The 54242-nt window shown below is 70.3% G+C and carries 64 protein-coding genes (1 of these 64 running past the window's edge); 41 read left to right on the top strand and 23 right to left on the bottom strand.

The genetic code is table 11. The features are described 5' to 3' along the window. A protein-coding gene (gene tap / locus ACH4LD_RS40255; RefSeq protein WP_398059240.1) for a telomere-associated protein Tap crosses the window boundary here: on the bottom strand, nucleotides 1-1151 show its 5' portion. It extends 1084 nt beyond the left edge of the window; 1151 of the gene's 2235 nt are visible here — the first part of the coding sequence; it begins with the start codon at nucleotides 1149-1151; its stop codon lies off the left edge, out of view. A gap of 191 nt (nucleotides 1152-1342) precedes the next feature. On the opposite strand from tap, the gene ACH4LD_RS40250 reads away from it, so the two are divergent. Together ACH4LD_RS40250 and ACH4LD_RS40245 are read left to right on the top strand one after the other, a co-directional pair. Next, a complete protein-coding gene (locus tag ACH4LD_RS40250; RefSeq protein WP_398059239.1) occupies nucleotides 1343-2311 on the top strand; it encodes a hypothetical protein in 969 nt (322 codons plus the stop codon). A gap of 432 nt (nucleotides 2312-2743) precedes the next feature. After that, the gene (locus ACH4LD_RS40245; RefSeq protein WP_398059238.1) at nucleotides 2744-3178 is read left to right on the top strand and encodes a hypothetical protein; all 435 of its coding nucleotides are present in this window, start codon (nucleotides 2744-2746) and stop codon (nucleotides 3176-3178) included. Here the strand turns inward: ACH4LD_RS40245 and ACH4LD_RS40240 are convergent, their stop codons facing one another. From ACH4LD_RS40240 to ACH4LD_RS40205, 8 genes are all read right to left on the bottom strand, one after another. Next, nucleotides 3179-4339: a protein kinase gene (locus ACH4LD_RS40240; RefSeq protein ID WP_398059237.1), complete on the bottom strand. Its 1161-nt coding sequence runs from the start codon at nucleotides 4337-4339 to the stop codon at nucleotides 3179-3181. A gap of 108 nt (nucleotides 4340-4447) precedes the next feature. Continuing rightward, a complete protein-coding gene (locus ACH4LD_RS40235; RefSeq protein WP_398059236.1) occupies nucleotides 4448-5320 on the bottom strand; it encodes a DciA family protein in 873 nt (290 codons plus the stop codon). 9 nt (nucleotides 5321-5329) lie between these two features. Then, the gene (locus ACH4LD_RS40230; protein WP_398059235.1) at nucleotides 5330-6841 is read right to left on the bottom strand and encodes a transcriptional regulator; all 1512 of its coding nucleotides are present in this window, start codon (nucleotides 6839-6841) and stop codon (nucleotides 5330-5332) included. A gap of 784 nt (nucleotides 6842-7625) precedes the next feature. Beyond that, on the bottom strand, nucleotides 7626-7922 hold the full coding sequence (locus ACH4LD_RS40225) for a helix-turn-helix domain-containing protein (RefSeq protein ID WP_132791098.1): 297 nt from the start codon (nucleotides 7920-7922) through the stop codon (nucleotides 7626-7628). Between the two features lie 101 nt (nucleotides 7923-8023). Further along, nucleotides 8024-8932: an FAD-dependent oxidoreductase gene (locus ACH4LD_RS40220; protein ID WP_398059233.1), complete on the bottom strand. Its 909-nt coding sequence runs from the start codon at nucleotides 8930-8932 to the stop codon at nucleotides 8024-8026. Then, complete coding sequence (locus tag ACH4LD_RS40215; protein WP_398059232.1) at nucleotides 8929-9519, bottom strand: isochorismatase family cysteine hydrolase; 591 nt, start codon at nucleotides 9517-9519, stop codon at nucleotides 8929-8931. The genes ACH4LD_RS40220 and ACH4LD_RS40215 overlap by 4 nt, the downstream gene beginning before the upstream one ends. Beyond that, the gene (locus ACH4LD_RS40210) at nucleotides 9516-10223 is read right to left on the bottom strand and encodes a hypothetical protein (RefSeq protein ID WP_398059231.1); all 708 of its coding nucleotides are present in this window, start codon (nucleotides 10221-10223) and stop codon (nucleotides 9516-9518) included. Before ACH4LD_RS40210 ends, ACH4LD_RS40215 begins: the two co-directional genes overlap by 4 nt. 669 nt (nucleotides 10224-10892) lie before the next feature. Beyond that, on the bottom strand, nucleotides 10893-11648 hold the full coding sequence (locus ACH4LD_RS40205) for a GntR family transcriptional regulator (protein ID WP_132791093.1): 756 nt from the start codon (nucleotides 11646-11648) through the stop codon (nucleotides 10893-10895). 358 nt (nucleotides 11649-12006) lie between these two features. Between ACH4LD_RS40205 and ACH4LD_RS40200 the strand changes: the two genes are divergently transcribed. From ACH4LD_RS40200 to ACH4LD_RS40065, 28 genes are all read left to right on the top strand, one after another. Continuing rightward, on the top strand, nucleotides 12007-12765 hold the full coding sequence (locus ACH4LD_RS40200) for a hypothetical protein (protein ID WP_398059230.1): 759 nt from the start codon (nucleotides 12007-12009) through the stop codon (nucleotides 12763-12765). Nucleotides 12766-13092: 327 nt separating this feature from the next. Then, nucleotides 13093-13284 (top strand): hypothetical protein, encoded by a 192-nt coding sequence (locus ACH4LD_RS40195; protein WP_398059229.1) that lies wholly within the window; start codon nucleotides 13093-13095, stop codon nucleotides 13282-13284. A gap of 161 nt (nucleotides 13285-13445) precedes the next feature. Further along, nucleotides 13446-13751 (top strand): WhiB family transcriptional regulator, encoded by a 306-nt coding sequence (locus ACH4LD_RS40190; protein ID WP_398059227.1) that lies wholly within the window; start codon nucleotides 13446-13448, stop codon nucleotides 13749-13751. Nucleotides 13752-13924: 173 nt separating this feature from the next. Then, nucleotides 13925-14116, top strand: coding sequence for a DUF5999 family protein (locus ACH4LD_RS40185; protein WP_398059255.1), 192 nt, complete (start codon nucleotides 13925-13927; stop codon nucleotides 14114-14116). A gap of 103 nt (nucleotides 14117-14219) precedes the next feature. After that, nucleotides 14220-14396: a hypothetical protein gene (locus ACH4LD_RS40180; protein ID WP_398059225.1), complete on the top strand. Its 177-nt coding sequence runs from the start codon at nucleotides 14220-14222 to the stop codon at nucleotides 14394-14396. A 375-nt stretch (nucleotides 14397-14771) separates the two neighbouring features. Beyond that, nucleotides 14772-16673, top strand: a complete 1902-nt coding sequence (locus tag ACH4LD_RS40175) for a DUF2637 domain-containing protein (protein ID WP_398059224.1) — start codon at nucleotides 14772-14774, stop codon at nucleotides 16671-16673. A gap of 123 nt (nucleotides 16674-16796) precedes the next feature. Continuing rightward, a complete protein-coding gene (locus ACH4LD_RS40170; protein ID WP_398059223.1) occupies nucleotides 16797-17288 on the top strand; it encodes a hypothetical protein in 492 nt (163 codons plus the stop codon). After that, nucleotides 17285-17521 carry a hypothetical protein gene (locus ACH4LD_RS40165; protein ID WP_398059222.1) on the top strand — a complete coding sequence of 79 codons (237 nt, stop codon included), beginning with the start codon at nucleotides 17285-17287 and terminating at the stop codon, nucleotides 17519-17521. Before ACH4LD_RS40170 ends, ACH4LD_RS40165 begins: the two co-directional genes overlap by 4 nt. 152 nt (nucleotides 17522-17673) lie before the next feature. Continuing rightward, nucleotides 17674-19914 (top strand): ATP/GTP-binding protein, encoded by a 2241-nt coding sequence (locus ACH4LD_RS40160; protein ID WP_398106219.1) that lies wholly within the window; start codon nucleotides 17674-17676, stop codon nucleotides 19912-19914. Between the two features lie 14 nt (nucleotides 19915-19928). Next, the gene (locus ACH4LD_RS40155; RefSeq protein ID WP_398059220.1) at nucleotides 19929-20345 is read left to right on the top strand and encodes a conjugal transfer protein TraB; all 417 of its coding nucleotides are present in this window, start codon (nucleotides 19929-19931) and stop codon (nucleotides 20343-20345) included. A gap of 84 nt (nucleotides 20346-20429) precedes the next feature. Next, nucleotides 20430-22541, top strand: coding sequence for a chromosome segregation protein ParM (locus ACH4LD_RS40150; protein WP_398059219.1), 2112 nt, complete (start codon nucleotides 20430-20432; stop codon nucleotides 22539-22541). A 70-nt stretch (nucleotides 22542-22611) separates the two neighbouring features. Next, a complete protein-coding gene (locus tag ACH4LD_RS40145; RefSeq protein WP_398059218.1) occupies nucleotides 22612-22800 on the top strand; it encodes a hypothetical protein in 189 nt (62 codons plus the stop codon). Between the two features lie 69 nt (nucleotides 22801-22869). Beyond that, nucleotides 22870-23412: a hypothetical protein gene (locus ACH4LD_RS40140; protein WP_398059217.1), complete on the top strand. Its 543-nt coding sequence runs from the start codon at nucleotides 22870-22872 to the stop codon at nucleotides 23410-23412. A gap of 118 nt (nucleotides 23413-23530) precedes the next feature. Beyond that, on the top strand, nucleotides 23531-24343 hold the full coding sequence (locus tag ACH4LD_RS40135) for a hypothetical protein (protein ID WP_398059216.1): 813 nt from the start codon (nucleotides 23531-23533) through the stop codon (nucleotides 24341-24343). 52 nt (nucleotides 24344-24395) lie between these two features. Further along, nucleotides 24396-24656, top strand: coding sequence for a hypothetical protein (locus ACH4LD_RS40130; RefSeq protein WP_398059215.1), 261 nt, complete (start codon nucleotides 24396-24398; stop codon nucleotides 24654-24656). Nucleotides 24657-24924: 268 nt separating this feature from the next. After that, a complete protein-coding gene (locus ACH4LD_RS40125) occupies nucleotides 24925-25386 on the top strand; it encodes an RRQRL motif-containing zinc-binding protein (protein WP_398059214.1) in 462 nt (153 codons plus the stop codon). Between the two features lie 116 nt (nucleotides 25387-25502). Then, complete coding sequence (locus tag ACH4LD_RS40120; protein WP_398059213.1) at nucleotides 25503-25892, top strand: Pycsar system effector family protein; 390 nt, start codon at nucleotides 25503-25505, stop codon at nucleotides 25890-25892. 104 nt (nucleotides 25893-25996) lie between these two features. Continuing rightward, entirely contained in the window at nucleotides 25997-26299 is a 303-nt protein-coding gene (locus ACH4LD_RS40115) for a hypothetical protein (protein WP_398059212.1), read from the top strand. Between the two features lie 90 nt (nucleotides 26300-26389). Beyond that, on the top strand, nucleotides 26390-27067 hold the full coding sequence (locus tag ACH4LD_RS40110; RefSeq protein WP_398059211.1) for a GGDEF domain-containing protein: 678 nt from the start codon (nucleotides 26390-26392) through the stop codon (nucleotides 27065-27067). After that, nucleotides 27064-27507, top strand: coding sequence for a hypothetical protein (locus tag ACH4LD_RS40105; protein ID WP_398059210.1), 444 nt, complete (start codon nucleotides 27064-27066; stop codon nucleotides 27505-27507). The genes ACH4LD_RS40110 and ACH4LD_RS40105 overlap by 4 nt, the downstream gene beginning before the upstream one ends. Next, entirely contained in the window at nucleotides 27504-27791 is a 288-nt protein-coding gene (locus tag ACH4LD_RS40100) for a hypothetical protein (RefSeq protein WP_398059209.1), read from the top strand. Before ACH4LD_RS40105 ends, ACH4LD_RS40100 begins: the two co-directional genes overlap by 4 nt. A 20-nt stretch (nucleotides 27792-27811) precedes the next feature. Beyond that, on the top strand, nucleotides 27812-27985 hold the full coding sequence (locus ACH4LD_RS40095; RefSeq protein WP_398059208.1) for a hypothetical protein: 174 nt from the start codon (nucleotides 27812-27814) through the stop codon (nucleotides 27983-27985). Nucleotides 27986-27996: 11 nt separating this feature from the next. After that, entirely contained in the window at nucleotides 27997-28866 is an 870-nt protein-coding gene (locus ACH4LD_RS40090) for a histone-like nucleoid-structuring protein Lsr2 (protein WP_398059207.1), read from the top strand. After that, nucleotides 28866-29615, top strand: a complete 750-nt coding sequence (locus ACH4LD_RS40085) for a hypothetical protein (protein WP_398059206.1) — start codon at nucleotides 28866-28868, stop codon at nucleotides 29613-29615. The genes ACH4LD_RS40090 and ACH4LD_RS40085 overlap by 1 nt, the downstream gene beginning before the upstream one ends. Nucleotides 29616-29644: 29 nt before the next feature. Beyond that, nucleotides 29645-29827 (top strand): hypothetical protein, encoded by a 183-nt coding sequence (locus ACH4LD_RS40080; RefSeq protein ID WP_398059205.1) that lies wholly within the window; start codon nucleotides 29645-29647, stop codon nucleotides 29825-29827. Between the two features lie 89 nt (nucleotides 29828-29916). Next, complete coding sequence (locus ACH4LD_RS40075; RefSeq protein ID WP_398059204.1) at nucleotides 29917-30363, top strand: hypothetical protein; 447 nt, start codon at nucleotides 29917-29919, stop codon at nucleotides 30361-30363. Next, the gene (locus ACH4LD_RS40070; RefSeq protein WP_398059203.1) at nucleotides 30360-31040 is read left to right on the top strand and encodes a hypothetical protein; all 681 of its coding nucleotides are present in this window, start codon (nucleotides 30360-30362) and stop codon (nucleotides 31038-31040) included. Before ACH4LD_RS40075 ends, ACH4LD_RS40070 begins: the two co-directional genes overlap by 4 nt. Next, nucleotides 31037-31555, top strand: coding sequence for a hypothetical protein (locus tag ACH4LD_RS40065; RefSeq protein ID WP_398059202.1), 519 nt, complete (start codon nucleotides 31037-31039; stop codon nucleotides 31553-31555). Before ACH4LD_RS40070 ends, ACH4LD_RS40065 begins: the two co-directional genes overlap by 4 nt. 103 nt (nucleotides 31556-31658) lie before the next feature. Here ACH4LD_RS40065 and ACH4LD_RS40060 read toward each other — a convergent pair whose 3' ends face one another. The 3 genes from ACH4LD_RS40060 to ACH4LD_RS40050 all read right to left on the bottom strand — a co-directional run bounded on the left by ACH4LD_RS40060 (nucleotide 31659) and on the right by ACH4LD_RS40050 (nucleotide 35287). Further along, on the bottom strand, nucleotides 31659-32696 hold the full coding sequence (locus ACH4LD_RS40060; RefSeq protein WP_398059201.1) for a ParB/RepB/Spo0J family partition protein: 1038 nt from the start codon (nucleotides 32694-32696) through the stop codon (nucleotides 31659-31661). Next, nucleotides 32693-33976, bottom strand: a complete 1284-nt coding sequence (locus ACH4LD_RS40055; protein ID WP_398059200.1) for a ParA family protein — start codon at nucleotides 33974-33976, stop codon at nucleotides 32693-32695. Before ACH4LD_RS40055 ends, ACH4LD_RS40060 begins: the two co-directional genes overlap by 4 nt. Before the next feature lie 1113 nt (nucleotides 33977-35089). Continuing rightward, nucleotides 35090-35287, bottom strand: coding sequence for a hypothetical protein (locus ACH4LD_RS40050; RefSeq protein WP_398059199.1), 198 nt, complete (start codon nucleotides 35285-35287; stop codon nucleotides 35090-35092). 159 nt (nucleotides 35288-35446) lie between these two features. Here ACH4LD_RS40050 and mobF point away from each other — a divergent pair, with 159 nt between their 5' ends. The 4 genes from mobF (at nucleotide 35447) to ACH4LD_RS40030 (ending at nucleotide 39113) form a co-directional block, all read left to right on the top strand. Continuing rightward, nucleotides 35447-37258, top strand: coding sequence for a MobF family relaxase (gene mobF / locus ACH4LD_RS40045; RefSeq protein ID WP_398059197.1), 1812 nt, complete (start codon nucleotides 35447-35449; stop codon nucleotides 37256-37258). Next, nucleotides 37255-37602: a hypothetical protein gene (locus ACH4LD_RS40040; protein WP_398059196.1), complete on the top strand. Its 348-nt coding sequence runs from the start codon at nucleotides 37255-37257 to the stop codon at nucleotides 37600-37602. The genes mobF and ACH4LD_RS40040 overlap by 4 nt, the downstream gene beginning before the upstream one ends. Before the next feature lie 159 nt (nucleotides 37603-37761). Then, complete coding sequence (locus tag ACH4LD_RS40035) at nucleotides 37762-38034, top strand: hypothetical protein (RefSeq protein WP_398059195.1); 273 nt, start codon at nucleotides 37762-37764, stop codon at nucleotides 38032-38034. A gap of 521 nt (nucleotides 38035-38555) precedes the next feature. Next, nucleotides 38556-39113 (top strand): lamin tail domain-containing protein, encoded by a 558-nt coding sequence (locus ACH4LD_RS40030; RefSeq protein ID WP_398059194.1) that lies wholly within the window; start codon nucleotides 38556-38558, stop codon nucleotides 39111-39113. Between the two features lie 473 nt (nucleotides 39114-39586). Here the strand turns inward: ACH4LD_RS40030 and ACH4LD_RS40025 are convergent, their stop codons facing one another. After that, complete coding sequence (locus ACH4LD_RS40025; protein WP_398059193.1) at nucleotides 39587-40036, bottom strand: peptidase inhibitor family I36 protein; 450 nt, start codon at nucleotides 40034-40036, stop codon at nucleotides 39587-39589. A gap of 367 nt (nucleotides 40037-40403) precedes the next feature. On the opposite strand from ACH4LD_RS40025, the gene ACH4LD_RS40020 reads away from it, so the two are divergent. Continuing rightward, the gene (locus tag ACH4LD_RS40020; RefSeq protein WP_398059191.1) at nucleotides 40404-41324 is read left to right on the top strand and encodes a Ku protein; all 921 of its coding nucleotides are present in this window, start codon (nucleotides 40404-40406) and stop codon (nucleotides 41322-41324) included. Between the two features lie 40 nt (nucleotides 41325-41364). On the opposite strand, the gene ACH4LD_RS40015 is transcribed toward ACH4LD_RS40020, so the two are convergent. Continuing rightward, entirely contained in the window at nucleotides 41365-41574 is a 210-nt protein-coding gene (locus ACH4LD_RS40015; protein ID WP_398059190.1) for a DUF6207 family protein, read from the bottom strand. A gap of 449 nt (nucleotides 41575-42023) precedes the next feature. After that, nucleotides 42024-42371, bottom strand: a complete 348-nt coding sequence (locus ACH4LD_RS40010) for a DUF6233 domain-containing protein (protein WP_398059189.1) — start codon at nucleotides 42369-42371, stop codon at nucleotides 42024-42026. A 65-nt stretch (nucleotides 42372-42436) separates the two neighbouring features. Between ACH4LD_RS40010 and ACH4LD_RS40005 the strand changes: the two genes are divergently transcribed. Beyond that, nucleotides 42437-42655 (top strand): hypothetical protein, encoded by a 219-nt coding sequence (locus tag ACH4LD_RS40005; RefSeq protein WP_356345874.1) that lies wholly within the window; start codon nucleotides 42437-42439, stop codon nucleotides 42653-42655. Next, complete coding sequence (locus ACH4LD_RS40000; RefSeq protein ID WP_398059188.1) at nucleotides 42652-42852, top strand: hypothetical protein; 201 nt, start codon at nucleotides 42652-42654, stop codon at nucleotides 42850-42852. The genes ACH4LD_RS40005 and ACH4LD_RS40000 overlap by 4 nt, the downstream gene beginning before the upstream one ends. 5 nt (nucleotides 42853-42857) lie before the next feature. Here the strand turns inward: ACH4LD_RS40000 and ACH4LD_RS39995 are convergent, their stop codons facing one another. Beyond that, complete coding sequence (locus tag ACH4LD_RS39995; protein WP_398059187.1) at nucleotides 42858-43100, bottom strand: hypothetical protein; 243 nt, start codon at nucleotides 43098-43100, stop codon at nucleotides 42858-42860. Between the two features lie 151 nt (nucleotides 43101-43251). Between ACH4LD_RS39995 and ACH4LD_RS39990 the strand changes: the two genes are divergently transcribed. From ACH4LD_RS39990 to ACH4LD_RS39975, 4 genes are all read left to right on the top strand, one after another. Beyond that, nucleotides 43252-43926, top strand: a complete 675-nt coding sequence (locus ACH4LD_RS39990) for an HNH endonuclease family protein (protein WP_398059186.1) — start codon at nucleotides 43252-43254, stop codon at nucleotides 43924-43926. A gap of 660 nt (nucleotides 43927-44586) precedes the next feature. Further along, nucleotides 44587-44811 carry a hypothetical protein gene (locus tag ACH4LD_RS39985; protein WP_398059185.1) on the top strand — a complete coding sequence of 75 codons (225 nt, stop codon included), beginning with the start codon at nucleotides 44587-44589 and terminating at the stop codon, nucleotides 44809-44811. 101 nt (nucleotides 44812-44912) lie between these two features. Continuing rightward, on the top strand, nucleotides 44913-45704 hold the full coding sequence (locus tag ACH4LD_RS39980; RefSeq protein ID WP_398059184.1) for a sigma-70 family RNA polymerase sigma factor: 792 nt from the start codon (nucleotides 44913-44915) through the stop codon (nucleotides 45702-45704). Then, complete coding sequence (locus tag ACH4LD_RS39975) at nucleotides 45701-46543, top strand: hypothetical protein (RefSeq protein WP_398059183.1); 843 nt, start codon at nucleotides 45701-45703, stop codon at nucleotides 46541-46543. The genes ACH4LD_RS39980 and ACH4LD_RS39975 overlap by 4 nt, the downstream gene beginning before the upstream one ends. Before the next feature lie 739 nt (nucleotides 46544-47282). On the opposite strand, the gene ACH4LD_RS39970 is transcribed toward ACH4LD_RS39975, so the two are convergent. From ACH4LD_RS39970 to ACH4LD_RS39940, 7 genes are all read right to left on the bottom strand, one after another. After that, nucleotides 47283-47783 (bottom strand): CBS domain-containing protein, encoded by a 501-nt coding sequence (locus ACH4LD_RS39970; protein ID WP_398059182.1) that lies wholly within the window; start codon nucleotides 47781-47783, stop codon nucleotides 47283-47285. A 217-nt stretch (nucleotides 47784-48000) separates the two neighbouring features. Then, on the bottom strand, nucleotides 48001-48228 hold the full coding sequence (locus ACH4LD_RS39965; RefSeq protein ID WP_398059181.1) for a hypothetical protein: 228 nt from the start codon (nucleotides 48226-48228) through the stop codon (nucleotides 48001-48003). 83 nt (nucleotides 48229-48311) lie between these two features. Beyond that, complete coding sequence (locus ACH4LD_RS39960; RefSeq protein WP_398059180.1) at nucleotides 48312-49745, bottom strand: flotillin family protein; 1434 nt, start codon at nucleotides 49743-49745, stop codon at nucleotides 48312-48314. Nucleotides 49746-49826: 81 nt separating this feature from the next. Beyond that, nucleotides 49827-50342, bottom strand: coding sequence for a hypothetical protein (locus ACH4LD_RS39955; RefSeq protein ID WP_398059179.1), 516 nt, complete (start codon nucleotides 50340-50342; stop codon nucleotides 49827-49829). Nucleotides 50343-50613: 271 nt separating this feature from the next. Next, the gene (locus ACH4LD_RS39950) at nucleotides 50614-51912 is read right to left on the bottom strand and encodes an ArsB/NhaD family transporter (RefSeq protein WP_398059177.1); all 1299 of its coding nucleotides are present in this window, start codon (nucleotides 51910-51912) and stop codon (nucleotides 50614-50616) included. Then, nucleotides 51909-52367, bottom strand: a complete 459-nt coding sequence (locus tag ACH4LD_RS39945; RefSeq protein ID WP_398059175.1) for a CBS domain-containing protein — start codon at nucleotides 52365-52367, stop codon at nucleotides 51909-51911. Before ACH4LD_RS39945 ends, ACH4LD_RS39950 begins: the two co-directional genes overlap by 4 nt. Beyond that, nucleotides 52354-53589 (bottom strand): cation:proton antiporter, encoded by a 1236-nt coding sequence (locus ACH4LD_RS39940; RefSeq protein WP_398059174.1) that lies wholly within the window; start codon nucleotides 53587-53589, stop codon nucleotides 52354-52356. The genes ACH4LD_RS39945 and ACH4LD_RS39940 overlap by 14 nt, the downstream gene beginning before the upstream one ends. Nucleotides 53590-54242: the final 653 nt, after the last annotated feature.

Raw genomic sequence — 54242 nt, 5'->3', positions numbered from 1 at the left:
ATCGGGTCGACCGGGTCCTTGCCCAGGCTGCCGGGGTTGTGCTCGGGGTGCCGGCGGCCTTCGGCGTCGGGTTCGGAGGCGCGGGTTGGCGGCTGCAGGGCGGTCATCAGTTCCAGGCCGGTGACGGCGGTGGAGCCGCGCGGTGTCATCACCCGGGACGCGTAGGTGCCCAGGAGCCGGGCGAGGTCCGCCGGCGGAAGCTGCGCGGCGTGGCCCCAGTGGCGGGAGTCGAGCGCGTGCCAGGACGGGATGCACAGCTGCACGCAAGCGCGCTCGGAGCCCTTGGCCGGACGGTAGATCCGCGCCCACGGGCCGAGCCCGCGCTTCGTCAGCTTCCACTCGGCACGTGCGAGCTGCTTGACGACCTTGTGGCCCTCCGGGAGCCGCCCGGCGAGCCGCTCCTCATCGGTGAGGGCGACGGGGAGCCCGTAGCGCTCCAGCGCAGACTCGGTAAGCACGAGCAGCGGGTCGGCGTCCTTGCCGGGCCCGGCGAGCTTCGGCTGCCCGAGCTTGGCCTCCTTGAGCGTCCAGTCCACCAGGGACGGCAGGGACTTGGCGGGCACGTCCAGGACCAGGCCGCCGGTGCAGTACGCCAGCACCTGCCCGTCGGCGTCGACGTCGACGACCGCCAGCGGCCCGTTCTCGAACCGCGGGTCGGGGCCGCCCGCCGGAGTGCCGGCCGGGGCCGCCTTCTTCGCACCCGGACGGCGCGACGTCGACGACGTCCTGGTGGTGCGCGCCGGGCGGGTTGCGGCGGCAGGAGCAGCGGCGACAGGGGCAGGGGGCTGGGTGTTCTCGGTTGCAGTCATGGCCGCAGCCGAGGCCGGGTCTGTGGACGGAGTCCGCGCTTTTGTCGGGGCGGGCTGGCCGGTGAACGTGGAGGGCACCGGGTCCGGGGTGGCGGGCGCGGGGTAGAGCTCCGCGAGTTGGTTCAGCAGCCGCGCGTACGCCTCACGCTCCGGGCCGCGGGGCTCGGTCGGCTTCTTCAGCGACTCCCAGCCGGACACCGTCGCCCGGCGCACCTTCAGCGCGGCGGCCACTTCGTCCAGCGTCAGCCCGTGGGCCTGGCGCAGCCGCTTGCGCTCCTCCGCCGGCGGCAGCGGTGCGCGGGACGCGACCAGCGCGTCGACCGCGTCGAACAACTCGGACATGGAACACCTCCTGACCGATACTCTACCCCATGGACCGTACGAACAGCGTAAGTTTTGCGTACATATACCGTACGAAGGTCGTTCAAGTGCGACCGAGAGGGGCCCAGGGAAGGGCTGGAAACCATCGCGTCACGCGAACTCTTTCTGGGGAGATTCGAGCGGTCGCATGCTCTGAGTAGCCAGGGGGTCACGTGGGGTGGAAAGACGCGTTCCGCGACGCCATGAAGGAACTGGAGGCGATACGACAGCAACTCGCCCATCTCGATCGTCTCGATGACCCGACGGTCGGGCTGACCGCGCTGCACGGTGACGTCACGCAGAGCCGTCTGAAGATCCTCGAAAAGATCGAGGGGGGCATCACCGGATTGCGCGAGGAAAACCGGGAGGTCCGTCGCCGTCAGGACCGGATGATCAGCGACCTGAACGAGACACGGGGCGAGCTCCGGCAGCTCCTGGACCTTGTCGACGTTCTGCGTACCTTCGTGCCGCCCGAGGGGACAGGTGACACCACCGGCGAGGGCACGCAGACCCCTCCCGAGAGGACTGCACAGCCCGAACCCGAAACCGGCTACGACTCGTCCGCCGGCGCCGAAGGCCATCCATCCGTCTCAACCGACACCGACATCTCGGGGGGAACCATGGAGAACACCGGGCACCGGCCGCAGCCCGCAACCGGCGAGGACCAGGACCTCGCGCTGAAGAGTGCCATCGAGGCCGCCTACCAGGGCACCGGCACCTCCGCTGGCCAGCCCTGGGCTGCCACGCCGCAGGCCTCCGCCGGCGCGGAGGACCCGCGGGTCGCCCACGGCGTCCTGCTGTTGAAGGCCGCCGGTGTGGCCTCCGCCGAACTGATCGCGCACCGCGACACTTGGGAGTGGCTCGCCGCCCTGGCCGTCGACCACAGCCACTTCCGCACCCCGCCCGCGGTCGAGGACTTTAAGGAAGGCCGCGTCCGGACTGTCCTGTCCGGACGGTCCCTCATCGCCCTGCTGATCGAGCTGTGGAAGACCCGCTCCACCGTCACCCCGCTGGAGGGCGACTGGGCCATGGCCGTGACCTCCTACAACCGCATCGCAGCCGAACTCACTGACGTCACCGGACAAGGGGAGACCATCCGCATCGTCCTGGACGACGGTCTCCCCCACGGGGCCGGTGACTGACCGGCATCTCACCGAGAAGCAGACGACGGCCGCCCGGAACGATCCGGGCGGCCGTCCTCGCCCACCACGAAGGGATCTGACACCTGTCCCTCGAGGCACGCCGGGACGATATCCAGACCGTACTCGGCTTCATAGCGCCGGCCGCCGCGACGTGGGTCGCCGACGCCTCCCGCATCGACGACGTCCTCGCCCGCCGCCCCTGACGCACTGGGCTTTGTTCTCTTCACGCGGTCCTGCCCAGCGGCCCCGTCGGCCGGGCGAGCTCGCTGCGGTGGCCACCATGGCGGATCGCTCGCGCGCCGCGAGCAGCCAGCCACTCCCGCCCGGCTGCTGCGGATCGGCGGATCCGGCCGGGCGCGGCCAGTACGGTGCCCACGAAGACGTCGACAGCAGCAGGGGGAGAGCGTTGCGAAGGTTCGAGACCGTGGCGAGGTGCTGGGCTTCGGGGTGCCGGCCGCGCTCTTCCTGCCCGGGGTGGCCTACCTCGGGATCACCAACGGCCACCAGTTCATCGCCAACGACTTCTTCGCCTTCATGTACTGCCTGGCCTGCGTCGGCTTCGCCGCGGTCCCGCTGATGGCGTGGCGCCGGGGCGGAGGCCGCTACGCCGACCCGGGCTTCCTCCGCTCCGCCTGGTTCCCGGGGCTGTTCACCACCGGGCAGGGCGTCGCCTACAGCTCCGCGCGCGGCGACGCGAACGTCTTCGTGCTGATCGTGGGCTGGGGCGCCTTCATCTACGCCGGGATGATCGCCCTGTACTTCCTCGCCCGCGCGCTCTGGGCCGTCGATGACCAGGCCGCCCCGTCCAGCAAGGCAGCGTCCGGGGCCGGAGCGCCGGAGCTTCGCGCGCTGGAGTCCGACGGCTGATCAGTCGATGACGTGCACGGTGACGTACATGTCTCCTGGCGCACCGCCGTGCTTGCCGGGACCGCCGAGTTCGCGGATCCGGACCTTCTGGCCGTCCCTGATGCCCGCGGGGATGCGGACCTTGTAGGTGTGTTGCTCCCGGATGAGCCGGCCCTCCCCCTTGCAGGTCGTGCAGGCCCGCGCCGCCTTCTCGTCCGTCCTGGTGGCGCAGGCGGGACAAGGCTTGTGGGCGGTGATCCGCAGGGGGATGATCGCGCCGTCGGCGGCTTCCTCTTGGGTGACGTCGATGTCGTGGGCGATGTCCTTGCCGCGGCTGGGCGGGGTGGATCCGAAGTACCGGTCGTTGATCTCCTTGAGAGCAGCCCACACGTCTGCGCTGGCCGGCCGCTGGGCAGGGTCCTTGGCCATGAGCCGGCTGACGAGCCGCTCCAGCTCCGCAGGAGCGTCCGGACGCAGGGTGCGCAGCGGCGCCGGCTGCTCGTTGAGGTGCTGGTTGACCAGACGCCAGGAGGTGCCGGCGAAAGGCCGCTGCCCGGTGACCATCTCGTAGAGCACGCAGCCCAAGGAGTACATGTCGGAGCGGCAGTCGAACGTGCCGGACAGCGCCTCGGGGGCCATGTAGGCGGGGGTCCCGATCAGGACGCCGGTCGTGGTGATGTCGTGCCGGGCGTCGCTGCTCCTGGTGATGCCGAAGTCGACGACCGAAGCCTCGCCGCTGGAGCGGACGATGATGTTGGACGGCTTGATGTCCCGGTGGGTCAGGCCCGCCTCGTGCGCGGCCTCCAGGGCGTCGGCGACGCAGGCCGCCGCATACATGGCCTTCGACAGCGGGAGCCGCCCGGCCTCGAGGACGGTGCTGAGCGACTTGCCGGGCAGCAGCTGCATCACCAGGTAGGCGTGCAGACGCCCGTCGTACATCGCGGATCCGAAGTCGTGAACGGTGACGATGTTCGGGTGGGACAGGCCGCCCGCGACCGCAGCCTCGCGGGCAAACCGGGCCACCTGCCGGTCGTGGTCCGCACCGCCGTCGCCAGCGAGGACCTTGACCGCCACCAGCCGGTCGACCTTGGGATCGTGCGCTTTCCATACCTGGCCGAACCCGCCCGCGCCGATGGGCTCGATCAGCCGGTAGCGCCCGTCCAGCACGGCCCCTGCTTGCACGACTCCCCCTCTTCCAGCGGTCACCGCGACGGCAGCGCACGGTGTACCAGGCGTGTACCCGTCACGCTACGCCGTGACAATCACCAGTAACAGGGGGTGTTGGTCTGCTCAGGCCGTGTCGCGCAGTGCAGTCGGCTCCCGGACGTCGGCTGCCGTCCCGGCCTCCCTGGCCGCGCGCTCCGCACGGGCCCGGCGCAGGGCCGCGGCGTGGGAGACGTCGGCCTGGCGGCGGCGTTCGATGCGGGCCTGCTCAATCGGGGACGGCTGGTCGTCGGCCGCCTCCGGCTCGGGGAACGCCTGGAGACTGAGTGCCCGCATCGCCCGCGTCTGCCGTTCCACCGCCTCCGCAATCGACGGGTCGACGCAGCTCGGAGGCATGACGGCCTGGTGCGCGGCGAGCGCCTGGTGGAAGCCGGCCGATCCCATCTCGCGGGCCTTCACCGGCGCCTGCGGAGCGTCCGGTGCGGCGGCCGGGCCCTCCGGCGCGGTCCGGGGCGCAGGCGCGGCCCCCGGGGGCAGGACCCGCACGGCGCGGACCGCGTCGGTGCCGACCGTGCTGTTGGTCGTGGCGACGATCCGCGCGGTGATCAGACGGAGCTGCGTGGCGTAGGCCGAAGAGTCTGGGCGGAGGTCAAGCTGGCCGGTCTCCGGGTGGAATGCGACGGCCGCGACGTGGTGGGGCAGTTGCGGGGCGACGGCCGCGGCGATGTCGGGCCAGCGGTCCAGGATGCTGCCGCCGGCGGCCGGGAGCTCCCAGGCCCGGTCGGCCATCAGGCCCTGGAGCACGGCGGCGAACCCGGCCGGCTCCCGCCCGTCCCGCTTCACGGTCGTCACCCGGCGCCGGCGCGAGGCGCGGGCCTCGCCGCCGTTATTCCGCGCGGCGAGGCGGGCCTGCTGCAGAGCGACCCGGGCGAGGTCGACGCCGGACAGCTCCGGGGCGTCGCCGCTGCCGGTCTGGTCAGTGGTGGTCTGCTCGGTCACGTCGGCCTCCTACCGGCGTCCGTAGGTCATCAGCGAGCTGCGGGAGCCGCTCGCGATCTGGCGGGCGCGATGCACCAGCTCCGCGCCGTAGATGCGTTCGGCGGCGGCCGGCCCCATGGCGTTCACGGCCGTCATGACGAGGTCCGTCTCGCCTGCCATGAACTGGCCCCAGGCATCCGCGCGCAGCTGCGCCAGCTCCTGCTCGCTCAGCTCCGCATCGAGGGCCTGGTCGTCGGCGACGTCGTCCTGGTCCTGGTGGCGGCCGCCGTTCGCCGCCTCCCTGACCTTGGCGAACGCGGCCTCCACCTCACGCTGAACCGCGCGGCTGGTCGGGGCGTCCCAGTCGCCCTCGTACCGCTCGGTGCGGGCGCGGACCTGCTGGATGCGATGGCGGCGGGCAGCTTCCTGGGCGCCGCGCCACTGCTCAACGGCGTCGGCCCGCTTGGCGGGGGTGTCCAGGATCGTCTCCGCACCGGCCAGCAGCACGGCGAGCAGGCCCGAGCCCCGGCGGACCCGGGCCGCCTCGCCGCGGAAGTGCAGCCAGCCCTTGACGTCGGTCACGGTCCATCCGGCATCGGCCACGCCCCGGGCCACCCAGGCGATCCGGGGCACCGAGCAGCCGCGCAGCCAGTCCAGCTCCTGGGTCAGCTCCCGGGCCAGCTGGAACCGGCGGCCCACGACATTCAGCTTCCGGCGACCGCGCTTGCCGCCTGACTTCTTCGGGGTGGGGGACTTGGCTTCCCCGCTTGCGAGCTTGCTCTCAGGGGGGAGGGCAGTAGCACCCGCAGTAGAAGACGCTGAGGTACCCACCTGCATTGGGGTGCAACGGACCTCATCCGAAACAGCCGTCACAACCCCCTGTTCAGTACCCCTCACCGAGGCCTTCGCCCGGGTCTTCGACGACGGCTTCGAGCGCGGCTTGCGCACCTTCCGGGCCGCCTTCTTCGCCAGCTTCGCCATCAGCTCCCGGCCGGCCTCCGCGATCCCGGACACCGCCCGCGTGTACGCCGGAGCGTCCCCGTCCCGCTGCACCGTACGGATGCCGAGCGCGGCGTCGAACTCCGGCGGGATCATCCGCGCGAACTCACTGGCCTGCGCAGATTCACCGCGCACCCTGGTGCCCCTGACGATGTACGCGAGCAGCCCCGTCTCCCGCAGGATCTGCAGGTGGTTCTGCACCGACCGCTCCGCCAGTCCGGTCCGGCGCACCAGGTACCCGATCCCCGGACGGCACGGCGACAGCTGCGCGAGCTCCTGGGCGACGAGCACGGTCGTCGGCCCGAACGAGCGCGGCCCGTGCGACCGGTACCGGCGCGGCTGGTACAGCCCGGACCCGGCGACCCAGTGGACCGCCTGCATCCAGGAGTAGCCGTCGCCCGCGATCCGGCCCGACGACGTCGACAGCCACTGCGACGCCTCCGGCACGAACAGCACGGGCAGCCCGGCGACCGCGTCGGCGTCGTCGACTGCCGGACGCGGAGCAGGCACCGTCACGGCGGCCGACGCCGCCACGGCGCTCACCGGCCCGCCCGGACGTACGAAGAAAAGATCATCCCGGCAGCCTCGCGCGGACCGCCTGTGGATAGAGGCCGGGAACCGGTGAGACCCCCGATCCCTCCCGCCGGGCGGGCAACAACCTCCGATCGCGTCCCGCCCCACGGGACGCAGCCCCGGAGGGCCGCGGCGGCCGGCACCGCCAGGAGGACAGGGGTCCCCCTCTCGGTATAGGTGCGCCGGACCGGGGCCGGTGTGACACTCCAACCCGAAGAATCTTCGTGACTAATGCCGTGAACAGGGCAAACAGGGTCAGTCGATCCCGTCACACGGGAAGCCTGGAAGGCTCGAATCAGACCGAATCGGACACAGTCGAGCTGACAGAAGACACCGATCTCGTGCACTATGGCGGGGACACCAACCTTCATATGGATCGCCCCGACCGCGATCAAGCCCCTGCCAAGGGACCCGACCACGGCCGAGCGATCTGTACGGACGGAGCCCCGAGCACCGAACGGCCTGCCAAAGCCGCCGGAACCCGGGGTGACGCTGTGGCTCAACAGAGCCCCCTGCCAAAGGGGCTCCTGGAGAGCCGGGGTGGCCCGCTTGCCAAAGCGGACCGGGTGGAACAACCCGCTTGCCAAAGCGGGGTGGTGCAGTAGTGGAAAAGACCCAGCTCGATGAGCTGGAGCCCAGAACCGGCGCCAACCGGGGACTGGGCGGCCGACCTGACGGTCGGCGAGACGGGCCGCGCGGGGCCACAGTGGATTGCAGTCCACCTCATTGGCGCGCGCGGCCGATGGCCGCTAGGTCATCCCGACCCCCTTTCGGAGGCCGGCGTCGTGCTGCCTGCATCCAGCTCAGCGACCTCGGGGAAACGCGCCGCGAGCCCCTTGAGTAGGTGGATGTAGACGGCGCGATGGGGCCGCCTGGGGTGGGTCTGGCCTAGCTCCCAGCGGGCTACGGCCAGGCGTTTCACGCCCACGGCGTCCGCGACTTCCTGCTGGGTGAGCCCTGCAGCGAGGCGCAGTTGCTGACGCACGCGCGGCGTCGGCAGGACGTCGTCGAGGAGAGCGTTGACCCGCTGCATGGGATCCGCGTCGGACATGCCCCAACCTCTCATGATCACCGAATCCCTGAAAGATACACCACGGGATCGATCTTAGCTAGCACGCATCGATACGCCGACAGGGCGGCGGGCGTCAATCCTCAGCATGGCTTCAGGACCGAGGCGTAGTAGGACGCAAGCACAGCTTCCGCCCCAGAGCCCTGCGCCGTCGTGACGCGTTGGAACTGGGCCGCCCTCAAGTCACCGGCGACCCGGATCCGAGGGTGCTGTTTGCCGGGAGGACAGTAGCCGTCCTCGTTCGAGGCGAGGCCGTCCAAACCCGCTGGCGTGTTGCCGAGGTTGTTCAACACCGTCTTGGCGACGTACGACTTGCGTTCACCCTGCCGGTCCTTGACCTGCAAGCTCCACTCGTCTCCGTAGGCCATCGGCGATAGGACGACGTGAGAGACGGGCACGATGCGCACGCGCTTGTCCCCCGCGACCTCGGCGATCTTGTAGTCATCCGTCGGCGGGCAAAGGACATGAAGCGTCGTTGAGGAGTGCGGGTGGGTGCGGAGCCATGTTCCGAGGGGACGGTCCCCTCCGAGAACATAGGTCCGGCCTGCTAGGTCTGCAGGCTTGGTGCGCCACAGCGGAGGCACGGACACATGTGCAGGAGCGCTGATCCAGTCGGCATCGGGCGGAGCCAGGGCAGCCACGCCGGTGGCGACCACGATCAGCTGGGCACTCAGCGCGCGTCCGTCCTCGAGTACGAGCTCCGCCCGGTCGTCGTAGCCGGTGACGCTGGCCGCACGGCCCTGCATGACGGAGCATCGGCCAGCCTGCTGTAGGCGGTCTAGGTCGGCGGCAAGGGCTTCAGCAAGTTGGGGGCCGGTCGACCAGTTGCCAGGGACGTTCTCAAGCGCCCCGATGACGTGCAGCTTGCCGCCTACTGAGTCAGCCTCCACGATGATCGTTCGAAGGTTCAGGCTGGCCGCCATCACCGCGGCCGCGACGCCTGACGGGCCGGCGCCGACTACCAGCACGTCTGTCTCGTGCGGTGTGTTCATGCGTGGGCTCCATGCGTTCCGCTGATTCGGGACAAGACGACTTCGCTGGTGACCAGTTGCTCAGCGCCGATGTTCCGGGCGGCGAGCAGGAGCGCGGCGTCGTGGTAGCGGGCGCCGCCGGTAGAGGCACAAGCGTCGGTGACGATCCAGGGCCGGTATCCGGCCTGGTAGGCGGCGACAGCGGAGTCGTATACGCATGCATCCGTGTCGATGCCGCACAGCACCAGATCGGTCCAGCCCGCCTCGTGGATAGTCCGGGCGCCCTCGGGGGTGAACACTGACGCCTGGGGCTTGTCGATGATCGCGGCGGCGGTGGCGGTGAAGGGAGCCAGGTCAGCAACGAGGGCTTGTTCCTCGGGAGTACGCAATCGCGTCCATCCCGTGATCGTCTCGTACGGCGATCCGGGCTCGTTGTGGAACCGTGACAGCACAACGGGAGCGCCGGCTGCTTGCCAGCCCTCCACCAGCCGAACAACCGCAGGGATGATTCCGCGGCTGTGCTGGTTGACAAAGCCCTGCTGCACATCGATGACCAGCAGCGCTGTAGATCGAGGGTCCACCCACTCCGCCTTCCACATGGCCGTCACGGATTGCTGTCTCGGAGAGCGTCCTGGGCGGCCCGCAGCCGATCAGGAAGTTCGCTGGTAGCCAGGATGGCCTCGCGCATCACCCGGTGTTGGGCGGTCTCGGTGGGGCGTGCGGTAGTGAGCCGGAAGTATGCGCTGCGTAGAAAGCGCCAGCCATAGGCCGTCGGCATCACCGGGTCCTGGCCGTTTTCGATCATGTGCAGGATGTGCGACGAGAGGGCCCAGAGGGCCTGTACGTCGAGCTCAAGGGCCACGATCTGGCTCATGGTCAAAGCCCGCTCGTCCGACTGCGGGTGATAGGCGACACCAGACCAGCTGACGACGCCGCGGGAGACTCCACCGTCGAATGTCACGGCCTCGGGGTGAGCCCAGCCCTCACGGAACTTGGCTTCCTCGACCCCTGGCCCGAGCGGTGCCACATTTGCTGGATTCTGCCGGTTGACCAGCACTGATGGCGTAGCGAGCAGCTGGAGAGCCGTGTCCAGGCCGGCGCTTGACCAGGAATGTGTGCGGAGCTCGTAGGCCGACAGCACGTACTGCGGAACGAGCGACTGGGCGCGCTGGTCCTTGTTGTCGCCGTGGCGGACCAGCAGGTGGGCCATCCACTCCCCCACCCAGCCCGGCTCCTTCAGGTACGTGCGGTAACGCCACAGCGCCAACTCGGTCAACGACTCGAGGCGGTGGTGCTCTTCGAGATGCACCACAGCGACACCGCAGGCGTATATGTGCACCGTCGACGACTGCGCGGAGGGGTGGTCGGCAGGCAGGACTCGCTGCTCCAAGCCGCCGGGCCCAGGCTCGCTTGGCGAACCCGCAGCGTAGAGGGGCGCACTGCACTCACCGAGGTACACCGGCAAGAACTTGTGGGAGACGACCGTGCACGGTGCCGGACGTGCTGCCGACTCCCCGTTGAGGGGAGCTGACGCTCCACGCAGCGCTGCCAAACGGAGGCTGAACGCCTCCTGCTCAGCCGGGGTGCACTGGAGGAGCGCCGTGTCCAGGATCTGCGCCATCTGGGGACGACAGACGCTCGTCTTGTTCCGCTGCCAGTTCGAGACGGTCCTGGGGCTGATGCCGAGGCGACCGGCGAACTCGCGCACAGACGCTCGCATCACCGACCGCAACAGCAGCGCCTCCTCACCTGTCCACCTGTCCACAGCGATCACTACACACCCCCTTGGCGGTCACCTTCCAGGTATCAACCGCGCTATTGCCACGCTGCTGCTACACCACTTCCACGGCCGGACATCTCGCTCAAGGCCCCTGGTGCGGATGCTGTTTCTTGTTGATCCACACCCGCAATCCCGGCCGGAGGAACCATGGCGATCCCGGGCACACCCCAGTGCCGTGCCCGCATCGACTCCTGCTTGCCGTCAGGCATCGAACTCGTAGTCCAGGACGTACGAGGCGGAGTCGAGGGTCATCTCGTTGACCTCAACAACTCGCTGGTGGGCGTCGAAGGCTGTCCGGCACATCTTCAGGACAGGGCGCTCAGGGGACATGCCCAACGTGGCCGCTTCCTCAGCAGTGGGCAGCCGTCCGCGGATCTCCTCTCGGAAGCGAACCGGACCGTGTCCGAGGTCAGCGAGGCGAGCGTAGGTTCCTCCCGGCCCGGTGTCGGCCTGGGTGATCGCAGACCCTTCCACCAGGGCATAGGGCAGGTACGAGGTGGCGAGCATGACCGGCCGGCCATCGAGGACGAAGCGCCGGGACCTGGCGCAAGCGGTCTCTCCAGCGTCCAGGTCGAGCATCTCGGCAATGTGCGCTGGCGGAACGACCTCCTGTACGGACACCTGGTCGACCGTCAGGGGCCGGTCTTCGTCAGCCGACCAGATCGACTTCCCGGCGCCCCACTGGTCCTGTGCCAGGCGCTGGATGCCGCGTCGCCGGATGGGGCGGAAAGCCTGGACGAATACCCCCGCGCCCTTCCGGGACTCAGCGAGCCCTTCGTTGGTGAGTGCGCGCAGCGCTCGCCGAGCGGTCATCACGGCGACGCCGTACTGCGGCGCAAGGGCGTTCTCCCCCGGCAGTCGATCACCGGGTCGGTAGTCCCCTCGCTCGATCGCAGCCTTCAGCTCGTCAGCGATCTGGAGGTATCTGGGCTGTTCAGAGCCTTTTCCGCCTGCCATGTGTCTCCTAACTTCGCTAGCGATCCTAAGGGCTTCGATGCTCAGCGTCAGCTACGGCTCGCGACTTACATAGCGAGGGAACATCTCTATCGAAGTGCTTGACATCGATAGAGAGATCGCGCACCATCGTACTGCAACTTCGATATCGAAGTTGCCCAGGTAGTCGTCCGCCCTTCGGGGCGGCCGGGGTTGAGAGCACCACCGAACTCCTCCGGAGCCTGACGGCACGACGACTGTGTGCACGTCGCAGCGCTGTGCGCTGTCTGTCCTGCGGGACGCCGGCCTCGTGCCGTGCGGCCCGGAGGGCGGAGAGAGCACCGCGACGCGCCCCCTGCCTCTCTGTTCGTGAGGAGTCCAGATGTCTGCTTCGACCTTTGAGCGCACCGCCCGCCCCCGCCGGAGCCGGACCCGCTCCCGCACCGTCAACGCACGCCCGGCGCTGGCCCTCTCCACCCTCCGGCCCCACCAGTACGACCTGCGTCCCGCCTGCGCGTCGCTGGTCTGCCCCGACTGCAAGACGTGGGTGCCGATCACCGGCCTCCAGACCAAGAAGCCCAAGGTCGTGCCGCACGACGCCGGCCGCGCGGGCAAGGACGCAGCCATTCGCTGCCGCCTGGGCAGCAACCGCCTGGTCACGCTCGACGTGACGGTCAAGAAGTGGCAGGAGCGCCTGGAGGACGGCCACGCGGAGACCGCCAGCCGCCGCCGGACCACTGTGCGACGCAAGCCGAAGGTCGCGGCTGCGCCGGCCGTTGGTCAGCTGGTGGTTCAGGACCTGGACGCCAAGGGCGCGTTCCGGCTGTACCGGGCTCACGCCGAGCAGTGCGAGGTGTGCCAGGAGTCCGGCCACGCTCACTGTGGTGAGGGCAGCCCGCTCGCCCGGCTCTACCTCTACAAGCTGCGCTGCACCCCGGTCGGTGCTGCGGTTCGGCAGGCAGAGGAGGAGCCGGGCGACGGCCGGGCCCTCTGGCTGCTCCGGGAAATGAAGTGGGCGTCGACCGAGTCGGCGGTCCGCGAGGCCGACACCCAGCGCGCGCAGCTGCCCGACGGTGACGCGCCGCTGGGCGCGCCGCCGGTGCCGCTCAAGACGCTCCGCCCCAAGCGCCCCGCGCGCTGACCCGCTCCTGGACGAACGACCACGGCCCCGGCCACCCCGCACACACGAGGGGTGGCCGGGGCCGTGGCTGCTCGTACGACCAGCCTGAACAGCACGACAGCCCCGGCGACTTGAGACCCCCGGGGCTGTCCAGGACCCGTATGGAGGACCTGATGCACACCAGCATCGCACAGCACCCCACCGACTCCGACCCGGACATGGACGAGGCCCTGCGCCGGGTGCGGGGAGGCAAGTGATGAAGGCGATCACGAGCCTGACCGACGAGGAGCGCGCTGAGCTCTCGCGGAAGAACGCGGAGCAGAACAAGAGGTCGGAGCAGAACCGCCGATGACCAACCGTCCAACGGACGACCTGTTCGTCCGCTACATGCGCGCGTTCCAGGACTCCACCGAGCACACCAACGGCTGCCTGGCCTGCCAGGAAGGCCGGGACTGCAGGGTGGGAGCGCCGATCCACGAGCGGTTCGCCCGCCTCCAGGACGCCTACACCGCCCGCCAGTCCAAGCAGCAGCGCCGCTGACTCCCCCGGCATTGCCCGTCGTCCCCACCCTTCGCCGGGCGGGGCCGGCGGAGAGCGCCGGGAACTCACTCCCCGCTCCGGCCGTCCGGCCGCCAACACGCGAACAGCCCCAGGGGCGCAATCCCTGGGGCTGTCTCACACGGACCTTCTGGGAGGCCCTGATGAACGGCTCCATCGTACGCGCCACCTACGCCCCCTCCGCCGACCTGCCGGTCAACACCAACTGGCGCGAGGCCGGCGCCTGCACGCGGGAAGACCCCGAGCTGTTCTTCCCCATCGGCAACACCGGCCCGGCGCTTCTGCAGATCGAGGAGGCCAAAGCGGTCTGCCGCACCTGCCCGGTGCTGGAGCGCTGCGCCTCCTGGGCGCTGGAGATGGGCGAGGCCCACGGCGTGTGGGGCGGCATGAGCGAGGACGACCGCCGCCGCATCAAGCGCCGCGCCGCCCGCAAGCGCACCAACGCCTGACCGCCGGGAGCGGCCGACAGCTTCTGGCCCGCGCCGCAGCACCACCTGCGACCGGCTGCCCGCACGACGGGTGGCCGGCCTTTCCACGTCTTCAGCCCTCGTCCCTGGGAGCGCTCATGGAACGCACCGCCACGATCGTCACCGCCTCCGGCGCCGCCCGGCTGCCGGAAGCCCTGTGCACGCACACGCCGACCTGCCCGACCGCCGAGAGCCCGGACCGGGAAGCCGCGCACGTCGTGGCCGCCCACCCGGAGCAGGGCTGGAGCCTGCTGTGCAACGGCGTCCTTCTCTTCGAGGACACCGGCGAGCTGCTCCCCGACGGCCGGGTCATCGCCCCGCACCGTCCCGTCGCGGCCGCGGCCTGACGGCTGCCTGATCCGCCCGCACCGATCCGCCGAGTCTTCGGCGGGCCGGGTCGGGCGGTGACGGGGAGCCGGACAGTCCGGACCACGACCGAAGGGACTGGTCATGCGAGGAACGCGTATCACCCTCACCACCGACGTCGAGGCGCTCGGCACCCGGCACCGGGCCGGGGACCAGGGCGTCGTCGAGGAGGTCCACGTCGATGGCGACGTGACGGTCCGTATGGACGACGGCCGCCGCACCTTTCTGACCCGCGAGGAATATGTCGCCGCCTCGCAGTGAGGACTGACGGTTGCCTGATCCGCCCGCACCGACCGGCCAACGGCGGCCGGTGCGGGCGGTGACGGGGAGCCGGACAGCCCGGAACTCACCACCGCCGACGGTCCCGCCACCGCGCGCAGGCTCCCTGAGAGCTGACTTCGCGCCCGCCCGGCGGGAGCCGCACCCGGTTTCGCGCCCGTCCCGCGACGCTTCGCGAGCCCGGCCACCCACCCCCCGGACCGCCGGCCTTTTCGTGCCCGCGGAGCGGGTAGAGCCGGTGTCCGCTTCGCGATCAGCCATCCGCACCACGGGCTGTTTCGGGAACGCCTCACCGCGTTTCGGGAGCAGCCCCCGCCGTTTCGCGCACGCCCTGAGCAACCCCTTCCGGAGGTCCCCATGACGATCGCAGACTGGCCGCGCACCGCGGCTGAACCCGACCCCGACTCGGCTTCACCGGCCGCCGTTTCGGGAACGCCCACGCCGGTTTCGCAGACGCCCGGCGCCGTTTCGGCAACGGCAGAGTTCGTTTCGGAGACGGAAAGCGGAACCGGAACGAAGTCCTCCCCGGCGAAGCTGACCGGCACCCAGAAGTGGACGGCCGGAGCGATCGTCGCCGCCGCGCTCGCCCTCGCGGGCATCGGCCTGTACCTGTCCTTCGAGCACGTCGCGGTCTTCGCCTTCGAGCAGCTCCGCTTCGGCACGCTGGGCAAGGGCCAGCTGTTCGCGGTCGGTGTCGACGTCGGCATCATGGTCATGATCGCCGTCGACCTGCTGATGGCCTGGCTCAAGCGCCCCATCAGCTGGATCCGTTACCCGGTGTGGCTGCTGACCGGCGCGACGGTCGTCCTCAACGCCGCGTCCGGAGCCCCGAAGGGGGCGTGGAAGCTGCTGGACTACGTCGCCGCCGGCGCCCACGGCGTCGTCCCGGTCCTCTTCATCACAGTGGTGGAGCTCGGCCGCGACGCCATCGACCGCGTCGTCCGCCCTGAGCAGGCCGAACGCGACTCGATCCCGTGGTTGCGGTGGGTGCTCGCCCCGGTCGCGACGGCCCGGATCTTCCGACGGATGCGGCTGTGGGGCGTCACCTCCTACCCGGAGATGATCCGCCGGGACCAGGAGCTCATCGCCTACGAGCAGTGGCTCAAGCGCAAGTACGACGGCGACATCTCCAAGGCCAGCGAGGACGAGCTGCTGCCGATGAAGATGGCCCCCTACGGCTACACCGTCGCCCAGGCCCTGGCCATGCCCGACGAGCAGGAACAGGCAGCCCAGGAGCGTGAGGAAGAAGCCGAGCGCCGGCGCCTGGCCGCGGAGACGCGCAGCGAGGTCGCCAAGGCGGACTCCGAAGCCGAGCGGCTGCGCGCCAAGGGCAAGGTGCAGCTGGTCCAGGCGGAGGTCGACGGCCAGACCGGCCAGGCACGCGCCCACGCCCGAGCCCAGGTCAGCGCCGCAGAGCGGGCCGCTGAGCTGGAGCAGCAGGCCCTCGACAACGCCGTGATCGCCGAAGCACGCGCCCGCGAGGCAGAGGCGGAGCGCAAGGAGGCCCAGGAGCGCAAGGCCGCGGCCGAGGCGGACCTGGAAAAGGCCGAGCTCGAGCGGAAGGCCGCTGAGCAGCGCAAGGCGGCGGCCGAGGCGGACAAGGTCGCGGCGGCCGAGGCCGGCGCGATCGAGACCGAGCGGATCGCGAAGGCACGCCGGACGGCGGCTGCCGCGGACCTGGAGGCAGCCGAGCTGGAGCGCCAGGCGGCCCAGAAGCGGAAGGAAGCGGCGGAGGCCGACCGGGTCGCCGCGGCGGAGGCACAGGCCATCGAGACCCAGGCCATCGCCGAAGCCCGCAAGGCTGCTGCCGAAGCGGATCGGGCCGCTGCCGAAACGGAGCGGGCCGCCGCCGAAACGCGCCGCGCTGCTGCCGAAGCCGACCGCAAGAAGGCGGAGGAGGACCGCCACCGGGAGGCCGCCCTCGCCGACATCGCGCGCGCCAAGAAGGAGGCCGCCGAAGCCGAGCGGGCTGCTGCCGAAACGCACCGCGCTGCTGCCGAAATCGAGCGGGCCGCAGTCGAAGCCGAAGACGCCGCGAAGCTCAAGCCCCGCGAACGCGCGGTCCGCAAGGTCGCCCGCATGGCGCTGGCGGCCGGCCTCGTCCCCGACGGCAAGGACCTCGCCGACGTCCAGCGCGAACTGTCGGACCTGGTGTCCCTCGCCGACATCCAGGGCGGCCTGAGCATCTCCTCCCCCGGCACTGCCTCGGAGTACCGCACGGAGGCAGCCGAGCTGCTCGCCGGCGGATACCGACCCTGACCCACCGTCCGGCACACACCAGTGAGGGCCAGCCCACGGCCATTGGGCTGGCCCTCGCTGCGACTGCCGGAAGCAGTCAACAGCCCCCCGAGTACAGCAGATCCGACCCCCACGGAGGACCCCTTGAGCACCGAAGACAAGCCCTTCTTCGACGACCCGAACGCGGCGCTGCGCGAGATCGCGCAGAACCCCGCCGCCTACGCGCACTACCTCGCGGACTTCCACCGGGTCGTGCTGGACATGGCCGCCAAGCTGGAGGTCCTCCAGCGCGAGACCCGCGTGCACTGCCGCGGAACCCGCGTGGAGGGCGACAAGCTGGGCCAGGCTTTCCTGCGCTCTTTCCCGGTGGAAAAGTCCCTGAACGACGTCATCAAGCACCTCAAGGGCGTCACTTCCGGTCTCGAAAAGAGCGCCCATAAGCGTCACGCCCACGACGAAAAGGTGAAGGAGGTCAAGAAGCAGCGAAAGGAAAAGGCGCTGCTCAAGGAGCGGAAAAACAATCCGCCACTCCAGGCCGCCCCGAAAAACCCGGGACAGCAGGGTGCGCAGAGCCCGAATATGGGCTATGGTGGCCCCACGTCGATTTACAACCTGGACCGCAGGGAGTCGGCGTGAGTGCAGGTCGCCCGCTCACGAAAGCGGAGCGCAAGGCGTTCAACCGTGCCGAACACGAGCGGAAAATCAAGCAAGATCTGATCGCTCAGCACGGTAACGAACTCGGCACTTTCTACTACTGGCTCCGCGTCACGAATATGCGGGGCACGCAGGCTTATCGCGACGGGAACACGGACTTCATCCGCGAGGTCGCGCTCGCCCTGCACAACGTCTACGGCCGTCACTTCGGCTAGCTCCCCGCGTCCCGCACGAAGGGCCGCTCCCGGTCCCCGGGGGCAGCCCTTCGGCGATCCCAACGCGTGCCGCGCGTGACGCGTGCCGCGCGTGCCGCGCACGCGCGTACGCGAAGCCGGTGCCGACTGTCAAGCCCAGGAGGAGGGGTCGCGTGTCCGAAGACACCGACAGCAACGTGCTTCACCTCCCCGCCCGGGGCAGTGATTCCGGAGGAATGCCGGACGCTCCCGATGGCGGGGATCTCTTTTATTCCGAACCGTCTGACAGCGGCTCGGGTGGCGTCGTTCCCCCGGAGTCCCCGGCGGAGACGACAATGGAACTTCCGCCTATTCGCGGGCCTATTTCTCCGGAAACCGCTTTGCGGGAAACGGGAATGCCTGCCGCGCCGGATTCCGACGACGGAGAATATGAGGAAGGTGAATATGTTCAGCCTCGTTCTCTCGCCGATCGGCTCGGTGACTGGCTGGAACTGCGGATCGAGATGGCGAGGGACCGGCACGCCTCCGAAGCGCCGTTCCGTGAGGCGGAAATAGCGCGGAAGGCCGCGCTTCTGGAAGCCCGCACCGCCCAGGAAACCGCGATGATGGAGCAGAACGGCAAGCTCCACACCGCGCTGATGAAGGCGAAGGCCGACAAGGCGGCGGCGCGCGGCAAGGCCGACGCGGCGCGGTCCTCCAGCTCCGGCATGGGAGCCGACAAGGGCGGCCGCTCGAAGGCCGGCGGCGGGGGCGGTGGCTCGCGCGGAGGCGGCGGCAACTCCGGCGGCTCGGGCCGGGGCGGCACCGGCGGTGGCCGGGGCTCGGGAACGAACGGGTCCGGCGGCACCGGTCGGGGTTCCGGGGGCGGTAACTCCCCCAAGGGCGCCGGGAAGGGCTCTGATCGCTCCGCTGGCGGCCGTGGGGGCGCCTCGAAGGGCCATGAGTCGTCCGGTGGCTCCAAAGGCCGTCAGAACGGCTCTGGCGGCCCCGGCTCGGGTCAGGGCAGTTCCGGTAAGGGCAGTTCGGGCGGCTCCGGCAAGAACGGCTCGGGGTGCTCCGGGTCCGGGAAGGGCGGCTCGAAGGGCGACGGCGGCAAGACGCACAACTCACCCGCCGCCAGCCCCAGGGCCGAACGGGCCCGCGGACGCCAGGAGCGCGCCGCCGCCCGCCAGGCCGCCCGGCAGCAGCGGCGCGGCGCCAACCAGGCCGCCAGCCTCGCTGACCGCAGCAAGGACCGCGACCAGGACCGGGCCAACCGGCAGGCGGAGCGGGAGGAGCGCCGCGCGGCGAAAGCCGAGCGGAAGGCCGCGAGGAAGGCGAAGCGGGAGGCCGCCAAGGCCGCCGACGACCGCACCACCCTCGGTGAGGCCGTGGCGGAGGAAGCGCAGCGCCGCTGGGACAAGCGCCGCGCAGCCGACAAGGCCGCGAAGGACGGCAAGGCCAAGGACTCCACCGGCGACAAGGACGCCAAGGACTCCGAGGCCACGACCAAGAAGATGCCCAAGGATGGCCCTGAGTCGTCGTCTGACGGCCCGAAGGACGGCTCCGCGACCAAGGAGCCGGACGACGGCAAGAAGAGCGGCGAGAAGCCGTCTGACGGCTCCGGTGCCACGGACCCGAAGGACGACACCGGGACGGACGATGTTAAGGGCCCGCCAGGCGCTGACGGCAGTGACGACGGCCGCTCCTTCAAGGAGAAGCTCAAGGACTTCTTCACCAAGCCCGGCGAGGACACCACCCCGCCCGAGCCGGAACCCTCGACGCTTCGGCCCGAAGACCTCAACGTCACGGTGGACAGTCCCGGCCGGTCCAGCCGTCCCCCGAAGTCCGAAAAGGCTGAGGAGGACATCCCGGACGCGGTCGTCGTCGAAGACGCGGCCGATCCCTTCGGGGCCACCGTCTCCAGCCCGGCGAGTCTCCCCCGAGCCCCGGAGCCGCACACCCAGCGTCCCGGCACCACCCGACCCACAGCACAGGAGGACCCCGTGGCATCACCGGTGAGGAAGGCCGCCTCGGGCCAGACCGGCATGGCAGCCCGGCACCGCACGGACATCACCTTCGACCAGTACCTGATGGACATCACGAACATCGCGCTGTCCGCCGAGTACGACAGGACACGCGCCCAGGACCTGGCCGTCGCGCTCGGCAAGGTCGCCGATGCCCTGCGGGACATGGCGGCCGATCTGGTCGGAGACCACAACATCGCCACCGAGGTCGTCGACCAGATCACCAACCTGGCCGACGCCGCGATGCTCATGAAGCAGCTGGCCGAACGGTGCGCCACCGAGTGCGAGACGGCCTACGAAGCCGCCCGGCTCGTCGCAGTCGCGGTCGGCCTGACCTACGGCGAGGACATCCAGGCCATGGACGACGCGGGCCTGGCCCAGGCCTCCGCCGCCGCCCACCACGACTAGGAAGGAGGTTCGCCGTGAGCGACCTCACGCCCACCACCGGCGGCGGTGCTGCCGCCACGACCGACGGTGACAACCGCTACAAGGCCGTCCAGCACAAGCTCAAGACGCTGGGCCAGGCCTTGGACATGGCCAGCAGCGAACTCGCGCAGCTGCTGCGCGGCATGCGCATGAACGCCCGGAGCGCGGGAGACCTGGCCGTCGACATCGCCAACGCCGAACTGGACCGCAAGTTCATCGAGATGACTCTGCAGGTGGCCACCGCCCTCGGCGGCGCCACCGAGGAGGTCAAAAAGCTCCACGAGACGGCCCAGGAGGTCTCCGGCCTCGCCCACGACGCCCGGCGTACGCACGCCAGGTTGTACGAGGCCCTGGACACCATCCGCTCCGGCCGCAAGGAGCGCACCCCCAAACCGGGCTTCTTCGCCCACTGACCCACCCCCCAACGCCAAGTCCCTTCATGGGCGGCCCGCCACGACGGCGGGCCGCCCATCGCCATCTTCCGAAGGAGAAACGCCGTGTCCGTGCCGCACAGCGTCGCACTGGAGCGCACCCTGTACACCCTGGCCGCCCCGGTCCTCGCCGCGGCCCCGAACTTCTACCCCGACAGCCCCGTCAACACGGTCGTGCAGCTGGCGGGCGCCGCCGGCCTCGGCGGCTGGTTCCTGGCCTACAAGAGCGACGAGCCCGGCACGGGACGCAAGTTCCTGCGCTGGTCCCCGCTCGTCCTGGCGGCGGCTGTCGACGTCGCCGCCCGGCACACCGCGGGCTGGGGCCCGTACTGGCTGGACGGGCTGCTCGCCGCCGGATGGGCCGCGGCCGGCCTGCTGGTGATGCCATTCTCCCGGCACACCCGCAGGGGCCACCGGCCCGCCCTCGCCGCCCCGGCCCCCGCCCCGCAGCTCGCCGCCGCCCCGGAGCCGGAGACGTCCCCGGCGCAGCCGGACGACGGCGCCGACCACTTCACCCGGCAGGTCCGCTGGCTGTGGGAGAACCGCGGCCTGCCCGGACGCACCATCGTCGTCAAGGCCACCCCGCACCCCGGCATGCCCAACGACCTGTCGCTGCTGCTGCGCGCCTCCGAGGCCGGACGGCCGATCTCCGGACTCACCGAGGAGGCCGTCGCCGCCGCGTTCGAGGTCGACGTCACCGACGTGCGGATCGAGGACGTGGCCCGGCAGCACGGTCGCGGCGGCGGGCCCGGCTGGAAGGAAGTCCACGTCACCCCCGACGCCAGCGAGCGACGCCGCAAGGCCCCCACCGCCCGCGAGTGGTGGGCCGACCGGATCGGCAGCGGGCCGGTGCCCGGCTCTCAGTTCGTCAAGGAGGTCCGCGACAACAAGCGCAAGGTCACCCACTACATCGCCCAGGTCCCCGACGAGATGGGCGAGCCGCGCGTCAACCTGCACGCGCTCGCGGCCGCGCTGAAGACCAAGTACGACGAAGGCCGGCTGTTCGTCACCGTCGACGGCAGCCAGGTCCTGGTCTCGCTGTGGGACAGCTCGCCGCTCGCGCGGGTCTTCCCGGCAACGAGGGAGCTGCTCACGCCGGATAAGGACGGGCGCTGGGTGACCGGCTACCTCGGCAACGGCCAGCCCGCGAGGAACAGGGTCTACACCGACCGGGGCGCCGCGCACGGGATCTTCGTCGCGCCCTCCGGCGGCGGCAAGACCCAGCTGATGGGCCTGCACGTCGCGGCCGATGCCTTGTGGGGGGCCGTGGTCATGCTGGCCACCGAGGCCCCGGATGAGAAGACGGCCGCCCTGGGTAAGCACACCGCCCGTTACGGCGTCGGCGCGCTCTACATGGTCCGGCTCCTGCGCGCCATGGTCGCGCTGATGGAGATTCGCGGCGAGATGCCGTGGGAGGACGGCCAAGTCCACGAGTGGGACCCGACCCGGCCGGGCTGCCCCTACCGGATGCTGTCCGCGTACCTCGATGAGTTCCTCTCCGCCGCCCGCCACGGCGACTACGGCGCGGAGATCATGGACCTCGCGGAGCTGGTGTCGGTCAAGGGCCGCAAGTACGGAGTCGGCCTGAAGGTGGCCGGCCAGTCCATCTACGTCCAGGACGGGTTCACGCAGCTGCTGTGCGAGAACCTGCGCGACAACTGCATCCCCGTCGTGCTGAAGGTCGCGCCGAAGAAGGTCGGCGACATGTTCAAGGCCCTCGGTATCGCGCCCGAGCACATCCCCGACCCTCTCCCCCGCTCCTTCTCCCCCGAAGAGAAGGGCCGGATCGAGCGGATCATGCGCGGCGAGCCGGAGCCGCCCTCCGACTCCAACACCGGTGGCGCCGGATGGATCGTCGAAGGCAAGCAGCCTGAAGTCCTGCGCACGCTGTTCATGGACTTCAAGGCCGGTATCGACGGTTACTTCCCCGACACCGTCGCCACTCTGACCGACTACGAGATCCGCGAGCTCGAAGCGCGCGACCTGTGGTTCGACTGGACTGAGCCGCCCCGGCCCGGCGAGTTCGGCCCCGAGCCCGACGACGAGGACGGCGACGACGGCGCACCTAAGAAGGGCGGCGGCAAGCGCCGCGGCGGCAGCAAGCCCGCCGCACGCCGCGACGCGGTCACCTCCCCCCGCCAGGCGCTGGAGGCCATCAAGAACCTCTCCGGCGTCTGACCCACCCCCGCACCTCAACCCACGCAGGGCCCGGCCGGGCCCTGCTCACACCTGGAAGGACCCACCGCCTGTGGCCGTATCGATCTCCGCCGTCGTCCTGCTCGGCATCGTCGTCTTCGTCCTCATCCGGGGCGGCACCGTACGCCTCGGACCGGCCCTGGCCTGCGCCGGGTTCGGCTTCTTCCTCGCCTCCACCGGCGCCGCGCCCGCCATCAACGAGGCGATCAGCACCGTCACCGGCTGGATCTCCAGCATCTGACACCGTCTCGGCCGCCGGCGTCGAAGGCCGCCACCCCCGCCCCGGCCTTCGACGCCCCAGGGAGTCCCGATGCCCCAGACCCACCCCGTCACCGCCATAGACCAGACCGCCCCGGCGCCCGCGCCGCCAGCGGAGCTGTCCCTCGAGGAGCGCCTCACCCTGATCGACGCGGCGATGACCGTGAAGCTGGACGAAGCGGCGGTCAAATACGAGGTCAACACGGCGTACATCGACATCGAGTCCGTGGACCTGGCCGACGTCGTCACCGGCCCCGTCGACACCGGGCCTGCCCCGCTGCCGGAGCTGTACCCGACGCCGGTTGCGGCTCTTCTGCAGCGCGCCCACCACCGGCTGCTCACCGGCGGCTGGTGCAAGGACTCGCTGGTCGACGAGGACGGTGCCCGCTGCATGCTCGGGGCCATCCGGATCGAGGCCCGCGGCGACAGCGGCCTGGAAGCAGGCGCGGCCGCCGTGCTCCTGGACGCGATCCGCCGCAAGTTCGGTGACGACGTCGATTCCGTGCCGTCCTTCAACGACGCGCACGGATCAGCCCGTGTCCCGCTCCGCATGCTCGACCAGGCCGCCCACCTCGCCGACGCCCGCGGCCTTTAACCCCCTGCTCCGGACCACCTGCCTCGCACCCGAACCCTCGCGGTCGGGTGCGGGCCAGGCCGTCCGGCCTGCGCACCATCGCCCACCACATTGACCCGAGCGAGGGAGTCGCCCCGCCATGCAGTCCAACGACAAGCCCATCAACGGGCAGCACACGAACAGCCCGAGCTTCTTCGACCTGTTCGATCAGACGCCCCCGCCGCCGCTGCCCGATGTGGAGGACGTGCCCCGCACGAAGCGCTTCGCCGGGCTGCGCGAGGCATGGGACGCCTCCTGGGAGCAGGGCGGCTTCCTGTACGAGCGGTGGGAGGAGCTGTTCCAGGCCAGGCGTCTCGGTTGGCACGAGATGGCCCACTGGATCAAGGCCGTGCTCAGCCTCGCCGGGGTCTGCGCGGTCATCATCCTGCTGGACGCCGCCAGCGACATCGTCAGCGCCGTGCTGCACCGCCTGTCCGCCACCCGCACCGTGATCGAGCCGCCCGGAGTCGACACCACCAGCGGCCTGTGGGGCGTGATCGACAACCCGATCCGCTCCTACATCGTGCAGCACAGCGTCGGCCTCACCGTCCCCGGCACCGCCGTCTACGCCTTCTGGCAGCTCACCGGGCTGATCGGCCTCCTTGGCGGATTCGCCGGCAGCACCGGAGCGCGCATCCTCTGGACCGGGTGGGGCCTTTCCAGCGTCGCCATGGTGTGGTCCGCCACGCCCGGCGGCAGCCGCACCGTCGCTACCGGCATCGCCGCCCTCATGTGGGCCCTCGCCAGCATCGTCGCCCTGCGCGGCCTGAGCCTGCGCCCGGTCATCAACAACCTGGCCCCCGCTGCGCCGCAGGTCAACGTCTACCCCGCGTTCGACTTCCCGCCGCAGCCCACGCCCGAGCACGACGACCTGGACGACGAGCCCGACAACGTCCACCCGCTCCAGCGCTGACACCGCATCCCACCCCGTCCGGCACCACCCACTGAGCACCGAAGGGAGTCCGATGAAGCCGCAGATGGAGGAGACCGAGTTCTGGGTCGGCACCTTCCACGGCCGCCACGGCGGCCGCCCTGTCACGGTCACCGCGACCCGCGACGACACCCGCCCCGAGCCGTACGTCTGGACGTGCACGTGCGGCGCGTCCCGCTCCTTCCCGACCGAACACGGCGTCGGACCCAGCGCCTGGCGGCACACCCATCCGACGCGCTTCGACCGGCTGCGGTCGTGGGCCGCCCGCCTGTTCAGCGCCTGCACCGCCCGCTGACCTGACGCCCCGCCTGGTCCTCGCCCGCCCCGTACACCGGGGCCGGGCGAGGGCTGGACAGGCCGCCTGGCTGAACGCACCACCCGCTGCGCCCCGCTGACACGAGCACGACGTCGGCGGGGCGCAGCGCTGCCAACCAACCGCCTGGAGGAGATCACTCGTGCTCATCCCCCGCCCGCGCCGCCGGATTGGCCGTCCCCGCCCGCTGCGGCCCGGCCCCCGCTACCCGCACCGCCCCGACCGGCTGCCTGGCGCCTGGAGCAGGTGAATGCCCCGGCCCCGGAAGAAGCGCCGCCGCGAGGTGAAACGGGTGGCGCGCAGCGACGCGACGCTGCCGGAGTTCGACCGCCGCGCTTGCCCGGAAGGTTTGGTCACACGGCGGCAGTTACGCGAGCTCGGGCTGAGCCCCGGCGGGCACGGCCCGGTCGCGGTGCTGCGCTGCAAGGCGTGCGCCTACCGGCCCGACCAGTCGTGCATCCATCCCACCCGGGCCTGGCTCTACAGCGTGGAACTCGCCCGGCCCAAGCGGGTGCCGACGCTCGCGCAGGAAGAGGCGCTGGACCGAGCGATGGCTGCGAGGTCCACGTGCCCCCGGTGCCGCCGGAGGTACTACTTCTGCCTCCCGCTGCGCACCCAGGGCCAGTGCGACGCCTGCGACAAGGGCTACGAGCCCAGCCCCGACACCTACATGCCCACCGCGGCCCCGGTCGCCGACCGGCTGGCCGCGTGAGCTGAGAACCCCGCCCCGGCCTGCGCGCCGGGGCGGAGTTCTCACCCGGGCGGCCGCGCATCGGCGAAGGGCCGGACGCCCGCTCCCTCACCCCTTCGAGATCAGGGAACTCGCCTATGACTATCACGCACCCCAGCATCGACAAGAACCTGGACACCGCCTGCGCTTCGGTCGTCAACGAGATCGGACGTACGGACGGCAAAGCGTCCTTACTCCTCGCCTTCAACGGCGCCGTTCTTGCCGGTCTGGCCTCCGTCGCCGACAAGGAACTGCCGCCGGTGACGAAGGCCTTCGGTTCCCTCGCCGTCCTCGCTCTGGGCGCAGCCGCCGTGCTGCTGCTCCTGGTCGTCCGGCCCCGCCTGCACGGCCGCGACCGTGCATCCTTCCCGTACTGGGCGCGTCTGGACGAAGACGAGATCCGGGCCTGCCTGGACGGCGACACCCGAGCCGCCCGGTTGGCCTGGGCACGCACCCACCTGCGCGACGCCATCGCCACGGCCGGCTGAACCGCCAGTTGAGCGCACTCTGTGCCGTCCCGGTCCCGCACCTCGAGGCCGGGACGGTCGCAGTGTCCCCTCAACCCCGGATAGCCAGGAAGGAGATGGACGTCATGCGCCTTCGGATCTACGAGGTCGACGTCCCCATACACGACACCAACCATCCCGACCGGCACGGCGTGCACGTCTTCACCGGCGAGGCGGACTCCCTGGCCGCGGCCCTGCGCCGCGCCCACGAGGTGTACGACGCCGCCCTCGCCGCGCACACGGCCGGACTCGAGATCCCCGGCAAGCAGCCGGACAGCTGGGGAGCGCGCGGGCTTCGGCCCGGCTGGCAGATGGAGTGGCCCGCCGCGAAGGCCGGCCTCTGGCACAACCCCGTCAGCTGGACCAGCCGCAGCGACTTCGCGCTGTAGCTCCGCCCCGGGACAGCCGCTCTGCTTGGCGGCTTCGTCGGCTGCCCCGGGCCCATCCATCCCGCACGAGACGAGACGGAGAACCCAAGTATGTCGTCCCTCCTGCGCGTTCAGGGCCGGATCGGCCAGCGCACTCTCTTACTGACGACCGCCGCCGTGCCGTTGACCGGCTGGGCAGTCCACGCGATCACGCTGCACCGGCAGCTCGCCGCCACCCGCCGCGACCCGCTGACCGGCCTGCTGCGCCGCGACTCCTACACCGCCCGCGCCCGCCGGCTCCTGGCCCGCCACGGCGACGACACGACCGTGGTCCTCATCGACCAGGACCACTTCAAGGCCGTGAACGACGACTTCGGGCACCCGGCCGGAGACGCGGTCCTGGCGGCGACCGCCGCGCGGCTCACCGCGTGGGCGGGCCCGCGCGCAGCCGTTGGCCGCCTCGGCGGCGATGAGTTCGCCATCGTTCTCGTGCTGCCCGCCGTGTGCGTGGAGCAGCGTCTCGCGCAGCTGGTCCGCATGCTGCACACCCCCGTCGTCCTCGAGGACGGGCGCACTGTCGATGTGGCTGCCTCGGTTGGTGCCGCGACCCCGGCCGCGGTCGGCTCCCGTGACCTGAGCCTGTTGCAGCGGGCCGCCGACGCCGCGCTGTACGACGGCAAGCACTCCGGCCGCGCGGTCCTCGCCACCGCCGCGCACGTCACGGTGCCGTCCATCAACGGCCGCCGCGCCGGGCGCCCGGGAACGGCCGTATGGGGGCGAGCCGCATGAGCACCACGCCCCTCCCCGAGGGCGACTGGATCCGCGGCATCAGCGTCCAGCAGCCGTACGCCACCTGCATCCTGACCGGCGCCAAGGGAATCGAGAACCGCCCCCGCCCCTGGAGCTGGCGCGGCTGGATGCTCCTGCACGCTGGCCAGCGGATCGACCGGCCCGCCCTGCGCGTCCCGCTGATCGCCCGCACCATCCGCGGCCGCGAACTGACCACCGGAGCCGTCATCGGCATCGCGCGCCTGGTCGACTGCCACCAGGACCCCGAGGGCTCCGAGCCCTGCACGCCGTGGGCGCAGGCCGGCACCTGGCACCTGGTCCTCCAGGACGTCCAGGAGCTGCCGCTGCCGGTCCCCGCCGCCGGGCAGCTCGGGCCCTGGAAGCCGACACCGGACCTGCTGGACCGCGTGTTCCAGCAGCTACCCGCCTTCCGGCCGTGAACCGCAGGGGACGCACGAAGGAGAAGCCGCCGTTCGAGCCGGGCCTGATCCCGGCTCCCGGCGAGCTTCTCGTCTGGCGCGACGGCCAGCACTTCGACCGCTGGGACCTCCCCTGCACGCTGTGCGGCCAGCCCACGCCCATGCGCTCCCACTCCGGCGAGCCCGTGCACAAGACATGCGCTGAGGACTGGATCACCGCCAACCCCGTTGAGGCCCGCCGCGGGCGGTTCGCCTCCGACCTCACGCCGAAACCCAAGTCCAAGGGCCAAGGCGACCACTCCTGACCTCCACCTGGAGGACCTACATGAGCAGCACCGACCGCGACGTCGACCACGCCCTCGCCTACCCCGAGCCGCCCGCCTCCCCGCTCTGGCACCGCCACGGCGCAACGGCCCGCCCGCTCACGCCCGCCCAACAGCGGCGCAACCGCGAACTGCTGGACATCGCCCAGCGCAAGCCCCGCACCAGGGCCGCGTAGGAGGGCCGGTCGTGTTCACCGACATGAAAGAGGCCCTCGCAGCCGAGGACCTCGAACTCACCCCGCTCGACAGCGACCAGAACGCCGCCGCCTCCCTGGTAGTCGCCCACCACGCCCGCGACAAGGACGACCTCACCGACCTGCTGGGCGCGATCGGACTGCCCTGCAGCGAGGACGACCTCGTGCGCCTGCTCCCGCACCTCACCACCCCCGACGACTCCCCGACCGGAGAGACGATGCCCACCGAAACCGTCAACGCCTTCACCGCCACCGCCGTCTCCATGCTGAACAACGGCGACAGCCCCGAGCACGTCCGCGACACCCTCGGCCTGTCGCAGGACGAACTCGCCGACGCCCTCCAGCACGCCGGACTCCCCGCCACCGACGCGGACACAGAAGACAGCACCGGCACCCCGGAGACGGCCGCCGCAGCGCCCGACAGCACGATGGACGGCGACGGAATCGAGGCCCTGCTCGCGTGGGCGGAGAGCCACCCTGCCGCCGGCATCCGCAACCGGGCCGCCCGCGTCCGCAGCGACCTCGCCGAGCTGACCGAGCGCCGCGCCACCGACGCAGCCCAGCGCCAGGCGGAGGAACGTGTCGCCAAGGCCAAGGCTGAACTGGAAGCCGCGCAGGCGCAGCTGCGTGCGGTGAAGGCCGGCGGCCACACCGCCGCGGCCGCACAGGACGCCACGCCCCTGGCTCCCGCCCCGGCCCCGGCGGGCCGGACCGGCAAGCGCAGCAAGGAAGAGCTGGCCGCGATCCGGTCGTGGGCGCGCGCCAACGGCCACCAGGTCGCCGACCGGGGCACGCCGGCCAAGTTCGTCCTGGACGCCTACGACGCCGCCCGCCGCACCACCACCCTGGCGGAGGCGAGCTGATGGACGCTATCCCGCTCGTGCTGGACGGCTACCTGGCCGCCGAGCCCGAACCCGGCGACCGTGAGGGCACCGCCTACTGGCGGCTGAACTGCTCCACCGGGACTGACCACCTGGTGGAAGAAGCGGTCATGCCCTGCATCACCATGGAGCCGGAGATCGCGCACGCCCTGCTCACCGAGCGGCAGCCCGGCGACCTGCTGCGCGTCATCGGCCACCTCACGCTCCCGGACACCGCCGACGGGGTCATCCGGTTGCACGCCGACACCCTCGAAGTGCTCTGGGAAGCACCGCTGCTGGACGCGGCCACGGAAGACGCAGACACCGCGACCGCGACAGACGCGGACGCGGACCGCAACCGTGCGATCGCGGCTCTCGCCGAAGCCCTCACCGGCTTCGGACAGGCCGCCCCCGGCCCCGGGCGGAGCATCCGCATCCACATCAGCCCGAGCGGGGCCCTCGGTTCGGGCCTGGAGCACTGCCACAGCTTCGACATCCCCCCGGCCATGGCCCACCGGCTCGCCGACTACGTCGACGCCATGAACTGCTACCTGGACAGCGAACGCCCCGACGGTGTCGTCCTGGACCCGGAGACCATCGCGGACCTGACCGAGCTGTTCGAGGACATCGACCTGATCGCCCTCACCAACACCGTCCTCAACGCAACCCGGCCCGAGCACCGGCCCGCTGTCACCCGCGCGATGGACGACATGTTCGGCGACATCCCGGCACCCGAGGACACCGACCCGTGACCGCCAGCCACATCTCAAGGGAGGCGACCTTGAAGCCCACCCAGCCCCAGCGCACCGTCCTGGAGCGGTTCCCCGCCGGAGGCCCCCGCGGCTCCTGGCCGGCCGAAGAGTACGCCGCCGCACAACGCACCCAAGGCCAGCCGGACGCCCGGGTCGTGATGGACCTGCCCAGCGACCAGTTCCTCGTGGTCACCGACACCACCCCCCAGTAGCGCCGCCCCGGAGCGCCGCGCCCCGCCCTTCCCGGCCGGGCGCGGCGCTCTGCACGTTCTCGCCCTTCATCCCTGAGCAGGAGGCTTCCTTGCGTCCGATCCGTCTGATCTCGTTCGGCTACCTGCACCGGCCCACCGGCCCGGACGGCTCCCCCGTCCCGCCCGCCGCCGACCGGATCGAGGACGTCCGCGACCGGCTCCGCGACCCGGCCGCCGCCCGCGACATCCTCGACCTCGACGGCCTCAACCCCCGCGTCCAGGACGTCGTCCTGAACACCCCCGGCGCCCGCGAACTACTCGCCAACCTCGCCGACTACGCCGACCTCGCCGACCTGCCCGCCGGCCCCCGCCGCATCGCCATCGGCTGCGCAGGAGGCAGGCACAGGGCATCCGGACTCACCGAACTCCTGGCCCGAGCACTCCGCGACCGCGGGCGCGAGGTCGTAGTCGAGCACCTGCACGTCCATCTGCCGCGCGTCCTCAAGACGCCCGCCGGCGCCCGCACCGCCAACACCCAGCAGGAGACCTCCCGATGATCCGTCGCTTCCGTCGCTGCGGCCACGGCCCCGGAGCCCTTACTCCCGAGGACCAGGCCGTCGTCGACCAGTTCCGCGCGATGCTCGTCGCGGTCCGCGACCCGGAGCCGTGGACGCCCGGCCGCTCCCAGGACATTGCCGTGCGCGTCGGCCCGTTCATCGAGCGCGCGCATACCAGGCCCGGCGACGACCAGGGCACCGAGATGATCGCCGTTGCCCTGGTCCACCCCGACACCCCGCACGCCGCGGCCTACCTCCATGGCCACCAGCTCGGCTACACCGACCGCGGCTGGCTGTGCTACGAGACGACCGCGATCCTCGGTCTCTGGCAGCCGGCCTACGCGATGCTCACCCACGCCGCCGCTGGCCTGCCCCTCCCCGACGACATCGGCATGGGCCCTGCCCACTACGGCGTCCATGTCGAAGCCCGCCGCGCCGACGGCACCGGCTACACGCTGCTGCGCCTCGGGCCCTACACCCAGACCTGGCTGGCCTCCCGCGACGCCGACCGCCTCAACACCGAGCTGGAAGGCCGCGCCGCACTCGTCATCCCCGGGTTCACCGTCACCGCGAAGGACGCCGTGTTCCACGTCAGCGACCACGACAGCTACGCCGACCCGTGCGGCGCCGACGTCACCGCGCTCCTGGCCGACGCCATCGCGGGGGTGAGCGCGTGACCTCGGCTCTGTACGATATCGAGACCAGCGAGGGCGACGACGGCACCATGCACCCCGCCGAACAGATCTGGACGCCCTGCGCCGGCGGCACGGCCGACCACGGGTTCATCACCCACCAGGACCTGTTCGTCGCCGGGATCGACCGCGGGGCCGACGATGACCTCTACCCCGTCGGCTTCCTGGTCCTCGGGCATCAGCGGTGGGCCGACATCATCGAGGCCGCCGCCGCGTACATGGCCCGGACCCACGGCTGGCGGAACCTGCATCTGTACCCCGGCGACAATCCGGCGGTGCTCATCCCCCGCATCCCGCGTGCCGTCCACACCCACGGCGGACACCCGCACCCGGATCACCCCTGTGGCTGCGAGTGGGACGACACCTGGCGCATGGTCTGGGCACCCGGCACAGAACCCGGCGCCATCCCGATCACCGCCATGCGACACCCCGCCGCCCCGGTGACCGCCGCCAGCATCCCCAACCCTGACGAAGGCGCACCTGCGGCCTGGGCAGTCTGACGAGCATGACCGAGTACACGAAGGCCGGTACCCCCCACTGCGTTTGTGGGGGGTACCGGCCTTCGTGCGTTTCAGGGCTCTTCTGGCGATTGAGCGGTGCGGGTCAGCTGACGTTCGCCGTCCGCTTCTCCCGATCACGAAGCAGCATGTCGCACACCTTGTCGCGTTCCTCCGGCGGCATCTTGAACAGCAGCAGGTTTCCCGCTTCCACGCCGTCGTGGTACGGGAACATCTTCACGGCTGACTGATCCTCTGCACCCTCGCCACTACTGGCCTCGCGCGGCTCTGGGATGGCCTCTCTGCGTGCCTCATGCCTGGTGGTGGCACTGGGTGGTTGCTCCTCCGAACCCTCCGTTACCTTCTCGTGATTTTTCACGCCGTGAAAATCGGTCGGATGACCTGCGGGCTTGTGACGATCTCGCGACCTCTGCCGTGCGGCTTCGGCCCGCTCGTCGGCCTTAGCCTTCTGCGCGGCCGGGGGCAGCTTGCTCAGGTTGCGGACGTGCTCAACCTTGCGCTCCCCCGTCATCAAGTCCTTCTGCAGCTCGGGAGACAGCTTCAACAGCGACAGCTTGCTGGAGAGCGTGGAGGGCGAGATGGACAGCCTCTTGCAGGCCTTCGTCTGTGAGCCGCCGTAGTACTTCACCAGCTGCGCGAGGGCGTTTGCTTCCTCGAGTTCGGTCATGTCCTCGCGGTGGTAGTTCGCGATGAACGCGGCCTCGAGCAGCCTCTCGTCGGTCGTGACGTAGGCGTCGTCGACGCGGACAGGGATGGTAGCCAGTCCGACCTTGCGGGCTGCCTCAAGGCGCCGATGGCCATCGATAACCACGTACTGGGCGCCATCGGCGAGGTCGCCCGCGCGCTGCGGTCGGCCCCGGAGGTAGGCGTCGACGGTGGAGATGATGATGGGCAGGATGACCCCGACCTCACGAACCGATTCGATCGTGTCGTCCAGGTTGCGAAGATGGTCGCGCGGGTTCTCAGGGTTGTCACTGATCACCGGGACCGGAACATCAGTGATGGTGACCGTGCTAGTTGCCCCGCCGTGGATTGTCTCGTCGATGGCCGCCCGGCGCGCACTGCGGGCGGTTGCAGCCGAGCCGAACGAGGAGCCCCGGCCAAGCTGATCCTTCTTGCTCACTTCCCAGCTCCCGCCACGATCAGACGCATCACGTTGGCCTGCTTGCTCTCAGGCACATAAGCCAGGAGCGGCCTCTTGAGCCGGACGGTCTCGCGCTGCTCTTTCAGGTCGTCCACCACAGCAACGACGGTCTGGTCTTCCAGGCTGTGCCACTCCTCAAGTGAGGAGGTCGCGATGTAGCCGCGGCGGCTGTCGAAGAGATTGACGACGATGCCGAGATGGTCGATCTCCAGGTGCAGGTCGGCCTCAAGATCCTCGATCTGCTCAACGAGCATCTGGTACGCGTCGGCTGAGCTGTCCTCGGACTGCACGGGGATGAGTACCCCGGAGCGCCCCGGTTTCTCATTCGGGCGCCTACGCCCGTAGTAGAGGCCGGCATCCATGCTCAGGCCGAGGCTGGGCGGCGCGTCGATGACGATGACGTCGTAATCATCCTCCAGTGGACGCAACGCGCGTTCCAGAGCTGTCTCCTTCTGAAAACCGCGTGATTGAGCGGCCGTCAGTGCCAGCTTGGAGTCGAGGAGGAACCCTTCGCGTGTTCCAGGCAGGACGTGCAGGCGATCTCCGAACCGAGGGTCCTCGATGGGAACCACCAGGTCCTTGATGTCTCCCTTGGGCTCGCCGGTCATATGGGTGACCAGGCTCTCCGCGCCCACGGGGATGGGAGGGATGCCGAGCTGGTTACTGAGGTGGAGTTGGGGGTCAAAGTCGACGAGCAGGACCCGCTCGCCGCCGGCGGTGTAGTCGGCGATGAGGGCCAGGAGCTGCTCGCGGGTCCGGTTCAGACGTTCCAGCTCGGTGTCGGTCAGAGACTCAACAAAGTTCTGCAGGCACTTGGCACCGAGACCCGGGATCTCAGCGTGGGCTTCGGCAATGCCGGCGGAGATGGTGGTCTTACCGACGCCGCCCTTCTGGTTGCACACGATGATGCGCCGGGCTTCGGCGGGGCGGCCGGCTTCCTTCGGTGAGGGGTTGTCGTCCAGCCAGGACCGGATGCTTTGGGCGAGGCCCTGAATGTAGGTGAGGCCGCGTTCGGAGCAGGTGGCCTTGAAGTCGTCATACAAGCCCGGGGGAAGCCAGGTGGAGAAGGACCTGGCACCGGAAACGTCGATGTCGCGCTCGGGGAGGCTGCTGGCCCGCCACCGAGTGATGGCCGTGGTGGCAGCGTCCTTGATGTCCAGGCCGAGTTCGGCGCAGCGGATTTTGAGCTCTTGCTGGAGCGCCGGAGGAAGCTTGAACGCCACCTTTTCCCGGTCTCCGTCAGGGTGTGGAGAGGCCACGGCGTCACCTTACTGACTGAGTCGGCTGAAACAGTGAGACTAGATCGTCACCTTACTGACCGCGTCGGCGGAAGTGGAACCCGGAGTGCGGTTCTTGATGCCGATTCACCCCTATGGGCCGCGCGCGAATCTTCACGGCGTGAATAGTCACGGAAAGGTAACGGCCGTGGTGGTGAGCCAGAACCGGACAGTGCCCACAGGGATGTGGACTTCCGGCGGCCCACCACCCCACCCGACGGCGGGCTGCTGGCGCGAGGTTCGGCTAGAGGCCGGATCTTTCGAGTCAGCTTGAACACTCACGTGCGAATTCGCACGCCATACCTGCGGATTAGGGCCCGGTGAGGATGTCGTGCGTGCCGATCCAGCGCCAAACGACGTGCTGCTCACCCGGGACTATCTGCGGTCCGTAGGACCAGGCGGCGCGGCCGTTCCCGTCCCGGACGTGGTGGACACCGCACTGGAGCGCGGCTCGTGGCGGTACCCGGTGCGCTTAGCCGGCTCCGGCAGGACGCCGCGGTCACGGACGTCCCGCCTTTCGGCGCGGGCGCCGAGCCCGCCGGCGGCTGACCGACCTCCCGCCGCTTCCCGACGCGGGACGGCGTCACGGGCCGGTGAGGATGTCGTGGGTGCCGATGCGGCGCCAGATAACGTGCTGTGCCCTGGACTATCTCGGGCCCGTACTGCCAGGTCGCCCGCCCGTTGCCGTCCCAGGTCAGCTCGAAGACGCCCGGTGCGCTTCGGACGCCTTTCACGCGGAGGCCGGCGCGGAAGCGCCCTCGTCCGGTGCGCAGGTCGTCGACGAAGGCGGCCACGGCCTGGCGGAAGCGGCGGCGCTGCTCGAGGGTGAGGCGGTGGTGGTCGTCGGTGAAGCGGGGCGTGGCCTCGTAGGTGGGCACGGCGAACTCCTTCAGGAAGCACGAAGCCCCCGGCCGGGCGGCCGGGGGCGGTGGTGGCTGTTCGTGTTGAAGGGCGTCGGTGACGTGGTGCGCTCAGTGGTGGGTGGTCGGAGGAGTGTTGCGCTGGTGTGTGCTCGATGACGTTGGTGTCGGCTGGAGTCGGATCTCGGGGTGAGTGGTGCTCGTGTGGTCGGGGCGCAGCATTCGCACGGCGGAGTCAGCTCTCGTAGCGGACGCGCATCAGGTCCGCCCACTGCTGTGCGCGGGTCATGTCGCTGGCGCAGCTCTCGCAGTGGGGCACCGTGTCAATACGCATGGGGTACGGCGTGTTCGAGCGGACATCGACGGTCGTGCGCAGCGTGAGAGGGCGGCGGCACAGCGGGCAGAGATCTCCGTGGAGCAGTTGATGAGTCATGTGGCGGACTGTGCACACACCAGCGGCTTACCGTCTCGGGCTGCCGCTGCGGCCCGCCTGACGGGCGCTGCGGTAAAGACTTGGCGATGCCCTCCCGCCCGGCGGGAAGGACCCCGGATCACGCTTCTTCGCACGTCAGCACCGGGGTTCCATGGTCCGATGATCAGCCAAACGAAGATCCGTCCGGGCGGCGAGCGCTATCTCTTCCGCGGTGTGATGGTCGGCGACGGTCACCGTGCTGCGGGCACGTCGCTGCGCGCCGCTCAGGACGAAGCCGGTGTCCCACCCGGGATCTGGAAGGGCCGGGGCTTGGCCGCGGTCGGTCTCAGGGCCGGGGACTTGGTGAGCGAGCGGCAGGCCGAACTGCTCCTAGGGGAGGGCCGGCACCCGGACGCCGACCGGATCGAGCGCGAGCTCCTGGCGCAGGGCAAGAGCCCGGCCCGCGCCCGGCGGGCGACCGTGCTGGGCAGGCCCATTGAGCACAACCGCTCGCCCAAGACCGACAAGGCCAAGGAGCGCATCCCCTGGCTCGGCATGCACCTGGTGTTCCGGCCGCCGCCGACGGCACACGTCGCGTGGGCGCTGGCTGACTACGAGACCCGCCGGATGCTGGAGCTGTGCCAGGACATTGCCCGGGACAAGACGCTGGCGTGGTTTGAGGATGCGGTCGCCCAGATCCGCTGGAAAGGCGGCGGGAAGCACCGCGCCCGGGTCAAGGACGGGTTGATCGTCGCGGTCTTCCGGCACTACGAGTCCAGAGCCGCCGAGTCGAAGCCCCTTCTCCACGATCATGCGCTGGTCTCGATTCGTGCCCGGCGGCCGGACGACCAGGGGACGTGGGGCAACCTGTCGGCGGACTCGATACTGGCCCACATCGTCGCGGCTGACGCGCTCTACACCCTGTACTTCATGGAGGAGGTGTCCGCCCGGCTCGGGTGGGCGTGGGAGCCGCGCGAGGTGACGTCCGGCCGCCGGCCGGTCATGGAGATCGCGGGTATCGACCAGCGGCTGATCGGCTGGCAGTCGACCCGCCGCCAGCAGATCGAGGACACGCTGCCCGTCCTGACGGCCAAGTACGAGGAGAAGCACGGGCACGCGCCGGGGGAGCGGGCCGCCTACGCGCTGGCCTGCCAGGCCGCCGACCGGACGCGCCCGCCCAAACGCAAAGAGCTGCGGTCGCTGACCGAGCTGCGTAAGCGGTGGCGGGCCTCAGCGATCCAGGCCTACGGCGCCGAGGTCGTCGACCGGTTGGCGGAGCGGGCGCGGGCGGCGGCCGGGGCGGTGTGGGCGCGGGTGCGGCCGGTGGTCGACATAGCGCTCGCGGCCGTCGATGTCGTTGCCGTGGTGTACGTGATGCGCGGCGCGTTCAAACGCCACCACCTGCTCGCGGAAGCCCGCCGCTACCTCTCCTACGTCCTGCGCGGCCGGCCCCACCAACCCGGCCTGGACGAACAGATCGTGCAGACGGCCGTCGACGACTACACCCGCCCGGCGAGCCATCGGATGATGACCGCCGACCTCCGCGCCCTGTACCCCCGCGACACCGAGGACCAGGCCGTGCTGCGCCCGCTGACCCGCAAACGGACCGCCCCGCCGTACGAGCGGGCCCGCCTCGCCGCCGACGCGCTGAAGGCCCGGGCCCAGGCCGTGCGTCGCGCGGACCGACTGGGCTCCCGCACCCGGCCACGCACCGCCGCCGTGCCAGCCGCCTCGAGGTCGCGCCCGCGGCCGTTTCGCACCGGCCGGAAGGCTGACCACGTTCCGGAGCAGACGACCGACATCGACACGGTGGAGGAGACCCGCCGGACCCTCGCTGAGGCCGCCCTCGCCAGGGTCCAGGAGGGCGCCCGGGAACGTGCCCTCACCCACGGCCCCCGACCGCAGCCCGCCACGGCGACGGCTCCGCCGCCGCACACCCAGCAGCCCGGCACCCAGCACACACCGGGCAACACCACAGAAGGAGTCGCGTGAGTACCCCGGAAGAACAACCCAGCCTTGACGAAGCCCTCGCCCGCGCCCGGGCCGCCCGAGCGAAGATGGCCGCCGCGCTCGACGAGGACCAGGAGCCCGAACCTGATGAGCCATTGGGGTGGCAGCCGGTCTGGAAGCGGCCCCGGAAACCGAAGTCGAAGGCGGCGAAGAAGGCGGAGCTGCGCAAGCAGCGGCGGCGGCTCCAGGACGCCGGACGTCGCCGCCTTGCCGCCGGGCAGTCGCGTCGGCCCCGGTCCCAGCAGAACCGGATCGGCAACGCGGCCACGCGCCGCGACGCGCGTGCCCTGTCCCGGGTGCGGCACTCCACCGCGTGGCTGTGGTGACGATGCGATGCACCCCACCTGCTGCGGACGACGCACCGCAACCTCCGCGCCCCCAGACTGCACTCTGTTCCGCCACGCCGGGCGGATCCCTCGTGGATCCCCTCGGGCCCGTCGCTGCCAGCGGCAGCATTGTCAGTGGCGGCTGGAAGGCTGGACGGTATGAACAGCGACGACGAGCAGTTGCTGCGCGGCCGGGTCTACGGCGCCGACCCCGACCACTCGGGACCGCTGGCGGGCCGGAGCTACGTCGAACTGGTCGGCGGTCCGCTGGACGGGCTGTTGCTGGACATCACCGGCTGGACGCAGGATGAGATCGGTACCAGTGTTTCCCTGCTGACGGACCTCGGGCAGTTCGGGCCGGGCGGCCGGGCGCTGTACGACCCTCGCTTGGGCGACCGCAGCCGTTTCGACTGGTCCGGCGACAGCCCCTGACCCGGTGGGCAGGCCGTCCAGGCCTGCCGAAGGGAGCGATGCCGCCGGAGGAGAGGCCGGGGTGCGGGTGGGAAGGCCGCGGCGTGGAGCGCGCGAGCGGTGCAGCCCGCATCGGTTCCAGTCCCTTCTTCTCTTGTGACGAGTCGCCGGCGCACCCCGCGGCGGGTCCGTCCCGTCCGGATTGGTGGGCCGGGTTGTTACTCACTTTCGGGTGAGTGCGCTCGTCACGGTGGGGTGGCGCAGCCCGGCGATGCGTCGCTTGAAGCCGGTGGTTCCAAGGGCCCGGCATCCGAGGCCTCACCGGTCTGCCCGATTCAGCCGATCAGTGGTCATTACAGGTGAGCATTACAGAAATCTACTCAATCCGTAACAGGCTTCGTCAATCCCTCACAGGTCGACGTGCGGGCTGGAAGGTGTGGGTGCGCGGCCGACCGGCTGCGCACCAGCACAACGCACTCAGCTCGGCTGCGGTTTCAACGCTGCGGGTTCGGCTGGGTGTGCGCACCTGAAGGGGGACCTCTGTGTCCGTGTCTTCTTCCGTCCGTCGTCTGACCGCCGTCGCCGGTGTGGCCGCTGCGGTGGTGGGTGCGGTGGCGTTGCCGGCGTCGGCCGACGACCACCACCACGGTCGCCAGCACCGCTCGGTGGTCTACATCAGCGACGTGCAGTACGACTCCCCGGGCCGGGACGACCGTTCCAACCGCTCGCTGAACGCCGAGTGGGTGGAGATCACCAACGACTCGCGGGGGGCGGTGAACCTGGACGGCTGGACCCTTGCGGACGAGGACGGCCACACCTACACGTTCGACCACTACCGGCTGAACGGCCGCGCCACCGTCCGCGTCCACACCGGCATCGGCCGCGACACCAGGACGGACGTGTACCAGGACCGGCGGGCGTACGTGTGGGACAACCACTCCGACACCGCGACCCTGCGCAACGACCGCGACCGGTTCGTCGACGAGGTCTCATGGGGCTACGACCGCGACCACCGCGGCGACGACCGGCGTCACGGCGGCGGCCACCCGGGTGACGGCTGGCGTCATGGCGGCGGCCACCGCGACGGACACCGCGACTGACCTCGCACGGCGGTAGATGACGTCGGCCCGCAAGACGGGCGTGTCCAGGGTGGGTCGCCTCGTGCGGGGGCGGCCCACCTTCCGCAGGCTCGTGGCGAGGTCAGCCGGGTGTGATGGGCCTTTCCACCCTGTTCCTGCGCGCGTCGCGTTCTGGGGTGGCGCCCGGGGGTGCCGCGGCCGGACTGGCCGGGGCGCGGATGCCGGTCCGCCCGGTCTGCGGGGTTCGGCCCGTTCCGGCGCCCTGCCGTCCCGCTGGACGCCGGGACCGGCCGCTGCTGCCTCCTCCCACCGCCGCTGCGGGCCACGGCGCCCGGCGGGTCGGTCTACGGGGTCAGTCCCCAGGAAGACTTTCGTGTCGGGGCCATGCGGCCGGCCCGTGGACCAGGCGGCTGAACCGGCTCAGGCCGTTGGGCGTCTCCCGGCCGCCTGCCTGAGGGCGGCCGGCAGACGCCCGGACCTGCTCCGGGCGGTTATCAGGCGCCGCAGGGGGTGTCGTTGTTGCGCAGGCTGTGGGTGGAGTCGTTGAGCTGGTAGGAACGCAGGTCGCTGATGGTGCCGCCCTCCCGTCCGACGCAGACGTGCCGGCCGAAGTAGTTGTCCTTCTGGTAGACGCGCGCAGTGCGACTGCTGTTGTTGATGACGGAACTGCCCCTGCCGCGGATGTAGTCCGGCAGGTGCCGCACCGACCCGTCGACGGCGCGTTTGACGTAGGGCTGGCCGTTGAAGTTGATGTCGGGGTAGATGCAGACGAACCCGCGCGGACAGGCGATCTGGTCCCGGGCCACGGCGGAGGCGCCCGCAGTGGATGTGGTGGCGTGGGCGGGCGCGAGGCCGGTCAGTGATGCGGCCAGGACGGTCGGGACTGCGGCGGCGAGCAGCGCAGTCCTGCCATTACGGGGCCGTCGTGTGAGCAGAAGTCTCATGGCATCCGCCTGTCCAGGCGGAACGGTTCGCCATTCCGCTGCGCGCCCATGTTCATTCAGATGAGCGAGTCCGCGCTGGCCAGCTTTCGACGGCGCCTGAATCTCCCGCCGTTCCGGGCCGGTGTCCGGTGAGGGTGTCGCGATCGGACTCGGGGGCCGGCCGCGACACCCTCACCCTGGGGGGCATTCACAACGCATACAGCGGGGTGCCCCTTGCCGGCGCACGCACACGGAGCTGAACGGGTGGCCTGATCACGGGTCGCCTACGTATGCCGCGTGGGCGGGGCGCTGGTGTGTTGGCACGGTGCGGGCCGTGGGTGGCGTTCATAGGCTGGGGGGTGCTCGGGGCGAGTAGGGAAGGTGTGCCATGCCCCGAGCGATCTGGTCCGGCGCGATCTCATTCGGCCTGGTCACGGTGCCGATCCAGGTGGTCAGCGCGACCGAGGACCACTCCATCCGTTTCCACCAGTACCACCTGCCCGACCAGGGGCGGGTCCGCTACCGGAAGGTGTGCGAGCTGGAGGACCGCGAGGTCTCCCAGGAAGAGATCGGCAAGGGATACGAGCTGACCAAGACGCAGGTCATCCCGATCACCGACGAAGAGCTCAGCAACCTGCCCCTGCCGACCGCGAAGGCGATCGAGATCGACGCGTTCGTGCCCCTGGAGTCGGTCGACCCGATCCGTATCGCCGAGGGCTACTACCTCCAGCCCGCCGGCCAGGTCGCGGCCAAGCCCTACAAGCTCCTGGTCAAGGCACTGTCACGGTCGTCGAAGGTGGCCGTCGCCAAATACGCCTGGTCTGGCCGGGAGAGACTCGGACTGCTGCGGGTCCGCGACGACGTCCTGGTCCTGCACGCTATGCGTTGGCCCGACGAGATCCGTGACCCCACCGAACTGCTCCCACCGCCGACCGAGGTGTCCGAGGCGGAGATCGAGGGTGCGCTCGCGCTGATGGACACCATGACCACCGACTCGCTGGAAGGGCCGGACTTCACCGACCGGTATACCGAGGCGATCGCGCAGATCATCGAGGCCAAACGGGAGGCCAAGCCGCTGCCCGAGGCGCCGGAACCGGAGCAGCCGGCGCAGGTGCTCGACCTGATGGCCGCGCTGCAGGAGTCGGTGCAGAAGGCCAAGGCCTTGCGCGCTGAGGGCGCAGGTCCTGCGGAAGTGCACGAGTTGCCGCAGCCGGAGAAGACGGCCGCGAAGAAGCAGCCGGCCAAGAAGGCAGTGGCGAAAAAGACGGACGCGAAGAAGACGACTGGCCGTCGCCCTCGCAGCGCGTGACGCCGCTATGTGCAACCGCAGAACTGAGAGTTCCGCGACGCTACGAACCGAGCTCTTGGCGCACGTCCAGATAGAAGCGCAGCCGGACGCCGGGCTCGCCGGGCGCCCGGGTCGTGGTGTCCGCGGTCGCGGCCGCCCACCGCCCGGCGAGTAGTTCCTGAACGGCGAAGGCGGTCTGGTCGTCACAGGCCGCGACCTCGACGACGGCCAGACCCGGCTCCGCCACATGCACTTCACTGATCGGCTTCATACCCGGCACTACGCGCCGGAGCCGCCCGTAGTTCTCCGCTCCTGGCGGTGTTCACCCGACCGAGTAGGTCACCTCATGGCGACGACGGCGGCGGTGCCGGCCGTGCTCCGGAAGGCTCCGAGAAGATCCCGATACGGGCGCGTGGTGCTCCACGAGTGAGAGCGAGCGGTCGCCGTGGCGGTACAGGCAGGGGCGGAGCAGACGGCATTCACGCTGGACTGCGGACGGCAGGACGGGCAGCACGAACGCGGGAATGTTCGCCGGGCAGGTGTGGTTGAAACGGGCGTGATGGTGGAGGGGACAGTGTCCCCGGGCCTCATCTATTGCATGCGAGGACGATCGTTCGGCTGAAGCCTTGCATTGCCTTTCGCCGCGTAGGCGATCGCCCTTCACGATCACACCCCTTGTGGGTGCGCCCCGGCCGGCACGCTGGCCGGGGCGTTCTCGTTTCAGTCGTGGGCTGTGTCGGGTCGGCAGTGCACGCACGGCGGCACCCCGCCTCGGAGCGCGTCGAGGACCTGCTCGCGCGTGGCCGGCCGGCAGCGGCCGCTCTTCTTCGCGGCCCAGCACCCGCCGACGTGGACGGCATCGACGTTGTCCCGGTTCAGGCCGTACTGGATCAGCCAGTCCGCAGGGGCCGGCCGCATCTGCTCACCCTGGCGCCGCTCCGCCTCCCGCCGTTCCTCCTCGGCGATCCAGCGGTCGATGAGCCCCAGCTGCCGGACGGCCTGCTGCTCGACGACGCGCCGAGCGAAGCGCAGCGCGTCCAGACGCGAGAGCGGCTGCTCACCGCTCACCTGATCCTCCCGGCCTGCCGTGTCTTCGTTTGCCCTCAAATTCGAACAAGAGATCTAATCGAATTATGCACCGCGTCGACTACCTCACCGACACCCAGGAGCGCATCCTGCGCTGCATCCGCCAGCACATCGCCGACCACGGCGAGGCGCCGACGATGCAGCAGATCGGCGCGGCGGTCGGCATGCGCAGCCGGGCCTCCGTGCACTACCAGCTGGGCGAACTGGAGGCGAAACGAGCGATCGTCCGCGAGCCGGGGCGATCACGAGGGATCCGCCTCGCATGACCGGCGCCGGCCGCTACCACCTGCTGCTCGAATCCGGCGGCCGGCCGGTGCAGCACGGCTGGTGGAATCGTGAGGAGGTAGCGCGGGACAAGTTCCGCCGCTGGGTCGGCGAGTACGGCAGCATGCCGGACGCCCGCATCGCCCTCACCGACGACGAGACCAGTGACGTGCTGGCCACCTGGCCCGACGGGCAGTAGGCCGGCTACTCGACGGCCGGGTCTTCCTGGGCATGCCGCACGGCCTTCTTCACCGCTTGCTCCAGCTCGTACCGGCTGGCTCCGGACGCCTCGGCGTGCGCGGTGACGGCGGCCTGCACCTTCTCCGACGCCTCGCGCCAGCGGCGCCACTGAGCGTCGTACGCCTCACCGGTCAGGCCGGCGAGCTTGGCGCGTTCTTCCTCGGCGGATCGTTCCAGCTTGATCAGCTCATCGGGGACCTGGGCCACGGTACGGATCCTAAGCGGCCCGCTGCGCGTGCCGACGATCGGACTTACCCCCCGATCGGGTAGAGCCGCTGCCGACCGCCGGGCGGGTCGCCTGCGGGAGCCGCTACGAAGATCACGAACTGTTCCGTGATCTTTCGAGAGGATCTCGCCCGTGCGTCTCGCCCGCACCACCATCGCTGCGGCTGCCGTACTCGCCGCCCTCCTCGCCCCGGCGACCGCGCACGCCGCCCCGGCCGTCGCCGCGCCGCGGGATGCCGTCACCCTGCCCGTCCAGGACGCCCTCGACCAGCTGCCGGTCCGGACCGAGGACCGCACCGGGTATGAGCGCACGAAGTTCAAGCACTGGGTCGACGCCGACAAGGACGGCTGCAACACCCGCGCCGAGGTGCTGAAGGCCGAGGCGGTCGTCGCCCCGGAGCAGGGCGCGAGTTGCCGGCTGAGCGGGGGAGCCTGGTTCTCCCCGTACGACGACCGTTACATCCAGGGACCGGGCGGGCTGGACATCGACCACCGGGTCCCGCTCGCCGAGGCCTGGGACTCCGGCGCCTCCGACTGGAGCGCGCAGGAGCGGGAGGAGTACGCCAACGACCTTGGCGACGAGCGCTCCCTGATCGCGGTGTCGGCTGCCTCGAACCGGTCCAAGGCCGACCAGGACCCGTCCACATGGCTGCCGTCGGCCGTCGGCTACCGCTGCCAGTACGTCACCGACTGGGTGGCCGACAAGATGCGCTGGCGCCTGAGCGTCGACACCAACGAGAAGGCCGCAATCAACGAGGTGCTCGACAACTGTCCGAACGTGCCCGTCACCGTCACACCGGCCCGCTGACCCGCGCCCGGCCCCGCCCCCTGTCGCTGACGGGAGGGCGCCGGTGGCGAGCGCCCGCGGTGGCAGGCAGCCCTCTGCCAGGGTGGGCGAGGGCTGCGCGGTGCGGGGAGTTGTCGTGTGTGGTCGACGCCCGTGCACCCGTGCGCCCCTGGGTGCCTCTGTGGTGCGGCCGTGGCCGGGGCGCGAGGGGCGGTCGTTGTCAGTGGGCTGGGCTACCGTCGAAGCGCCCTTGCGGGTGGCTCCGCTCTCGCCTGGCCGTCACCTGCGGCCAGGCGAGAGCAGTCAGCACGCCCCCAGAAAATCTCGGCACGGGGGCGGGCTCTTCCGGATGGAAGGCCGACACCCAGTGGATGCCTTGTTTCCATTGACGCGGCTTCACGGCCCGAATGCAAGGAAAACCGGGAACTTCCCCCCGGACGCGCCGTATTTGTGCGGTTCCTTTGCCCGACGACACCGACCGGGTAGCTGCCCCTGTATTTGTCATTGTTCCGTGATTCCTTGATCACGTTGTGTGCAACTCCCGTTCCTCACATGCTGGTTGGCCAGCAGCCCGGACGGGTCGGCGGTCGGCACCCGCCGTCCCTTCCCGGGGTGCGCCCTGAGGTCCCTTCCGGATGGGGGCCTCGCCGCATCAGGCCGACCTAGACCCAGAGGATTTCTATGGGAATCAAGCAGATACTGATCATCACGGCGACCGTGACCGGGCTCGTCCTGGCGTGGAGCACGGTCATGGCCTGGCTGGGCCAGGCGGTCGCGGTCGCGACCCTGGCACCGGTGCTCGGGCTGACCATCGTGCAGATCGTCCGCGCGGTACGCGCCCAGGCACCGGCCGTAGGCCCCCGCGAGGCAGCCGTCCTGGACGAAGAGGACGACGCCGCCCGATGATGCCGCCCGATCCTTCCCAGCCGCCTCCCGGGCGGCCGGGCCGCAAACTCGGCCCGATCGTCGCTTCCGCGGGTAGCGTCCACCGCGCGTGGCTTGACCCGATGCGCGATGCGTATTTCTCCAGCGGCCGCACCCTGGGCGACCTCAGCGTTGAGGTGCCCCTGGCGAAGTCGAAACTGTCCGAGCTCCTGCGCGGAGCCGGGCTCTACCCCCGCTGGGAGATCGTCTCCCGCCTCGCCACGCTCCTCGGCCTGCCCCACGTCCCGTTGGAACGGCTGTGGAAGCAGGCCGCCCTGGAAGCTCACAAGAGCCGTGACTGGGTCGACCGCTCCACCGACAGCGCCGCCCTGACGACCACGCACGCTGCCGCACCCCCGATCGACCACCGCGCGCTGTGCGAACACGTCGAGCAGGACTACCTCCTGTACGCGCAGGCCTTCATCCCCGACGACCTCCAGTGCGAAGCCGCCGTCTCCGACACCTTCGACATCCTCTGGCTGTCCTGGAACGACGCCCTGGCCAGCCCCAACACCCGCCGCTTCGCCTGGACGGTCCTGCGCAACACCGTCATGACCCGCACCCCCCACATCGACGGCCGGCCCTGCTTCAGCCAGACCGCCTTCGACACCGTCGCCCTCACCTACCGCACCGACGACGAGGCACGCGCCCACCAGCTGAGCGAGACCATGGCGCTGCTCCAGGTGATGAGCCGGCTGCCCGCCACCCAGCTCGACGTGATCGCTCTGCGCATCCTGTGGCGCATGCCCACCGAACGCGTCTCCGAACTCCTGGGCCTGTCACCGGCCATGGTGCGCTCCAGCCAGCGCCATGGCGAGCACTTCCTGCGAAGCATCCTCTACCCGCCAGAGACCGACGAAGGGGCAACTCCATGACACGCTTCGACGACCTGCTCTCCAGGGCCTGCCTCGTCAAGGAACGCACCGTGCCCCGCGATGTCGTTCCCCCCTACGCCCCGACGGCCTCCACACCAGCCCGTCCCTACGCCTACGCGACGGACGCTGACTCCGATGAGGCCGCCGAGGACCTCAAGGCCCTGTGCGAGACGGTCCTCACCCACACCCCGCCCACCACCCTCGCCGACTTCCTCACCGAGCAAGTACCTCAGCCCCGCAGCGCCCTGGCCCTCGCGTGCATCCTGCAGCTCACCGACACAGACGACGGTGCCCGCATGTGGTGGCAATTCGCCGCCGGCGCGGGCCAGCCCGCCGCGGCCTACTGCCTCTACCTCCACCACCTCGCCCAGGGGGAGCAAGGAACCGCCCAGTGGTGGCACGAACAGACCGACGACCTCAAGCCACCGCCCGAGCCCAACGCCCGCAGCGCGCATCATGAGCGCCGGCCGACAACCAGGTGGCACCCCGCCACGCACCCCGTCACCAGCACCTCCACCACCACCCTTCTGCGCGTCCTGCGCCACCTCGCCAAACACACCGTCCGCCCCCGCAGCGCCGCGGTCACCGAACTCATGGCCTACGTCTCCACAGCCGTCACCGCGGGATGGCTGCGCGAACCCGACTCCGACATCCCCCTGCCCGGACCGGACTTCGCCGACCGGATCACCCAACTCCTCGAAGCAGCCGCGAACAAGCCGGACGTCTCCGACACCCTCCCCGCACGCTCCGCAGACCAAGACCTTCCCCCCGACCCCGACCAGAACGCCCCAGCCAGGTCTGCCGTACCTCAGCACATTCAGGAACCCGCGCAACGGTGAACAACTGAACCGAGGGGGCGTACCTGTCCACAGACAACGGCATCGCTGCCCTGACAACGAGCTGAGGGAACGGTGCCGTTGTTGATCACGTGGTGCCCTTCAGGCGGTGGCGGGCCGCAGGCCTGCCACCGCCGCCCAACTCGGTCCGCGGTGCGCACCGGGTGTGCACCGGTCGGTGCGGGGTGTGCATCGAGGGCCTGGCCCACGCCGACGGCCTCTCTGCTGGACCACTGCCCACTCCGATGTGCACTGGGCTAACCTCATGGCGTCGCCTTTATGGCTCTTGGACTGGGAAGGATGGGGCCAGGCTCCGGAGGGGTTCGACGCCGCCACGCTCTACGCCTACTCGCTGCTCCAGCCGCAGACCGCCGCCCGCGTCCGCGACGCCTTCCCCGTCCTGGGCAGCCCGTCGGCCTCGCCGCCGAAGCGACCGTGTGCGCCCAACTTCTCCAGACCGTGGCCCGCGGCGACAACCTGGTCCTCGAGGACCGGCTCCGGGACTGGTCCGAGGAACTCCGCCAGCGCTGAAGGCAAGGGCTGCGGTCGGAGCCTGTTGCCACAGCTGATCAGCCCGCCCATCCGATGCCACGGACCTCAATCGCTCCGGCGTGCGGCATGTACTGAATTAAGCACCTGCGGCCGAACGCCTCCCGGATCTCCTCCACGGAGCCCGGGTCCCGCACATCGGGTAAGGCCCGTGTTTTGAGTAGCCGGCACACGCGCGAGGCTCACTTCAGGTTCACGTACTGCTCAAGGCCCCTGCGGCGCCCAGCAGTTCGCGCAGGAGATGCGAGGCCGTGATCACGCCCAGGAGTCGCGTACCGCCTTGTTCTCGGCTGCCCGGTCCGGCCTTGACCTTCTCAGCGACCGCCACCAGAGGGCTGTGTACCTGTGCCATCAGCGCGGCCACCTCCAGCGCGGTGTCGTCGGGGTCGGCGATCGGCGGCGGGGCGGCCTTGCTGGACAGGCAGTCCCCGACACGGCGCCCGGCCAGCGCCTGGCACAGCCGGTCGGCGTGCTTCTCGTCGACGACGGCGGCAAGGGTGGGGTCCTCGATGACGTAGGCGGGCACCAGCACTTTGATCATCTGGGAGGCGGGCAGGATCGCCTTCGGCTCGCCCCGCTCGTCCAGTACCAGCAGGCCCGGCAGCTTGTGCTCGGCCATCAGCCGGGCCGCGTCCATGGCGTCGCTGTCGACGCTCACCGTTTCATATTCGACCGCCAGGTCACGAGCGCGCACGGCGGGCTCCTCTTCCACTGGAGATGTTCCTGTAGCCAGGGTCGTACGTCGCCGGAGTGGGGGCCAGGACATCGACGCGGAACATACGTGGCGGCCGCCCAGCCGAGGCGGCGGGGTGCCGGCCGATGTTCATCCGGAGCCCGACAGTGACGCGTCCTGTCACCGCTGAGAGCACCGTGGCGGGACCTCCGCCGAACCCAGTTAAAATCGGCGGGAGCTATTTATTGGCGCGGTAGAGCTTGATGTTCTTGTTCACGAAGAGATGCACGTACCCGCAGTGCTGGCAGATGAGCCCCCTCGCTGTCTCGTCCGCCCACGCCATTTTGAAGAACTCCAGGCCGACGCTGTTGAGCATCACCTCCCGCTCCCGGAACAGGTCACCGCGGCAGACCTGACAGGTGATCCAGACATCCCCGATCGCCGCTCGCACTCGCTTGCGCGCCATGGCAGTTCTCCTCACCCTTGCGGTGACCGGCACCGGAGGAAGACCGGTGCCTGTGCTGGTAGCGGCCATGACGCCGCCTGGCGTCAGCCGGTGACCTCGATCCTTCCGTTGGCCTCGGCGGGCGCCGTGGTCGCGAGCTGCGAACCTCCGGCCCGCTGGGTCATGCCCTTCAGCAGTTCGGCGAGGTCGACTCCGGTGGTGGAGCTGAGGAGTTCCATACCCTGGGCGACGTTGTCGGCGACCGTTCGGGAGAGCTGGGAGGCGCCGTCGGTGGAGATGACCGTCATCTTGTCGATGGCGCTGAGCGGCTCGGATGCCTTGGCGACGACCTGGGGCAGGACTTCGACGAGCATCTGCAGTACGGCGGCGTCGCCGTACTGGGCGAAGGCGTCGGCCTTCTTCTGCATGGCTTCGGCCTCGGCGGCTCCCTTCGCGCCGATCGCGGCGGCCTCGGCCTCGCCCTCGATACGGACGGCGTCGGCGAGCGCGGCGCGGTGTGCCTTCTCGCCCTCACCGGTCAGCCGGGAGCGCTGGGCGTCGGCTTCGGCCTGCTTGACGAGGGCGATGCGGCGGGCCTCGGCTTCCTGCTCGGCCTGGTAGCGGGCGGCGTCGGCGGGCTTGCGGACCTTGGTGTCCAGTTCGCGGTCGGTCAGCGCGGCCTGCCGTTCGGCGACCCTCTCCTGCTCGGCGAGGACCTCCTGGCGGCGGGCGGCCTCGGCCAGCGGTCCGGCGGCAGCGGCCCGGGCGGCGGCCTCGTCGGTCTCGGCCTTGATCTCGGCCTGCTTGAGTGCGAAGGTCCGCTGCGCGATCGCGATCTCCTCCTCCGCCTTCAGCCGGGCCTGCTCGGCGGCGCGCCGGGCGACGGCCTCGGCGATGTCGGCCTCCTGCTTGGCGCGGGCGGCCTCCGGGCGGCCGAGGTCCTCCAGGTAAGAGCCCTCAGTGGATATGTCCTGGATCTGGAAGGCGTCCAGGACCAGGCCCTGCCCGGACAGGCTGGCCTCCGCTTCCTCGGCGACCTGCCCGGCGAATGCGGCGCGGTCGCGGATGATGTCCTCCACCGACATCCGGCCGACGATGGCGCGCAGGGCGCCGGAGAGCACTTCCTGGGTGAAGCCGACGATGCCGTCCTGCTGCATCAGGAACCGCTGGGCTGCGGCGCGGATGGAGTCCTCGCTGCCGCCGACCTTGACGATGGCGACGCCTTCGAGGTGGGCCTTGACCCCGCGCAGGGTGACGGCGCCGCGCACCGCGACCGGGATGTGGCGTGAGGAGAGGTCGAGGGTGAACTTCTGCTGCACGAACGGCACGACGAACACGCCGCCGCCGACTACGACCTTCTGCCCGCTGTTGTCGGTGAAGACTCGGCCGGTCTCCGGATCGGTGGCCTTCTTGCCGCGCCGCCCGGTGACGATGAACGCCTCACTGGGACCGGCCACCTTGTAACGCGTGACCACGACAAGAGCCAGCAGGACCAGGAGTACGACGACTCCCACGACCGCGACGAGGACAGAACTCATGACAATGCCCCTCTTGGAAACCCAGCCCCCTGTTCGCGGGGCGGAACGAATGAACAACAACAGCGACGAACGGACGATGACTCAGCGGTCGACCGGGCGTACCGCCACGGAGGTGGTTGACAGGGCTTGTTCGACCCACACCTCGGTACCGCGCTCGACGGGGCCGGCGCTTTTCGCCGCGTACTTCACCGGCTGGCCCGCCAGGTACACCAGCACCTCGCCGTAGCCGCCGGCCGGGATCGGCGTGACCACGGAGCCGGAAGTGCCCACCAGATCCGTACCGCGCGGACTGGTGCCGGGCTCCTCCCGCATCAGAGCCCGGCTCAGGCGCCATGTCAGCCAGCCAGCCCCGACTCCCGCGCTCGCCCCCACCACGGCCGCCACACCGGTTCCGAGGCCCGTAGTGCCGAGCACGATCGCCCCGCCGAAGCCGAGCATCGAGACGAACCCGGCGATCACCGGAAGCGACAGCAGCCCGTCGAACAGCCCCTCCAGTGCACCGACGCCGTCGAAGAGCCCTTCAAGGAGACCGTCGAAGACGAGCGCGAGCACCAGCAGCACGACACCCGCGATGCCGAGACCCAGAAACAGAGCCACGGAACTTCACCTCCCCGCTGTCGTCCGCGCCACGCCACGGGGATGGTCCCACGCGCCGACTACTGCGGTCATTGCCGGGTCCCGGCAGTCTTTACGCGTTTTTGATGCCTGACGCACGCGTCTGCGCGGACCGCGTCCCGAGCAGCACCGGACGGCCCAGGAGCGCGGCCAGGCCGCCGGCGGGCCAGCGAGTCCCACACGGTCATGAGGGGCGCGCCGCGCAGCCGTGTGGGGGAACCCGCGCATGACCGTGCCGTGCGTCTCTTCCGGATCAGGCGAGTGCGAAGTAGCGCAGCCACACGTACCCGGCCGACAGCGCCACGGTGACGGCGGTGACGACCAGGCCGTACTTGGTGAACTGCCAGAAGGAGATGGGCTGTCGGTTGCGTTCGGCGATGCCGAGCACGACCACGTTGGCGCTCGCGCCGATCGCGGTGGCGTTGCCGCCGAGGTCCGCGCCGATGGCCAGGGCCCACCACATGACGTGATTGCCCGAACCGCCCATCGACTGCACCAGGTCGCTGGTGATGGGGGCCATCGTCGCGACGTAGGGGATGTTGTCCACGATGCCGGACAGCACGGCCGACGCGCCGAGCAGCAGCATCGAGCCGCCGAGTTCGTTGTCTCCGATGGCGTCGGCGAGGGACTTGGAGATCTCGCCGATGACGCCGGTCTCGATCAGGCCGCCGATCATGATGAAAAGCCCGGCGAAGAAGGCGAGGGTGGGCCATTCGACCTCGCCCAGCACGTCCCCGGTCTCCACCAAGGACACTGCGATGAGCAGGCCCGCGCCCAGCAGGGCGACGACGCTGGGCTCGTAGTGCAGCACTGGGTGGAGCACGAAGCCGACGACGACCAGGGCGAGCACCACGAGCCCTTGGATGAGCAGCCGGGGGTCCTTGATGGCCTCGCCCTCCTGCAGTGCCATGACCTCCTCGGCGCGCGCCTCGTCGTAGATGAAGGACTTGCGGAACAGGAGGCGGCACAGGGCGACGAGGACGACGATCAGGAGCGCGGCCAGCGGGGCGAGGTGGACCAGGAAGTCGTTGAAGGTCAGGCCGGCCCGGCTGGCGATGATGATGTTGGGCGGGTCACCGACCAGGGTCGCGATGCCGCCGATGTTCGATGCGAACACCTCGGCGATCAGGAATGGGGCGGCGGGCAGGGCCAGGCGCTCGCACACCAGCAAGGTGACCGGGGCGATGAGCAGGACCGTGGTGACGTTGTCGAGCAGCGCCGAGGCCACCGCCGTGATCACGATGAGCATGACCATCACGCGGAACGGTCTGGCCTGTGCCCGCTTCACCGCCCAGATGGCCAGGTACTCGAACAGTCCAGTCTTCTTCAGCACGCCGACGATCATCATCATGCCCATGAGCAGGAAGATGACGTTCCAGTCGACACCGCTGTGCTCGGAGAAGAAGGCCGACTTGTCGTCGGTCGCGCCGATCGCGAGCATCAGCGCGGCACCGCCGAGGGCCGCGCCCACGCGGTGGATCTTCTCGCTGATGATCAGACCGTACGTCGCGACGAAGACGACGATCGCCGCCCAGCTCTGCCAGCCGTTCACGTTCCTCCGATGAGTCGTTCCAACAGGCGGGCGTCCGTCACCGCGCCGGTCAGCCAGGTCTGGTCGCCGTCGCGCTCGACGACGGTGACCAGCGGGGTGTGCGTGCGCGCCATAAGAGCTGCGATGTGCAGGACACCGGCGTCGGGGCCGACCGTCGGCGGCCGGAACCTGCGGCGCGGCAGCCATTCCGCGACCGTGAGCCCGACGAGCCTGTCAGGTACCTCGTCGAGGTCCCGGTCGTCGAACCCGGCCGCGGGCGCCGGATCCTGCAGCGCGTACTCGGGCACGAGCCGTCCGACGAGCCGCGATCCGGGCACGACGGCGTACGGCTGGTCGTCGCGGTCGACGACCAGCAATGCGGGCAGCTTGTGCTCGGCCAGCAGCAGGGCCGCATCAGTGGCAGCGTCCTCGGTGGACACATACGGGTAGGGCTCGGCGAGTTCATGCGTCAACATGGCCGGCCTCCTTGGCAGGACGGGGTGCTTCGTCGCCGTCGGGCACACCGACGAGGTCCTCGACGTCGAACATGCGGGCGATCGGCACGTCGGTGGAGCTGTGCGCGATGATCGAGAAGGCGATGCACACGGCGATGAGCGTGAACGCCTCCTCGCCCTGCGGGATCCCGGCCTGCAGCACCAGCAGCCCGTACACCACCGACGCGAAGCCCTTCGGCCCGAACCACGCCGCAACCAGCTTCTCCCGCCCATCGAACCGGGTACCGACCAGGGACAGGAGCAGAGAGGCCGGGCGGATCAGCACGATGGCCAGGACCACGGCGACGTAGCCGCCGAAGGACAGGTCCCCGAACAACTGAGGCGTCAGCAGCGCGCCGAACACCAGCAGCGCCGCGAACTTCGCCAGCTCCGCCAGCTCCTCGCCGAGCGGTTCGAACGATTCCTTGGCCTCCAGGGACCGCGCGGTGAGCACCGCGCCTGCGGAGAATGCGGCGAGGTAGGGGTTGGCGTGTGTCAGGTGGCAGGACGCGTACAGGATCACACCGATCGCCAGCGGCAGCAGCGGCTGCAGCTTGGGCTCGGCGCCCAGCAGCCGGAACCGCACGAGCTCGATCACCACGAACGGCAGGACCACACCGAACGCCAGCCCGAGGACCAGCTCGAGCGCGATCTTCCCCAGCGACGCCTCGGCGTGCCCGGAGGTCGGCCCGGCCGCGGCGATCAGGACGAGCACGACCGGCAGAGCGAGCCCGTCGTTGATGCCGCTCTCCACGTTCAGCAGTTGCCGCAGCTTTGCCGGGACCTCCTTGCGCCCGACGATCGCCGAGGCGAACACCGGGTCGGTCGGCGCCAGCACGGCACCCACCAGGAACGACGTCGTCCAGTCCAGGCCCACCAGGTAATGCGTGATCAGCGCCATGCCGACGAACGCCAGCGGCATGCCGAGCCCGAGCGCGCGGGCCGGGTTGCGCCAGTTGGCGCGCAGCTTGGGAAAGGAGACGTGCATGCCGTCGGTGAAGAGCACCGCGAACAGCGCCAGATCGGCCGTCACGGAGACGATCTCGCTGTCCGGCGTGATGTGGATCAATCCAAGGAAACCGTCGCTGACGAGCGCGCCGCCGACCAGGAAGAGAAAGGACGTCGACAGAACGGTCCGGGCGGCCAGCCCTGACAGCAACACCGCGATGAGCAGCGCCACCCCGAAGACCACAACGAGCACCATGACCTGAACCCCCGATCAACGAAGAGAGTTGTCCTCACATCGCCGACCAGGCTTCCCGGCACACCGCTGGGAACCCTACACGTTCTTTATGTGGCACTGACAGGCCGCCAGCGCGCACTCTGACATGCCGGTCACTGCCGGGTGCCGGAAAGAAAACCGTCTCGGCCCGCCCATGCGCCCGCGCGGCTGGGCCCTTCTCGCCCTTTACACCGTCGCCCCTCAACACAATCCCGCGCCTTGTCGAAGCACCGCCTGTGACGATCGTGGTGACTACGGCCGCCGCGGGCGTCCTGGCGGCAGCAGGCTGCACCTACGCAGCCCTCGCTCCACGCTGGCCAGGAACATCGCCCGGTGACCGGCCGTAGTAGCGCCTCGCTTTCTCGCTCGCCGTCTGGCGGATGCTGATCGCCCTCATTCTCTGGCTCCTGCTCTGGGGCGAGTGAGACGTTCGCGGGACAGCACAACCCGTGGGAAGGATCAGCTGTCTTCTCTACGGGCACCAGGTATCCCAGGAGCAGGGGCACCAGCAGGTCACACGCCCCATACCGAGAGGCGGCCTGAGCTGCCCCGAGTTTCGTAGAGTCCGGTGATCTTGTTTCAGGCGGACTGTGGGGTGGCTTGCTGTTGTCGCCACCAGTCACGTTCGTACTCGG

This window comes from Streptomyces sp. NPDC017676, assembly GCF_044329325.1.
Classification (GTDB): domain Bacteria; phylum Actinomycetota; class Actinomycetes; order Streptomycetales; family Streptomycetaceae; genus Streptomyces.
Note: the sequence above shows the minus strand (reverse complement) of the source record. Positions and strands in the feature narration are given on the sequence as shown.

What these genes read in the sequence shown, in the direction of transcription:
- ACH4LD_RS40225 (WP_132791098.1), bottom strand. Translation starts at nt 7,922, where the DNA reads ATGTCCGACGCGGATCCCATGCAGCGGGTCAACGCTCTCCTCGACGAC.
- ACH4LD_RS40220 (WP_398059233.1), bottom strand. Translation starts at nt 8,932, where the DNA reads ATGAACACACCGCACGAGACAGACGTGCTGGTAGTCGGCGCCGGCCCG.
- ACH4LD_RS40205 (WP_132791093.1), bottom strand. Translation starts at nt 11,648, where the DNA reads ATGGCAGGCGGAAAAGGCTCTGAACAGCCCAGATACCTCCAGATCGCT.
- ACH4LD_RS40200 (WP_398059230.1), top strand. Translation starts at nt 12,007, where the DNA reads ATGTCTGCTTCGACCTTTGAGCGCACCGCCCGCCCCCGCCGGAGCCGG.
- ACH4LD_RS40195 (WP_398059229.1), top strand. Translation starts at nt 13,093, where the DNA reads ATGACCAACCGTCCAACGGACGACCTGTTCGTCCGCTACATGCGCGCG.
- ACH4LD_RS40190 (WP_398059227.1), top strand. Translation starts at nt 13,446, where the DNA reads ATGAACGGCTCCATCGTACGCGCCACCTACGCCCCCTCCGCCGACCTG.
- ACH4LD_RS40180 (WP_398059225.1), top strand. Translation starts at nt 14,220, where the DNA reads ATGCGAGGAACGCGTATCACCCTCACCACCGACGTCGAGGCGCTCGGC.
- ACH4LD_RS40175 (WP_398059224.1), top strand. Translation starts at nt 14,772, where the DNA reads ATGACGATCGCAGACTGGCCGCGCACCGCGGCTGAACCCGACCCCGAC.
- ACH4LD_RS40140 (WP_398059217.1), top strand. Translation starts at nt 22,870, where the DNA reads ATGCCCCAGACCCACCCCGTCACCGCCATAGACCAGACCGCCCCGGCG.
- ACH4LD_RS40135 (WP_398059216.1), top strand. Translation starts at nt 23,531, where the DNA reads ATGCAGTCCAACGACAAGCCCATCAACGGGCAGCACACGAACAGCCCG.
- ACH4LD_RS40130 (WP_398059215.1), top strand. Translation starts at nt 24,396, where the DNA reads ATGAAGCCGCAGATGGAGGAGACCGAGTTCTGGGTCGGCACCTTCCAC.
- ACH4LD_RS40125 (WP_398059214.1), top strand. Translation starts at nt 24,925, where the DNA reads ATGCCCCGGCCCCGGAAGAAGCGCCGCCGCGAGGTGAAACGGGTGGCG.
- ACH4LD_RS40120 (WP_398059213.1), top strand. Translation starts at nt 25,503, where the DNA reads ATGACTATCACGCACCCCAGCATCGACAAGAACCTGGACACCGCCTGC.
- ACH4LD_RS40115 (WP_398059212.1), top strand. Translation starts at nt 25,997, where the DNA reads ATGCGCCTTCGGATCTACGAGGTCGACGTCCCCATACACGACACCAAC.
- ACH4LD_RS40110 (WP_398059211.1), top strand. Translation starts at nt 26,390, where the DNA reads ATGTCGTCCCTCCTGCGCGTTCAGGGCCGGATCGGCCAGCGCACTCTC.
- ACH4LD_RS40105 (WP_398059210.1), top strand. Translation starts at nt 27,064, where the DNA reads ATGAGCACCACGCCCCTCCCCGAGGGCGACTGGATCCGCGGCATCAGC.
- ACH4LD_RS40095 (WP_398059208.1), top strand. Translation starts at nt 27,812, where the DNA reads ATGAGCAGCACCGACCGCGACGTCGACCACGCCCTCGCCTACCCCGAG.
- ACH4LD_RS40085 (WP_398059206.1), top strand. Translation starts at nt 28,866, where the DNA reads ATGGACGCTATCCCGCTCGTGCTGGACGGCTACCTGGCCGCCGAGCCC.
- ACH4LD_RS40070 (WP_398059203.1), top strand. Translation starts at nt 30,360, where the DNA reads ATGATCCGTCGCTTCCGTCGCTGCGGCCACGGCCCCGGAGCCCTTACT.
- ACH4LD_RS40050 (WP_398059199.1), bottom strand. Translation starts at nt 35,287, where the DNA reads ATGACTCATCAACTGCTCCACGGAGATCTCTGCCCGCTGTGCCGCCGC.
- mobF (WP_398059197.1), top strand. Translation starts at nt 35,447, where the DNA reads ATGATCAGCCAAACGAAGATCCGTCCGGGCGGCGAGCGCTATCTCTTC.
- ACH4LD_RS40035 (WP_398059195.1), top strand. Translation starts at nt 37,762, where the DNA reads ATGAACAGCGACGACGAGCAGTTGCTGCGCGGCCGGGTCTACGGCGCC.
- ACH4LD_RS40025 (WP_398059193.1), bottom strand. Translation starts at nt 40,036, where the DNA reads ATGAGACTTCTGCTCACACGACGGCCCCGTAATGGCAGGACTGCGCTG.
- ACH4LD_RS40020 (WP_398059191.1), top strand. Translation starts at nt 40,404, where the DNA reads ATGCCCCGAGCGATCTGGTCCGGCGCGATCTCATTCGGCCTGGTCACG.
- ACH4LD_RS40015 (WP_398059190.1), bottom strand. Translation starts at nt 41,574, where the DNA reads ATGAAGCCGATCAGTGAAGTGCATGTGGCGGAGCCGGGTCTGGCCGTC.
- ACH4LD_RS40005 (WP_356345874.1), top strand. Translation starts at nt 42,437, where the DNA reads ATGCACCGCGTCGACTACCTCACCGACACCCAGGAGCGCATCCTGCGC.
- ACH4LD_RS40000 (WP_398059188.1), top strand. Translation starts at nt 42,652, where the DNA reads ATGACCGGCGCCGGCCGCTACCACCTGCTGCTCGAATCCGGCGGCCGG.
- ACH4LD_RS39985 (WP_398059185.1), top strand. Translation starts at nt 44,587, where the DNA reads ATGGGAATCAAGCAGATACTGATCATCACGGCGACCGTGACCGGGCTC.
- ACH4LD_RS39980 (WP_398059184.1), top strand. Translation starts at nt 44,913, where the DNA reads ATGCGCGATGCGTATTTCTCCAGCGGCCGCACCCTGGGCGACCTCAGC.
- ACH4LD_RS39975 (WP_398059183.1), top strand. Translation starts at nt 45,701, where the DNA reads ATGACACGCTTCGACGACCTGCTCTCCAGGGCCTGCCTCGTCAAGGAA.
- ACH4LD_RS39965 (WP_398059181.1), bottom strand. Translation starts at nt 48,228, where the DNA reads ATGGCGCGCAAGCGAGTGCGAGCGGCGATCGGGGATGTCTGGATCACC.
- ACH4LD_RS39960 (WP_398059180.1), bottom strand. Translation starts at nt 49,745, where the DNA reads ATGAGTTCTGTCCTCGTCGCGGTCGTGGGAGTCGTCGTACTCCTGGTC.
- ACH4LD_RS39945 (WP_398059175.1), bottom strand. Translation starts at nt 52,367, where the DNA reads ATGTTGACGCATGAACTCGCCGAGCCCTACCCGTATGTGTCCACCGAG.
- ACH4LD_RS39940 (WP_398059174.1), bottom strand. Translation starts at nt 53,589, where the DNA reads ATGGTGCTCGTTGTGGTCTTCGGGGTGGCGCTGCTCATCGCGGTGTTG.